The sequence below is a fragment of the Zhongshania aquimaris genome, from assembly GCF_019312595.1.
Lineage (GTDB): Bacteria > Pseudomonadota > Gammaproteobacteria > Pseudomonadales > Spongiibacteraceae > Spongiibacter > Spongiibacter aquimaris.
Window position 1 is genome coordinate 1 of sequence record NZ_JAHWDQ010000006.1, and the last position, 57,671, is coordinate 57,671.

51 protein-coding genes (1 of these 51 running past the window's edge) are annotated in these 57,671 nt (G+C 50.8%); 20 read left to right on the plus strand and 31 right to left on the minus strand.

Going from position 1 to position 57,671, the window contains the following annotated elements; translation table 11 throughout:
- Window positions 1-201: 201 nt before the first annotated feature.
- From KXJ70_RS16840 to KXJ70_RS16855, 4 genes are all read right to left on the minus strand, one after another.
- Window positions 202-534 carry a ribonuclease E inhibitor RraB gene (locus KXJ70_RS16840; RefSeq protein WP_219044715.1) on the minus strand — a complete coding sequence of 111 codons (333 nt, stop codon included), beginning with the start codon at window positions 532-534 and terminating at the stop codon, window positions 202-204.
- Between the two features lie 424 nt (window positions 535-958).
- Window positions 959-1,429, minus strand: coding sequence for a nuclear transport factor 2 family protein (locus KXJ70_RS16845; protein ID WP_219044716.1), 471 nt, complete (start codon window positions 1,427-1,429; stop codon window positions 959-961).
- Window positions 1,430-1,522: 93 nt separating this feature from the next.
- Window positions 1,523-1,840: a hypothetical protein gene (locus KXJ70_RS16850; protein ID WP_219044717.1), complete on the minus strand. Its 318-nt coding sequence runs from the start codon at window positions 1,838-1,840 to the stop codon at window positions 1,523-1,525.
- A 113-nt stretch (window positions 1,841-1,953) separates the two neighbouring features.
- Window positions 1,954-2,244, minus strand: coding sequence for a hypothetical protein (locus KXJ70_RS16855; protein WP_219044718.1), 291 nt, complete (start codon window positions 2,242-2,244; stop codon window positions 1,954-1,956).
- Window positions 2,245-2,440: 196 nt separating this feature from the next.
- Between KXJ70_RS16855 and KXJ70_RS16860 the strand changes: the two genes are divergently transcribed.
- Window positions 2,441-3,811: an MFS transporter gene (locus tag KXJ70_RS16860; RefSeq protein WP_219044719.1), complete on the plus strand. Its 1,371-nt coding sequence runs from the start codon at window positions 2,441-2,443 to the stop codon at window positions 3,809-3,811.
- Window positions 3,812-4,199: 388 nt separating this feature from the next.
- Here KXJ70_RS16860 and KXJ70_RS16865 read toward each other — a convergent pair whose 3' ends face one another.
- The 7 genes from KXJ70_RS16865 to KXJ70_RS16895 form a co-directional block, all read right to left on the minus strand.
- A complete protein-coding gene (locus KXJ70_RS16865) occupies window positions 4,200-5,528 on the minus strand; it encodes an amidohydrolase family protein (protein ID WP_219044720.1) in 1,329 nt (442 codons plus the stop codon).
- Window positions 5,529-5,585: 57 nt separating this feature from the next.
- A complete protein-coding gene (locus tag KXJ70_RS16870; RefSeq protein WP_219044721.1) occupies window positions 5,586-6,308 on the minus strand; it encodes a DUF2889 domain-containing protein in 723 nt (240 codons plus the stop codon).
- 4 nt (window positions 6,309-6,312) lie between these two features.
- The gene (locus KXJ70_RS16875) at window positions 6,313-7,479 is read right to left on the minus strand and encodes a thiolase family protein (protein ID WP_219044722.1); all 1,167 of its coding nucleotides are present in this window, start codon (window positions 7,477-7,479) and stop codon (window positions 6,313-6,315) included.
- A gap of 2 nt (window positions 7,480-7,481) precedes the next feature.
- Window positions 7,482-7,877 (minus strand): Zn-ribbon domain-containing OB-fold protein, encoded by a 396-nt coding sequence (locus KXJ70_RS16880; protein ID WP_219044723.1) that lies wholly within the window; start codon window positions 7,875-7,877, stop codon window positions 7,482-7,484.
- Between the two features lie 5 nt (window positions 7,878-7,882).
- Complete coding sequence (locus KXJ70_RS16885; protein ID WP_219044724.1) at window positions 7,883-9,127, minus strand: cytochrome P450; 1,245 nt, start codon at window positions 9,125-9,127, stop codon at window positions 7,883-7,885.
- Between the two features lie 53 nt (window positions 9,128-9,180).
- Window positions 9,181-10,005: a coniferyl-alcohol dehydrogenase gene (locus tag KXJ70_RS16890; RefSeq protein WP_219044725.1), complete on the minus strand. Its 825-nt coding sequence runs from the start codon at window positions 10,003-10,005 to the stop codon at window positions 9,181-9,183.
- A 63-nt stretch (window positions 10,006-10,068) separates the two neighbouring features.
- The gene (locus KXJ70_RS16895) at window positions 10,069-10,263 is read right to left on the minus strand and encodes a ferredoxin (protein WP_219044726.1); all 195 of its coding nucleotides are present in this window, start codon (window positions 10,261-10,263) and stop codon (window positions 10,069-10,071) included.
- Between the two features lie 186 nt (window positions 10,264-10,449).
- Here KXJ70_RS16895 and KXJ70_RS16900 point away from each other — a divergent pair, with 186 nt between their 5' ends.
- Genes KXJ70_RS16900 through KXJ70_RS16915 form a run of 4 tightly spaced genes read left to right on the plus strand, consistent with a single transcriptional unit; the run spans window position 10,450 to window position 15,174 of the window.
- On the plus strand, window positions 10,450-11,208 hold the full coding sequence (locus KXJ70_RS16900) for a hypothetical protein (protein ID WP_219044727.1): 759 nt from the start codon (window positions 10,450-10,452) through the stop codon (window positions 11,206-11,208).
- Window positions 11,209-11,234: 26 nt separating this feature from the next.
- On the plus strand, window positions 11,235-11,972 hold the full coding sequence (locus KXJ70_RS16905) for an SDR family oxidoreductase (protein ID WP_219044728.1): 738 nt from the start codon (window positions 11,235-11,237) through the stop codon (window positions 11,970-11,972).
- A 19-nt stretch (window positions 11,973-11,991) separates the two neighbouring features.
- Window positions 11,992-13,653: an FAD-dependent oxidoreductase gene (locus tag KXJ70_RS16910; protein ID WP_219044729.1), complete on the plus strand. Its 1,662-nt coding sequence runs from the start codon at window positions 11,992-11,994 to the stop codon at window positions 13,651-13,653.
- A gap of 54 nt (window positions 13,654-13,707) precedes the next feature.
- Window positions 13,708-15,174: an aldehyde dehydrogenase family protein gene (locus tag KXJ70_RS16915; RefSeq protein WP_255558555.1), complete on the plus strand. Its 1,467-nt coding sequence runs from the start codon at window positions 13,708-13,710 to the stop codon at window positions 15,172-15,174.
- Between the two features lie 43 nt (window positions 15,175-15,217).
- Here KXJ70_RS16915 and KXJ70_RS16920 read toward each other — a convergent pair whose 3' ends face one another.
- The 5 genes from KXJ70_RS16920 to KXJ70_RS16940 form a co-directional block, all read right to left on the minus strand.
- On the minus strand, window positions 15,218-15,493 hold the full coding sequence (locus KXJ70_RS16920; RefSeq protein WP_219044730.1) for a cytochrome C oxidase subunit IV family protein: 276 nt from the start codon (window positions 15,491-15,493) through the stop codon (window positions 15,218-15,220).
- Window positions 15,494-15,497: 4 nt separating this feature from the next.
- Entirely contained in the window at window positions 15,498-16,100 is a 603-nt protein-coding gene (locus tag KXJ70_RS16925) for a cytochrome c oxidase subunit 3 (RefSeq protein WP_219044731.1), read from the minus strand.
- Between the two features lie 24 nt (window positions 16,101-16,124).
- Window positions 16,125-16,913 (minus strand): hypothetical protein, encoded by a 789-nt coding sequence (locus KXJ70_RS16930; protein ID WP_219044732.1) that lies wholly within the window; start codon window positions 16,911-16,913, stop codon window positions 16,125-16,127.
- On the minus strand, window positions 16,910-17,614 hold the full coding sequence (locus KXJ70_RS16935) for a hypothetical protein (protein ID WP_219044733.1): 705 nt from the start codon (window positions 17,612-17,614) through the stop codon (window positions 16,910-16,912). The genes KXJ70_RS16930 and KXJ70_RS16935 overlap by 4 nt, the downstream gene beginning before the upstream one ends.
- Window positions 17,615-17,695: 81 nt before the next feature.
- Window positions 17,696-20,164, minus strand: coding sequence for a TonB-dependent receptor (locus tag KXJ70_RS16940; protein WP_219044734.1), 2,469 nt, complete (start codon window positions 20,162-20,164; stop codon window positions 17,696-17,698).
- A 451-nt stretch (window positions 20,165-20,615) separates the two neighbouring features.
- Between KXJ70_RS16940 and KXJ70_RS16945 the strand changes: the two genes are divergently transcribed.
- Window positions 20,616-21,200: a TetR/AcrR family transcriptional regulator gene (locus tag KXJ70_RS16945; protein ID WP_219044735.1), complete on the plus strand. Its 585-nt coding sequence runs from the start codon at window positions 20,616-20,618 to the stop codon at window positions 21,198-21,200.
- On the opposite strand, the gene KXJ70_RS16950 is transcribed toward KXJ70_RS16945, so the two are convergent.
- From KXJ70_RS16950 to KXJ70_RS16970, 5 genes are all read right to left on the minus strand, one after another.
- Complete coding sequence (locus KXJ70_RS16950; RefSeq protein ID WP_219044736.1) at window positions 21,181-22,857, minus strand: FAD-dependent oxidoreductase; 1,677 nt, start codon at window positions 22,855-22,857, stop codon at window positions 21,181-21,183. The two genes, KXJ70_RS16945 and KXJ70_RS16950, sit on opposite strands and share 20 nt — an antisense overlap.
- A 22-nt stretch (window positions 22,858-22,879) precedes the next feature.
- The gene (locus KXJ70_RS16955) at window positions 22,880-23,284 is read right to left on the minus strand and encodes a nuclear transport factor 2 family protein (RefSeq protein ID WP_219044737.1); all 405 of its coding nucleotides are present in this window, start codon (window positions 23,282-23,284) and stop codon (window positions 22,880-22,882) included.
- A 31-nt stretch (window positions 23,285-23,315) separates the two neighbouring features.
- Window positions 23,316-24,332, minus strand: coding sequence for an NAD-dependent epimerase/dehydratase family protein (locus KXJ70_RS16960; protein WP_219044738.1), 1,017 nt, complete (start codon window positions 24,330-24,332; stop codon window positions 23,316-23,318).
- Window positions 24,333-24,404: 72 nt separating this feature from the next.
- Window positions 24,405-26,093 (minus strand): class I adenylate-forming enzyme family protein, encoded by a 1,689-nt coding sequence (locus tag KXJ70_RS16965; protein ID WP_219044739.1) that lies wholly within the window; start codon window positions 26,091-26,093, stop codon window positions 24,405-24,407.
- A 78-nt stretch (window positions 26,094-26,171) separates the two neighbouring features.
- On the minus strand, window positions 26,172-26,921 hold the full coding sequence (locus tag KXJ70_RS16970; protein WP_219044740.1) for an SDR family NAD(P)-dependent oxidoreductase: 750 nt from the start codon (window positions 26,919-26,921) through the stop codon (window positions 26,172-26,174).
- A gap of 241 nt (window positions 26,922-27,162) precedes the next feature.
- On the opposite strand from KXJ70_RS16970, the gene KXJ70_RS16975 reads away from it, so the two are divergent.
- Complete coding sequence (locus KXJ70_RS16975) at window positions 27,163-28,365, plus strand: cytochrome P450 (protein ID WP_219044741.1); 1,203 nt, start codon at window positions 27,163-27,165, stop codon at window positions 28,363-28,365.
- Window positions 28,366-28,493: 128 nt separating this feature from the next.
- The gene (locus KXJ70_RS16980; protein WP_219044742.1) at window positions 28,494-28,814 is read left to right on the plus strand and encodes a 2Fe-2S iron-sulfur cluster-binding protein; all 321 of its coding nucleotides are present in this window, start codon (window positions 28,494-28,496) and stop codon (window positions 28,812-28,814) included.
- A gap of 22 nt (window positions 28,815-28,836) precedes the next feature.
- Here the strand turns inward: KXJ70_RS16980 and KXJ70_RS16985 are convergent, their stop codons facing one another.
- Window positions 28,837-30,171, minus strand: coding sequence for a spinster family MFS transporter (locus KXJ70_RS16985; RefSeq protein WP_219044743.1), 1,335 nt, complete (start codon window positions 30,169-30,171; stop codon window positions 28,837-28,839).
- Window positions 30,172-30,364: 193 nt separating this feature from the next.
- Here KXJ70_RS16985 and KXJ70_RS16990 point away from each other — a divergent pair, with 193 nt between their 5' ends.
- Window positions 30,365-30,958 (plus strand): TetR/AcrR family transcriptional regulator, encoded by a 594-nt coding sequence (locus tag KXJ70_RS16990; protein WP_219044744.1) that lies wholly within the window; start codon window positions 30,365-30,367, stop codon window positions 30,956-30,958.
- Here the strand turns inward: KXJ70_RS16990 and KXJ70_RS16995 are convergent.
- Window positions 30,955-31,605, minus strand: coding sequence for a TetR/AcrR family transcriptional regulator (locus KXJ70_RS16995; protein WP_219044745.1), 651 nt, complete (start codon window positions 31,603-31,605; stop codon window positions 30,955-30,957). The genes KXJ70_RS16990 and KXJ70_RS16995 overlap by 4 nt on opposite strands.
- A gap of 190 nt (window positions 31,606-31,795) precedes the next feature.
- Here KXJ70_RS16995 and KXJ70_RS17000 point away from each other — a divergent pair, with 190 nt between their 5' ends.
- A complete protein-coding gene (locus KXJ70_RS17000) occupies window positions 31,796-32,419 on the plus strand; it encodes a carboxymuconolactone decarboxylase family protein (RefSeq protein WP_219044746.1) in 624 nt (207 codons plus the stop codon).
- Between the two features lie 24 nt (window positions 32,420-32,443).
- On the opposite strand, the gene KXJ70_RS17005 is transcribed toward KXJ70_RS17000, so the two are convergent.
- A complete protein-coding gene (locus tag KXJ70_RS17005; protein ID WP_219044747.1) occupies window positions 32,444-33,712 on the minus strand; it encodes a hypothetical protein in 1,269 nt (422 codons plus the stop codon).
- A 56-nt stretch (window positions 33,713-33,768) separates the two neighbouring features.
- On the minus strand, window positions 33,769-34,554 hold the full coding sequence (locus tag KXJ70_RS17010) for an SDR family NAD(P)-dependent oxidoreductase (RefSeq protein ID WP_219044748.1): 786 nt from the start codon (window positions 34,552-34,554) through the stop codon (window positions 33,769-33,771).
- A 334-nt stretch (window positions 34,555-34,888) separates the two neighbouring features.
- Here KXJ70_RS17010 and KXJ70_RS17015 point away from each other — a divergent pair, with 334 nt between their 5' ends.
- Window positions 34,889-36,709, plus strand: coding sequence for a hydantoinase B/oxoprolinase family protein (locus KXJ70_RS17015; RefSeq protein ID WP_219044749.1), 1,821 nt, complete (start codon window positions 34,889-34,891; stop codon window positions 36,707-36,709).
- 1 nt (window position 36,710) lies between these two features.
- Window positions 36,711-38,783 carry a hydantoinase/oxoprolinase family protein gene (locus KXJ70_RS17020; protein ID WP_219044750.1) on the plus strand — a complete coding sequence of 691 codons (2,073 nt, stop codon included), beginning with the start codon at window positions 36,711-36,713 and terminating at the stop codon, window positions 38,781-38,783.
- A gap of 571 nt (window positions 38,784-39,354) precedes the next feature.
- On the opposite strand, the gene KXJ70_RS17025 is transcribed toward KXJ70_RS17020, so the two are convergent.
- Window positions 39,355-40,410 carry an AraC family transcriptional regulator gene (locus tag KXJ70_RS17025; RefSeq protein ID WP_219044751.1) on the minus strand — a complete coding sequence of 352 codons (1,056 nt, stop codon included), beginning with the start codon at window positions 40,408-40,410 and terminating at the stop codon, window positions 39,355-39,357.
- A gap of 205 nt (window positions 40,411-40,615) precedes the next feature.
- Here KXJ70_RS17025 and KXJ70_RS17030 point away from each other — a divergent pair, with 205 nt between their 5' ends.
- The 5 genes from KXJ70_RS17030 to KXJ70_RS17050 all read left to right on the plus strand — a co-directional run bounded on the left by KXJ70_RS17030 (window position 40,616) and on the right by KXJ70_RS17050 (window position 47,608).
- Window positions 40,616-41,587 carry an enoyl-CoA hydratase/isomerase family protein gene (locus KXJ70_RS17030; protein ID WP_219044752.1) on the plus strand — a complete coding sequence of 324 codons (972 nt, stop codon included), beginning with the start codon at window positions 40,616-40,618 and terminating at the stop codon, window positions 41,585-41,587.
- 63 nt (window positions 41,588-41,650) lie between these two features.
- Complete coding sequence (locus KXJ70_RS17035) at window positions 41,651-42,832, plus strand: CaiB/BaiF CoA transferase family protein (RefSeq protein WP_219044753.1); 1,182 nt, start codon at window positions 41,651-41,653, stop codon at window positions 42,830-42,832.
- Window positions 42,829-44,043, plus strand: coding sequence for a CaiB/BaiF CoA transferase family protein (locus KXJ70_RS17040; protein ID WP_219044754.1), 1,215 nt, complete (start codon window positions 42,829-42,831; stop codon window positions 44,041-44,043). Before KXJ70_RS17035 ends, KXJ70_RS17040 begins: the two co-directional genes overlap by 4 nt.
- Before the next feature lie 86 nt (window positions 44,044-44,129).
- The gene (locus KXJ70_RS17045) at window positions 44,130-46,217 is read left to right on the plus strand and encodes a pyrroloquinoline quinone-dependent dehydrogenase (RefSeq protein ID WP_219044755.1); all 2,088 of its coding nucleotides are present in this window, start codon (window positions 44,130-44,132) and stop codon (window positions 46,215-46,217) included.
- A gap of 188 nt (window positions 46,218-46,405) precedes the next feature.
- Window positions 46,406-47,608 (plus strand): cytochrome P450, encoded by a 1,203-nt coding sequence (locus KXJ70_RS17050; protein WP_219044756.1) that lies wholly within the window; start codon window positions 46,406-46,408, stop codon window positions 47,606-47,608.
- Between the two features lie 554 nt (window positions 47,609-48,162).
- On the opposite strand, the gene KXJ70_RS17055 is transcribed toward KXJ70_RS17050, so the two are convergent.
- The 5 genes from KXJ70_RS17055 to KXJ70_RS17075 all read right to left on the minus strand — a co-directional run bounded on the left by KXJ70_RS17055 (window position 48,163) and on the right by KXJ70_RS17075 (window position 53,390).
- Window positions 48,163-49,620, minus strand: a complete 1,458-nt coding sequence (locus KXJ70_RS17055) for an NAD-dependent succinate-semialdehyde dehydrogenase (RefSeq protein ID WP_219044757.1) — start codon at window positions 49,618-49,620, stop codon at window positions 48,163-48,165.
- Between the two features lie 163 nt (window positions 49,621-49,783).
- Window positions 49,784-51,178 carry an aromatic ring-hydroxylating oxygenase subunit alpha gene (locus KXJ70_RS17060; protein WP_219044758.1) on the minus strand — a complete coding sequence of 465 codons (1,395 nt, stop codon included), beginning with the start codon at window positions 51,176-51,178 and terminating at the stop codon, window positions 49,784-49,786.
- Window position 51,179: 1 nt separating this feature from the next.
- Complete coding sequence (locus KXJ70_RS17065; RefSeq protein WP_219044759.1) at window positions 51,180-51,410, minus strand: biotin/lipoyl-containing protein; 231 nt, start codon at window positions 51,408-51,410, stop codon at window positions 51,180-51,182.
- Window positions 51,407-52,405, minus strand: coding sequence for an alpha-ketoacid dehydrogenase subunit beta (locus tag KXJ70_RS17070; RefSeq protein WP_219044760.1), 999 nt, complete (start codon window positions 52,403-52,405; stop codon window positions 51,407-51,409). The genes KXJ70_RS17065 and KXJ70_RS17070 overlap by 4 nt, the downstream gene beginning before the upstream one ends.
- A 1-nt stretch (window position 52,406) precedes the next feature.
- The gene (locus KXJ70_RS17075; RefSeq protein WP_219044761.1) at window positions 52,407-53,390 is read right to left on the minus strand and encodes a thiamine pyrophosphate-dependent dehydrogenase E1 component subunit alpha; all 984 of its coding nucleotides are present in this window, start codon (window positions 53,388-53,390) and stop codon (window positions 52,407-52,409) included.
- Between the two features lie 175 nt (window positions 53,391-53,565).
- Here KXJ70_RS17075 and KXJ70_RS17080 point away from each other — a divergent pair, with 175 nt between their 5' ends.
- The 3 genes from KXJ70_RS17080 to KXJ70_RS17090 all read left to right on the plus strand — a co-directional run.
- Window positions 53,566-55,038: a class I adenylate-forming enzyme family protein gene (locus KXJ70_RS17080; protein ID WP_219044762.1), complete on the plus strand. Its 1,473-nt coding sequence runs from the start codon at window positions 53,566-53,568 to the stop codon at window positions 55,036-55,038.
- 107 nt (window positions 55,039-55,145) lie between these two features.
- Window positions 55,146-56,393 carry a cytochrome P450 gene (locus KXJ70_RS17085; RefSeq protein ID WP_219044763.1) on the plus strand — a complete coding sequence of 416 codons (1,248 nt, stop codon included), beginning with the start codon at window positions 55,146-55,148 and terminating at the stop codon, window positions 56,391-56,393.
- A gap of 190 nt (window positions 56,394-56,583) precedes the next feature.
- Window positions 56,584-57,671, plus strand: partial view of a WS/DGAT/MGAT family O-acyltransferase gene (locus tag KXJ70_RS17090; RefSeq protein ID WP_219044764.1) — the 5' portion only. It continues 304 nt past the right edge of the window; the window shows 1,088 of its 1,392 coding nt (coding positions 1-1,088); its start codon is at window positions 56,584-56,586; the stop codon falls past the right edge of the window.

The following is a 57,671-nucleotide window of genomic DNA, read 5'->3' on the forward strand; positions in this document are numbered from 1 at the left end:
CAATCATTGCGCTTTGATTGTAGTCGTAGGGTTTGAACTTAGGCATTCGCATCACTCCTTAATGCTTTGGCCAATTTTATCAAAACTTTTATCGAAATGGGGGTTTTTATACAGCCTCAACGCCCAAAGCAGCGGCGAGCGTTAGCGAGTCCAGCCCACGTGTTTTTCGCGTGGGCGATGCTGCCTTTGCTTGTTATGAATTTAGCCATTTAAGACGCCCCAGCCATCCAAATAACCATTTACTTTAGCAGTGCGTTCGGCAAGAGTTTTCTCAAAGGCCACTATGTTTTCATATGTAACTTTCATGATAGGAACTAGCTCGAGTTCCATACCACCTTTTTCGCTCGGTCTCGTTTCTATATTTTTGAATTGCTGCCCGCGCTTCCAGTCGGTTGCATACTGCTTTGCAACTAGATCTGCTTCCTCTTCGGTTGCGTAGATAGCGTAAAAATCTACGGGATGTTCAATAGAGAAATCGAAATTGTCTTCTTCCAGCCTTCTAAAGACATCACCGTTTACATCGTTCGGATACATTCTACTCTCTCAAAATTGAGTGATTCGTAACAGTTTTATCATAACGACTCAGGCCATATATCATTTTGGCCCCCTTATCACGGAATCGGCTTTTACGTTGATTGGAAATATTTAGGGAATTCAATGATGTAGCGGCCTCGCCATTAACGAGCGCCGGTCAAACGAAGACTAACTCCCTATATTTCTGCCAAGCATTCCTTTCCCCTGATCATATCTCATATTTTATGAATTTCAATGAGTTAAGTACGTGATAGACATGTTAATGGGAACAGCTCTCCTGTTCACAACACTTGAACAGGAGAAAGTAGATCATGCAGCGATGATGAGAATTCAACGACCCAAAGTTGTTTTACATTATCAAGACGACCCGAAACTATACAGCCTCTACTTAAGGCATTTCGGCAATGTAGATTCAATTGCTAGTCTAGCTTTTGGATGCCTTAGCAGCTCCCCACCCTGGGATAGAGAAGGAAAACAAAGGGGTGTGCAGGTCACCGCGCAAGCGAGTTAAGGTCGAGGTTTTGATTCGCCACTCGCCATCTGCCTTTTCATAGGTCTCGTGGTAGTGGCCATAACCCCGCAGGCTCAGCCCCGGAAAGAAACGCACAAAGTCCTCTAGCGCCCAGATACCGCTGGCAGTGTTTTCCGATTGGATCTGTAATTCCGGAGCGTGTACTTGATGGACAGTTTTTCGATACTGCGGCCCCAAGGTTTTTCTCACATAGGCGACAAAGGCATCGGCGTCCTCAATAAGTGGGCCGCCGGAACCGCGGGTATCACTCACAAAATCATCAGTGAATAGTGTTCGCCATGCAGCCCAATCCTTAAGATCAAGGAATCGGCAATAACGCGCTTTTAACTGTCTGAGCTTTTCCATATCGTCGACAGAACTCACGATAACCCCCGTCCCTATTCCAGAAACAAAAAACCCCGCTGAACATACTAGTACTCCTGCAGGGTCTAATTTATTTGAAATCAAATGGCGCGATTACAGCTTTTCACCGGTGAACGGGTATTTACCGACAAAACCCGCTTTCACTTTACCGGACATCGAGGTTCCGCTAATTGTTGCGGTGAATTCGGTTTTGATTTTCATTGGCTTGGTGACATTGTTTTTCCAAAAGAAAGTATTGCCGTCAAGGCTTGGCTCAAGAATATCGCTGGTAGAGCCTTTACCCGTTTGAGTGCCGCTGAACTGACCATCTGCGTAGCTAATATCTAATTCAGATGATTCTGCGCCAGTAGGGCCTTTAACAATAACCTTCCATTTACCAACCATAGACTCTGGTGAAATTGCGTCTGACATAGTAACTCCCTTGCTTGTTATGTAATGTTGCTAGATTTATCCAAAATTGTTAAAAAAAACTGCGATCTCATCGCCACATAGGCGTTACGTTGGCTTGGCTGCGCTGACATGTATTACTCGCGCGCCAAACTCTTAAATTCCAGATCCATTTGATCCAAATTCTCATTCGTCATTTCACCCTTTTCATCATATGCCGCGATGAAGCGCAGGGAAAAAGACGAGGCTAGGGAAAAGCGATCATCTTTTATGTTTTGTGGAAGGTATTTCTCAAGAATAGCCTTCGCTTGTGGATCTGCCAGCAAGTCCCTGATTTTCGTTTTTTCGGTGGTGTAGATCTCTCCAGCCAATACTGGTCTTAGCAGCGCCGCGACTGTAATTAACAGAATGAATATAAAATTGCGCATAGTCGAAACCTAATTTTTCAATAATCTAGCCACCGCCGACTTACCGCCAAAAGCTCACTAAATTTAACAATTGTTATTGATGTTCGCCGTATACTCAGGTCAAATCCTAACCTTATAATATACAACACTGTCGATTATGTGAAGCACTGTGGTTCACAATTAACAAACGGTCATAACGATATAACAGGACCTTTTAATGCCAAATCAAATTCATGCGCCATCAGCTCCACCGAGCACAGTGCCATTTCCCGCACCCTCAGTAGGTTGGTACGCCACCATTGTGCTGGCCTTTCTCTATTGGCTTTCGATTCTAGACCGATTCATTATTTCACTATTGGTCGAGCCCATTAAACGAGATATGGGGATAAGCGACCTTCAGTTTGGCTTGCTGCACGGTATGGCTTTTGCCATTACTTACTCTCTGTTCGGTCTTGTTGCTGGCGCGATGGCCGACCGCTTTAGCCGCCGTTGGATTATTTTTGCCAGCGTATCGATTTGGTCCTTTGCCACCGCCGCCTGCGGCGCGGCAGTGCAATATTGGCAATTACTCATTGCTCGGGTGGGGGTCGGCGCGGGTGAAGCCGGTCTTAATCCAAGTGCAACGTCTATGCTCACCGATCTCTTCCCCCGCGATAAGCTCACCTCAGCACTGGCGGTTTATACCATTGGCGCTACCGTAGGCTCTGGCACCGCGTATTTTTTTGGTGGCATGATCGTAGAAGCCGTAGCGACAACTCCCAGCTATATCATTCCCCTATTGGGTGAAATTCGCTCTTGGCAGGCTGTGTTTCTATTTATCGGCATTCCAGGCATTGCGATTTCTTTCATTGTATTCACCTTCCCGGAACCATTCCGTCGCGACCGCCGCACTAACGAAGTGAAGCAAAACTTCTGGGCGGGTATTTTCGCTTCCTATGCAAATTTGCTGCGCTTTATTTGCTCGCAAAAACGCTTTTTTGCCCACCACTACGCCGGCTTTGCGCTAGGCTCAATGGTCATGAGCGGCTGCGCGATTTGGTATCCCGCCCACATGGGCAGAACCTTTGGCTGGGGCGCCGGTGAAATCGGACTGTGGCTGGGTTCTGTAGTTGTGATATCGAGCATAAGCGGCAAATTACTGTGCGGTTATTTCGTAGACAAAATGTACAAACGCGGTTACCGAGACGCGCAGTTCCGCTGGTACGCCAGCTGCCTCATTCTCTCTGCCCCTATCGGGGTGTTTATGATGACCACCGACAGCCCAATATTGTTTTTAGCCGGTGCAAGTTTATTTCTATCGCTGATGGCACCTTTACCTGCCTGCTACACCGCTTCACTCAACCTCGCGACCCCCAATGAATTGCGCGGCACTGGCATGGCGTTTTTTGCTGGTACGGCGGGCTTAATTGGTATGGCGGCCGGCCCAGTACTTATTGCAACGGCTTCTGAACAGCTTTATGGGGAAGGATCTATAGGGCTCGGCATGGCAACCGTAATAGGCATATTTTGCCCACTATCGGCATTAATACTAGCGACAGGCTGCAAAGCCATGCGCAAAGCGGTGAATGATTTGGAGCAAGCTAGTTAATGCTGGCTTGCTAACAATATAAAGCTGCGCGGGCAAGGATTAGGCGTAGCAACCGCTTCCCCACATTGCGAACTACCGAAACCCCTTGGTAGTTCCTCCCCCTCTTGTACTTGCTCGCGAAAGTTATTTTTCAAGTGAGGACCACTATTGTCGGTCAACATGGCAACAGGTCTTGCACTTGGCCATGAGTTGCACAAGGGTTTTACCCTCCAGGCGCAACACCATCTGTTATAGATTTGTGTCAAGAAGTCACATCATCTTTGAGAAGATACTTAAGGCATCAGAGCAACTACTGCAACGTAAAAAGGCAGCGCAACTCATGGAGTTACGCTGCCTTTAATTTAGCATCAGCTATTGAACTCGAATCACGAATTCAACATGCTCAGGCTTAGCCCGCTTTGTTGGCACCGTTCTGTGCATGATGGGCGAACATCTTCATCAAGTCGCCAGAAACAACGCGGCGTTTCGCTTCGCCATCGGCAAGTGGTTTATCACCGCTGTATGACTTAGGCGTAGTATCAACACCGTCTGCCGCGGCTTTAGCTCGCAGAGCGCCAACCGTCACATCTTCGCGTTTGAAGTGTTTGAACAGATCAAAATTGAAGAAACGCATGGCATTGCCATTGGTGACTTTTTCAATCTGCGCTTCTGTTAGATGCTGAATGCTCTTCCAGAGGTATTCAGGCACTTCTGGCCACAGTGTGTCTGAGTGTGGGTAGTCACACTCATAGGCCACCATGTCTTCATTGAGTGAATCGAGGTTCTTCAAACCGAAGGCATCATCAATAAAGCAGCTCATGAAGTGGCGTTTGAATATATCGCTTGGCTTCAAGCCGCCAAAGCCGGAATTAGTCCACGCTTTGTGACGAGCATGGCTAAAATCAGCACGCTCCATGAAGTAAGGAATCCAGCCTATACCTGACTCTGAAAGCGCTATTTTCATATTTGGGTATTTCAATAGGGCTTCAAGGTTCAGCCAGTCTGCTGCGCCAGTCGATACTGACATTGGCATGGTGGTGATCCACGCTTCAATCGGGCTGTCCATAGAGGCGTGTGGCGCAGGGTGACCAGCACCAATGTGCAAACAAGTTACCATGTCGTTCTCTACCAGCGCTTTCCACATTGGCTCCCAGTATTCGTTGTGAATGCTCGGTAAGCCTTGGCTAGTTGGCGCCTCGTTCATAGAAATGGCCGTGCAGCCCTTTTTGGCTAGACGGTTAATTTCTTCAACCGTCGCTTTCATATCCCAGGTCGGCAAAATACCGCAGGGAATAAAACGCCCAGGGTGAGCGCCACACCATTCGTCAACGTGCCAGTCGTTATAGGCGCGCAAATGAATTAACGACAGTGATTTGTCTTCTGCCTTGTGGAAGCGACCGCCGTCAAAACCTACACAGGTTCCGAAGTTTAGCGATGCTGCAATACCGTTGGCATTCATGTCATTTACACGATCATCGACCTTATAAACGCCATCGCGCATTTCTTCCAGCGATGACGGCTCCATGCCGTATTCCTCTGGAAGACGACCGACAACCGCATTCAAACCCACCGACGGCATAAACATACCTTGGTAAGTCCAATAGTTTTTGCCATTTTCATCAACGCAAAACTTAGGTGCGGTTTTTAAGTCAGCGGCAGAAAGATGCTTGTCAAACATATCCGGCGGCTCAGTCACGTGATCATCTACACTAATAATCACCAAATCGTTCTTGTCCATATCGTCCTCCTAGCGGCGACTTATTTTCTACTCAATACTGTTACTACAGATTTACACTTAAAAAGCCGACTCAAAATGTGCAAGTGGCCACCCATTCTCTTTGCTGAAATCTAATATCTTTCCCACCCGCTTTGCCCGCTCGGCGCGCTCGGGCTGAAAGGTGTAACACCCTGCTGGCATTTTGGTGGCGTCTGACTGCTGCGCCAGCGGAATCACCCGGCCATTGGCCAACATATTTCCCCATTGCAGAAGCTTTGCTGCCTCTCGCAAATCGGCATCAATGCCGTCAATCCAATCGCGCAATTTGTCGAGTCGTATTCCCCGAATCTCAGCAGGCGACTGCATGACAAACCCTTTCTCCAGCCACTTCAGCAAACACACGCCGTTGCGGCGAATCTCTGCATTCCGCAAACCGTCAACGGGATCTGACACCACAATGTCGTAGCTCACGTTTTCACCGACACCACTATGTCTAGCGGCCAGCACAGTCAAATCATGCAAGTGCGTACAGTTTTGCCGTTTCTCAACACGTTCAGAAATATCGCTTAGCGCCATTCCTAAAAACGTTTGCCGTAACTTTTCTTCCGCGCCGGGACAGGTAGTCCACGGCACCCGATGCATCTGGGCATTTATCTCAAGCACACATGTGTCATCGTGGTGAAGAAGGACTTCCATACAATGGAAATCGTCTTCAAGGGCGGCACTTACACGTCCCCGCCCCGCTACTATTTCTATGCGTCGACGAAATCCAGCCTGCTGATCTAGTGCGACATCAGCCATCACATTAGGCGTCCCGCGCCAGCAATAAGGCAGTCGCTAAAGGGCCGCCGCCTGAGGTCGCAATGGCCACTTTGGGATCGCCGTTAATTTGTCGCTCGCCACCCAATCCGCGCAATTGCACGACGGCCTCGTGGGCGAAGCCGAAGCCGTGTAGACGCCCCGCTGCAATTTGCCCACCAAAGGTATTCAGGGGAAGCTCACCATCTAGGGCGATGCGCGAGCCACCTTCAATAAATTTGCCACCTTCGCCGACCTCACAAAACCCAAGCCCTTCCAACCAGGTAAGCGCTAGGAAACTGAAACCGTCGTAGAGTTGAACGGTGTCGACATCTGCGGGTGTGTAATCGGTGCGCTGCCATAGATCGCGACCGGTAGCATAAGATGCCATCCACTCAGCTTGATCCCAGCTATGTCGATCTACACTGCCCGCCATGGCCGCAATACGCACTGGGGTACAGCGCACTTCGTCGATAGCATCGCCAGCGGAAACGATAAGCACCGTGGACGCGTCGCTATGGCGGTCACAGTCGTATAAGCACAGCGGATCTGACACCATGCGCGCTGACAAATATTCATCCATGCTTAGCGGTTCACGAACTAAAGCGCGCGGATTCAGCAAGGCATTTGCGCGGTCAGTCAGCGCAATTTGCGCCAGTTGTTCACGTGTTAGACCATATTTTTTAACATGACGCATAGCGTACTGGGCAACCCAGGTGGCCGCCGACAATGCGTTAAAAGGCGCTGTCCACTGGGAATTACCATCGACGCGATCGCGACGCATCATGGGATATTCAGCTGGATTCGCCATCGCACCAGCTTCATACACCGTGCGGTAACAAATCACATGACGCGCCTGCCCAGTTCGAACAGCACTAGCAGCGGCGACAATAGCGCCTAACTGGGAGCTAATTTCGCCACCACCGGCATACCATTTAGCCTTTATTCCAAGCGCATCAATCAGCTCGTCGCTGCCAACTGGCGAAAAGCCCAGCATCTGTGGCACCCGACCGGGATAGGTGGACACCCCATCAATTTGTTCAATACTTAAGCCTGCTTCTGCCAAGGCTTCTTTCACTGCATCGACTGTTAGCAGCAGTGGATGGCGCGCTAATTTGCGGCCAATTTCCGACTGCCCGATGCCGGTGATAAACGCTTCATTTCGCATCGTCATCTTTACTTCACCTTCTCAAACAGGGGAATAAAGACATCATCCTGCTGTTCAAATACCACCGACACCTCGTCGCCGATATCTACATCGTCAACAGAGCAGCCAATAATATTGCTGGTAATGATCACCCCCGGCGCATCGCTCAACGCAACCCGCGCAATAACAAACGGTACTTCCATTTTGGGATGCCAGGCTTGGTGGTTGATAGTGTAGGTATCAATAACGCCACGGCCAGAAACCGCTTTTGCAGACACGTTCTCAGACAGACAATGACGGCATACAGGGCGCGGCGGATGTATATAGCCATCGCAATCATTGCAGTGCATGATGCGCAACTCACCGTGCTCACCACCGGTCCAAAAGTCGCGATTGAGGCTATCTAGCCTTGGTAAAGCGCGCATACTTATCAGACCTCCCACACTAAATGCAGCGTATCTACGCCCAGTACGTGACCACCGTGAAATGTTGGCGGACGCTTGGGGTCGAGTTTAAATTTAGGCATGCGCGCCAAGAATTCTTCATACACAATCTGCAGCTCAACCCGCGCCAAATGTGATCCCAGGCAACGGTGTGGCCCCGCATTGAAGGCAATATGGGCTCTTTCCCGCGACATATTAAAACTGTCAGGTTCAGCAAATTCGCGAGCATCTAAATCTGCGGCTGGAAGATAGAGCAGCGCTCGCTCATCTTTTTTCATGCTGACACCCTGAAATTCCATATCGCGACTCACGCGACGCGGCGGAACGGTAAAGGTATATCTGCGCAGCATTTCTTCTGAGGCCTGTTTAATTTTCTCAGGCTCAGCTCTTAATTCATCCTGTAAATCCGGGTTCAGCGCCAAATGCCTGAAGCCATGCCCCATGCCCTGCATAACGGTATCGAGCCCTGCGATAAACAACAGAATCGCGTAGTTCTCCATATCCTCAAGGCTGACTGGGGCGCCATCTATCTCAACCTTCCACAACATACTCAGGATGTCGTCTTGCGGATTGTCGCGGCGCTCAATAATGGTGTCGCGCATTGCCGCCACCACTTTTTGCATAGTCAAAATCGCATTGGAAGAATCTACCGAACTCAGGTGCTCACTGACCAATTCGCGGTACTCCGCCAATCGCTCAAGTGGCAAGCCCAGCATTTTCAAAAATACCTGCACTGGCAAAGGCTCTGCCATCGCCGTCATAAACTCACACTGTCCCTTATCGACAATCTCATCGATAAGTTCTACCGCGAGTGCACGAATACTGCCGCTAAGTGCATTTATCGTTTTTGGCGAAAATACCTTTTGCAGCGGTTGGCGGTATTTGGTGTGCATCGGCGGGTCGAGATTAATCGGCACCGCAAGGGGGATGCGCCCCATTGTCTCTTCTAACTGCGCGAGTAACTCCGCCATTTGGTCGCGCGGAAATATTTCGCTTGAGAAAGCCTCAACATCCCGCGCGGCCTCAAAATTGGCAGAGTGTCCCGCCAAGACCCAGTGACCATTATTGCGCGGGGTCCAGAAAATGGGTGGCGCACTTTTAAGCAAATCCATTACCCGCATATGGGGGTCGGCACATAGGGCGGGGTCATGATAATAGTCAAAATCATAAACCAAGGACGCCGGCACATGATCTGGCGTCGCTACTGCTGCTGATAATTTTGATTCTGTCAAAACATTTACCGCCTAATGTTGTAGAGCCAATGGATCTAAGTGCTGAGTAAACCTCAGCTCTTTGGCGCCATCGCGGCCAGCGCCGACAGATCGACCTGGCCGGTCATCATGCCCGCCATAAAGCCACCATCTACCGGCAATGCTAATCCGCTCATATAGCTTGCCGGTGCGCTGTTTAAAAAGATCAGCGCGGCGGCTTGCTCTTCTGGCGTGGAGCGACGACCGATTGGCTGAATAAAGGTTTTCAGGACTTTATCGTCGGTCGCGGCTTCGAAGTGGTTCATCATTGGTGTTTGGGTTGGACCGGGTAAGGTGCAGTTAATGCGAATACCCTGCTTAATAAGCTTGGGCGCCATCATCAATGTCCACACGCAAACCGCCTCTTTCGAGAAAGAGTAGCCCTCTTTAATGTGTTCATCTTTATGGTCTTCGCACCACTTGAGCGCCGCCTCGTAGCCTTGATTGGCTAGGAACTGGCCGTGCAATTCCATCTTGCGCGGGTAGCTCATGCCGCCATTTGATGAAATGGTGACAATGGCACTGCCTTCACTCATTAACGGCAGTACTTGCTCGGTCATATGACGCATACCGATGAAGTTCACCTTCATTACGTCCATCGCGGGCGCGGTTTGTGGCAGACCTGCGCAGTTAAACAAGGCGTCGACTTTGCCGCCAATTTTGGCAATGGCTGCGTCAATGCTGGCGGGGTCGCGCAAATCGACTAAATTAAATGAGGCAAGGTTTAGGTCAGATTCTTTAAAGTCCAAACCGTGTACTTCTGCACCCAATTCCAACAATGCTTTGGCGGTAGCCGCCCCCATACCAGAGTAGCAACCACTCACAATGACACGTTTGTTCTCATATCCGAGAAAGCTCATCTTCAACCCTCATTATTTATTGTAAATATATGTCTTACTGAAACCACAGCGCAGCTAAGGAAGCTATTCTTCAATAATATGTATTACGCGCTCAGGGCACGCTCTTGCTCCGCGCTTAGCGAGTTGTTCCATTCCTGGCGGTACATCGACCTCTGTCACTTTGATATAACCATCGTCATCCAAAGGGAACAGTTCCTCAGATATATTCGCGCACCTGGCATTGCCTACACAGGCGCTTTTATCGATGCGAATCTTCATTATTAGCTCCTAGAATTGAATCGCTGGCCTTACTTTCATTTTTTGCGTTATTATACATCAGTGCTGTTCAATAGCAATAAAATAGAACACCCCGAAAGCGGGTCTAAACCAAGTGTAGAATAGTCAGCTAAAGGCACGGTTTATAGGGGTTTTAAAGAAAAAGCAACACAGCAACAGGAAAATAAAATGGCGCTTTACACCACCGTACATCTTCACAACATTGCCCAAGGTCGCGAGCAAGAATACGCCAAATGGTTCGACGGCGAGCACCTAAAAGCACTGAGTAGCCTGCGCGGATTTCTGCGCGCCGAACGCTTTGAAGTAACACCAGAGCAAATCATGCCAGACATTCCTCAGCCCTGGCAGTTTATGAGCGTTTATGACTTTGATTTCAGCGCCCCAGAAATTGACCTGCCCGCTCTCGGCCCACTGATCGCATCAGTTCGCGACAGCGGCCTCATCGCCAACGACACCGCCGAGCGACTTTACAGCTACAAACTATTTGGTGACTGGAAAGCCAGCCCAAATTATCAAGCCGACCAACCCTATTCTGGTATGAGCCTTATCTTAGGTAACTACGTGGCTGGTCGTTACGAGGAATACCAAGAATGGTATGAAAACGTACACAGCGTTGAGGTAGCTAATGTACCGGGACACGTCGCCATGAAACGCGGCGAACTGTGCGATATTCAAATAGCGCCGCGCCATTACTGTCCCGGCGATCAGTTAGTGCTCTGCGCGCAGCAAACCGATGACCTAATGTTTACGCTGCGGGATTTTAGCGCCCGCGCTCGCGGCGTGAGCCCCAGCGGTATTGCCATGGAACCCCGCTCGTCCGCGGGCTCCATTGCGCGCACCGTACACTACTTTCGCAAAGTAAGCGGCGACCGCTTTTGGCCCGGCGGCATCGCCTACGGTGGCGATCTCTCGGTGTACCAACAATAAAGACAAATCGCATTAGGAAAACAAGCATGTCGAAAGTGATTGTAATTACCGGCGCGGGTGTTGGACTAGGTCGCGCACTCGCGAAGCGCTTTGCCAGCGAGGGTGAGGCTGTGGTTTTACTGGGCCGCACATATGCAAAGGTAGAGGCCGCCGCGAATGAGATTGGCGACGCAGCCACTGCCATACAATGCGACGTGAGCAATCCCGATTCTGTGCGGGAAGCCTTTGCAGCCATCGCCAAAATTCATCCCAAAATAGATGTACTAATCAATAACGCCGCGGTGTTTGAACCCTTTAAAGTGGTCGACGCCAGCGACGCACAAATCCTCAACGCAGTGACCACCAATCTTGCAGGACCGATGTTCTGCGCGCGCGCAGCCATTCCACTGATAAATCGCGGCGGCCTGATTATCAGCGTGACCAGCGAGTCGGTGGACATGAACTTCCCCCATCTATCTATTTATCAATCCAGTAAAGCGGGCTTAGAACGTTTCTCAAAAAGCCTATCACATGAGCTGGAGCCGGAAGGTATTCGGGTTTGCAATGTACGCGCGGGACAAATGTTTGAAGAGGGCAAAACCTGGGACGTCGACCCTGACGCACGCCTTGCCTTTGCCAAAGCCGCCATTGCCGCCGGCATCAATCTGATGGAGCGCCCAATCAGCCAGTTTGCCTCGGTTACTACTATTTTCCGCAGCCTTATTGATCTGCCCGCCGACCTCAACATCGGCAGCATTAGCCTTCAAGCGCGAAAATCAGACTGACATTTCGGAGTAAACATCAGTGACAGAGAAAAAGACTTGGGACTTTATCGTTGTTGGCAGTGGCGCAGGCTCTATGTGCGCGGCGCTGAAAATGCGCGCGGCGGGCAAGAGCGTACTCATTATTGAAAAAACCGAGCTGCTAGGCGGCACCACCGCCACGTCCGGTGGAGTTATGTGGATTCCTAATAACCGCTTTATGAAGGAAGCCGGTGTTAGCGACTGCCGCGAAGATGCCATTCGCTATCTCGACACGGTTGTCGGCGATAGCGACAGCACGCCCGGCACCAGCTCTAAGCGCCGCGCTGCCTACGTAGACGTATCGAACGAGATGCTGGAGTTTCTAATCGATCAAGGCCTGCAATTCCGTCGCGTGCCGTCGTGGCCGGATTACTATGAGGCTCTGGGAGAGTCCATCCCAGGTCGCACCGTTGCGCCGGAGCTATTCGACTTAAATAAGTTAGGCAAAGAGTGGAAGGCCAAACTTCGCCCCGGCTTCATTCCCGCACCGGCTTATTTAGAAGAGGCCATGCAGCTGCCTAATTTCAAACGCTCAAAGCCCGCCAAAAAGATACTCGCCCGTGTCATCGGCCGAACATTGTGGTCACGGCTGCGCGGCAAACATTTAGTTACCGCCGGCCACGCCCTGCAGGGCCAAATGCTCCACGCCGCGTTGCAGGCGGGGATTGATATCAAGATTAATTGCGCGGCCAAAACACTGCTACAAAACGGCGACCGAATCAGCGGTGTGCTGGCAGTCATCGATGGCGTGGAAACTGAGCTACTCAGCACTCACGGCGTACTTATCAATGCCGGTGGCTTCGCCCAAAACCAACGTATGCTAGACCAGTATTTACCCCTGGCCTCCAGCGAGTGGACTAATGCCAGTCCCGGCGACACCGGCGAAATGATTGAAGAATGCCAGCGTCTCGGCGCCGCCCTGGCCCAGATGGACGAGCGGGTCGGTTCACCTACTGTTATGTTGCCGGGAAATCCAGTATTTAAGCCCGCCATGCAGGGTGACCTCGCCAAGCCGCACAGCATTGTGGTGGACCAAACTGCACAGCGCTATATGCGCGAGTCCGCATCGTATATGACGCTCTCTAAAGCCATTTTAGAACGCAATGCCGTGGCCCCTGCCCTGCCTAGCTGGATGATCCTGGATCAGAACTACATTGAGACCTATATGCTAGCGGGAACAATGCCCGGCAAGAAGAAACCCAAAGAGTGGAGCGAATCTAAATTCCTGCGCCAGGGTGATTCCATTGACGAACTTGCCAGTGCTTGCCATCTCGAGCCAGACGCATTGAAGCAGACCGTAGCGCGCTTCAATAAGATGGTCGAACAAGGCAAGGATGATGACTTTAAACGCGGCGACCACGCTTACGATCTCTGGCTTGGCGACGACCTTAATGAGGGAAATGCAACCCTGGGCAAGATCGAGCGCGCGCCCTTCTATGCGATAAAAATATATCCCGGCGACCTCAGCACCTATGGCGGCGTTGTCACCGATGAACACGCCCGCGTGTTGCGAGCCGACGGCTCAGCAATTAGCGGCTTGTACGCCACTGCAACCAGTACCGCATCCGTAATGGGACGTCACACCCCCGGTGCGGGTGGTAGCATTGGCCCAGGTTTTACATGGGCTTATGCCGCAGCAAAACACGCTTTAAACAATAATTGATCGACATAATTAACCCGTCCGCAAAACTATTGCGGCAGTAATGAGGAAAATAAAATGGAAATGCTAGCTGACGCCAACCTGTATATAAACGGCGTCGTTCGCCCCGCGAGCAACGGTAAAACCTATGACAATATCAACCCGTGGACCGCTGGTGTCATCGGCCAAGCCGCCGACGCGACACCCGATGACGTCAACGAGGCCATCGCCGCAGCCCGCCGCGCGTTTGACGACACCGACTGGTCACGCAATCGCGAACTGCGCTATTCACTCGTTAGCAAATTCGTGGAATTACTGGTCGCCAACCGCGCCAAACTTGTCGAAATTGCGCGCCTGGAAGCGGGTTCAGCTATCGGCGCAGCAGCGCGCGCGCAAGTCGATGGTGCACTCAATGGCGGTAAAGATTTGCTGGAGTGCTATAAGCAAATTGAATGGGAGCAAGACCGCGGCGTCAAAGCCGAAATGGGCTCCGAATCCAAACGTACCGTCTTCTTAGAGCCGCTGGGTGTTATCGGCGCCATTACGCCGTGGAATGTGCCACTTTACGTCAATGTCGGTAAAGTTGTTGCCGCACTTTTGGCAGGCTGCACCGTGGTTTTAAAACCCGCACCAGATACGCCGATGATGGGCTCCATTATGGGTGAACTCGCGGTTGAGGCTGGTTTACCTGCCGGCGTATTCAACGTCATCACCTCTGGCGAGCCTGCCATGGCCGGCGAAATGTTAAGCGCCGATCCCCGCGTCGATGTCATCTCATTCACCGGATCTACAGGCGTCGGCAAACGTATTATGGAAGCGAGTTCAGCAACACTGAAGCGTGTGTTCTTAGAGCTCGGCGGGAAGTCTGCCACCATCGTGCTTGACGATGCGCCTAATTTTGCCATGGCGGTTATGACCACCATGGTGGTATTCCATGCCGGCCAAGGCTGTGCCTACCCAACCCGTCTACTGGTCCCAAAAAGTCGCTACGACGAAGCAATACAAGCATTGCAAATGTCTTACGGTGGCTTTGCAGAAAAATGGGGCGACTTCGAAGACCCAACGTGCATCATGGGGCCGGTTATCTCCAAGAGACAGCATGACCGCGTGATGAGTTACATCGAGCTCGGCGAAAAAGAAGGCGCACGCTTGATCGCAGGTGGTAAATCTCGTCCAGATAAGGGAACTGGCTTCTTCATTGAGCCAACCTGCTTTGCGGATGTTACAAATGATATGCGCATTGCTCAGGAAGAAATCTTTGGCCCCGTGCTGGTCGTCATTCCTTTTGAAGATGACGAGGACGCAATTCGCATCGCCAACGACAGCATCTACGGTTTGGGTGGCTCTGTTCAGGGAAGTGAAGAGCGCGCCATGAATATTGCAAAACGTATTCGCACCGGCACCGTGAGTATTAATGGCGGCATGAGCATCACCGGCGACCTACCGTTTGGCGGATTTAAAGGCAGCGGCATGGGGCGTGAATGGGGTGTTGAGGGAATTGAAGAATTCCTTGATACCAAGGCGGTTGCAATTAAAATCGGCTAATTACGTCAAAGCAATTATAGTAAGGTGGCGAATAGCCACCTTACTATAAACTAAAAAAATAGAAGCCCAGCAGTAGCGCGAGCAAGACAATCAACCACGCGTTCATGGTACGTTTCAACCATCGGGGCGCCACGTTAACTTCCATAAAATAGCGCACCACAAGATGGACTTTCAGTGCAGACACCAACAGCACGGTGACCGTCACTAGCACGTTAACATTGAACTCAAACCCACCCTGACTCACCCACCACGACGCAAGTGTCATTGCCGATAGAAACGCCCAGACTTGGCAGAGCGGGTTTCGTAAATACTCAGCCATACCCCTACCTCATTAAATAAAACAGCGCGAACAGCAGCAACCACAGCAAGTCGACCATATGCCAGTAGACCGCGCCGGTCTCAACAAAACCAATATTCGGATGCTTGGCTGTTTTTAATTCTCGAAAAACAAAGCCTAAAATAATTAATCCCAAAATAACATGAACAAGATGCAAACCTGTCATAAGGTAATAATACATAAAGAACAGACTTTCACCCGGCGTTAAACCAGCGTCAAGTTTTGGCAGCCACTCAATCATTTTCAGAACAGGAAACAACACACCAAGAGCGCAGGCAATTGTCAGCATACGCAGGGCAGTCTTGCGATTGCCATTGCGCGCGCCCTCAGCGGCCAGCGCTACAAACAAAGAACTGGTCAACAAGACGAGGGTATTCACCACGCCTATCCATTGATCTAAGTGCTGCTGACCCTCTAGAAACAACTGTTGGTCTTGGCCGCGATAGTACATATAGGAAACAAAATAGGCGCCAAAAATAAATAGGTCGCCAATAATGAAAAACCACATACTCGATTCGCCAGAGACCCGCCCCGATGTTGCTGACGCAGGCTTAGCCAAATTTACAGCCGGGGAATTTGTGCTAGTCAAAAGACACCTTCATCCTTATTATTTTTAGGAATACGCTAGTTTTTCATTCGGCGCCGCACTCTCTAGCTCACTAGAGTACAACTCAGTTTCACTCTGGTTTTTAATTGCCATAAATACGCAGACGTACACAATAATTTGCCAGGGCACATAAATAACGATGTTAAACCAAAATGCCATTAGCCCATCCCACGCAAAGGGGCCATCTTTCGCAATCCAAACGGTGGCAGCAAACAATTCAGTAGCGAATTGCCACGCGGTGTAATAACCCAACCACTTTGGCAAAATAGCATTTTTGTCTAAGACGATTGCTAAGCTGAGCACGCCCCAGTTAAGACAAAAACAACCCAATGAGCCTATAAATGACAGATAACCAAAATCATACAACATCGCTAAAATTTCGGGATCATAGCCTGGTCTAAAAGCGCCCAAACCGAAACAAAACATCGGAAATAAGCAGCCCACAATGGCTCCGACCATCGAGCCGGCAAGAAAGGCGTAAAGAAATACCGGGCTCACCGACATACGCCTTATTTGTACCGCGTAACATGCATTAGCAACCGCAGAAAGCCCCAAGACCAAAATCAATATAGCGCTGGCAATCAGCAGCGTCGGCGACTGCATAAAGCTCACTACCTCTGCAATTCCTGCAGCTGGTGAGCGGGGTGGCATCATATAGCTCAGAGGCACAAACACCAGGCCAAACAAAGTATAGAAAACGGGCACTGACCAAAAACAAATGTATTGATCCAGCTTTTTGTTTTTAAACCACGGCACTGCGCTTCGATTTGCCGTATCAACGGCTAACTCGGTCACTGTGACCCCCCGCTATTTTCATTTTGCTTTCTCACGACGCCGAGCAATACGACAAACATCACCGCAACATAGACGGTAAAGGTCGCTAGCCTCAGGGTAAACGACAGGCTTCCATCCCAGGCAAGCGGGCCCGTTTTATAAATCACAGCGAATGCACCAGGCACCATTAAAATCGCGGTGACAACGTTGAAGTGGGCAACCCAACGAGGAAAAATAGGTTCTTCATTTGCATCTAAATAAATACTCAAGGCTAAACAGATATTCTGCACCACGAGAAGACCCACTGGCGTGATAAAGAAAAACCACGCCATATCATTCAATAAGCTAATCAATTGCGGATCGCGATCCGGCCTAAATACCGCCACTCCCCAACAGTAGTCAGCAAGAATAAACGCCGACAAACTGACACCGACAGCAATAATATAAGAATAGGCGAATACGGGACTTGAGTTTGCAATACGCAGCATATGCACAGCGATAAGCGCAAAAAATGGCACAAGTGACGCGCCAATCAAATTGGCAAAAATAACCACACCACGAATACTTGTAAGATTGTTATTAAAAAACTCCGCCACTGCCTCGGGTGACATAAGCGGTGACATGGGCGTCGTCAACACTGGGAACATGAGGTAGGCAATCAAAAATAGCGCTCCGCCAACCGGAGTAGTCCACAGCATTATCTGCTGGCCTCGTGTGTTCATTATTGCCTCACATTCATTGTCTATTTTGTCAATCGCATTGCGTTGCTGGCGCTGAGCGCCGCGCAGCTAATAAATAATCTTCTACTGCCAGTCGTAGCTTAGCTGCATACCCAGAACCCGTGGCTCAGAATAAATGGAACTGCGAAAGTAAGTGAGATTCCATTGATTACTATTCGAGATTCGGTATTCCTTATTCGCTAAATTACTTCCGTAAAGCTGCAAGCTGAGCGCGGAACCAAAGAAGCGATTCCATGTAACACTGGCATTCACAAGACCAAAAGAAGGTAACCACGCACCTGGCTCACCTTCTGGTGGCGACAGTTGCGCGCTGTATTGCTCATCGACAAAGGTATAGGTAAGTGACGCCTCAATATCGCCATACTCATCACTACCCATCAAGAAGGAGCGCGCTGAAATGCTGTATTGATGTTCCGGCGTGGTCTGAAACGGAAGGCAACTTAAATCCAGTACATTGCCTCTTTCCTTCGCTTCCCCGGAGCAATCTAACTGAGCGGTGGCACCACCATAAAGCAAGTCATACTCCTCATACTCAGCCTTGGTATAGCCATATGTTGCTACCAGCATTAACGATGGCAGAATTTGTGCAGTCAAATCCATTTCAAAGCCAGCCACCCAGGCCTTGCCAACATTAAAAACAGCCTGCCCAAGCTGCGGCACTGGGCTGGGGTTGGCGGGATCAACAAAAGAATCCGGTGCGGCTTTTTGAAGGTCTGCATAATCAGTGTAATAAAGCGCCGTATTTAAACGCAGTGGTATTTCGCCAAGTGTGAAATCAGACTTCTGGCCAATTTCATAATTAGTCACATACTCAGGCTCATAGGTGTAGTTGGCCGGATTCACCGCAATTGTCGCCACACCACCGGTCTTGTAACCACGACTTATTTTTCCGTAAATAAGATTCTCATTTATTTTATAGTCAAGCCCAGCGGTATAAGTAATTGCTGTATTTCTTATTCTTGTAGTGAAAGATTTATCAACTAAGGGAATAAGCCCAGCGGCTAGCTGTTGTATAGATGCGCGCCCGAAAGTTTTATCAACCGTGTAGCGAACACCTAAGGTTAAATTTAATCCCGCTAGCGAATCAGTAAAATAGCCAAGATCAAGATTGCCCTGAAAGAATGGCGCATAAGATTCCTTCTCCTGCTCGTATTCTTGATTAACGTCTACAAATAAAAGCGACTTTGCAATTATGCGGCCTTTCGCATCAGTCTTTTCATAGTAGGCACCAACAACATAACTCAAGGCTTTATCTAATGCCTCACCCTGCAATTGCAGCTCTTCGGTGTAGGTGCTGACGTCTGCGTTATTAACATCTTCGGGATTGATAAATTCATTTAATTGCGCACGCGAACCGTCTAAATCCCAGCGATATGAATGCACCAATGTTGAGTAACTGGCAATATTTCGCAACGTTAGATTGTCATTTATGTCAAAACTAAACTTGTCTAACACTGTGCTACTTTTCAGTACATCTTGCGGGTCGCCACTTAGCTGAACACTGCGATTACCGCGCGCGCCCTGCTCATCAACGATATCCTGACCACAATTACTAGATGGTCCAAACGTATTTAAGATAAGGCAACCAAGATTCAAGGGCTGAGCCAGATCTAGACCAGGAATGAGATTAGAGACAAGCCCAAGACCCGCCGCCGCAGGAATGGCCTGATTCAAGCCTTCACGGTTGATTTCCTCTATAACGGTTGCCGTGCCATTATCATCACTTTTGGAATACACACCCATAAAGTAATTTTCAAATCGGTCGTTAGGATTCCATAGCAAACCGACACGCGCAGTCCAGTAATTCTTATCGTCATAATCCTTATTAGTAATCACATCGCGGGTAAACCCATCACGCTTATATACTTGGCCACCAATACGAGCAGCGAGCTTTTCGTCAATTATCGGCAGGTTCAAAACAGCTTCGTAACTCTCGCCTGACGGCTTTGCAGAGCCAACATCTTCTAAATAACTAACGCCAGCAGCAAGCCTAAACGACAGATTATTTTCTGGCTTATGGGGCTCCAGCAGCAATGCACCACCTGTGGTATTTCGACCAAACAGGGTTCCCTGAGAGCCTTTTAGAACCTGTATATTGCTAAGGTCAAAAAATTTACCCGCCCCGCCCTGATAGTTCGCAACCGGATCGGAAGGTAAAGCTACCTCGGCCATATACATCACAACGCCTGGACTGGAACCAAACTGAGCACCTTGCCCGCGAATGGTTGGGGTTTCGGTATTGCGCATTTGACTGCCAGTACCAACCACCAGGGAGGGAACCCTGCCCTGCAAGTCCTGGGGACTATTGATCTGCTCGCGCCTAAGATCGTCACTATTAATTGTTGAAATCGCGACGGGCACGTCTTGCAAGTTCTCCTCTGTGCGTCGAGCCGTAACAACCACCTCCTCTAAAACACTGCGGCGCTCTTTTACGCTGGTTTGCTGCTTTGAATCCGCTGTTTGGGCCGCGCTTAACGGAGATATCGAGGTGAATAATGCTGATAGTAAAACCGGTTTAATATACGAATTCACTTAAAACCTCCTAGCTGGCCGCCGTGGAGATCCGCCTTATCGATGAAGATGGTGCTGTACACACTTGTGCTGTCTAGCCAAATATAAGTGTGAATGCTTAAGTAGTGTAGCCATCGTCTTTTGACAGATCATTATTATTTATGAAACAAATTGTTTCACAACCGATTTAGCTTTACAAGAACAGATAGACCAAGAAATGAACATATTTCCGCGGAATTCTACATAGTGAATTTAGACGCTAAAAACCGACCTTTTCCGACTAAATTTACGCATGGAGATACGCCGTTCCCGGCTAACATTTATCGCTAAACATCTTCCCGCTTGTAAATATGCTTCCGTCATCCACCCAGGAAAACATCGACGCAATGGCGTCGACTTATTCCATCCGCTACTATGCATTTTCATTCCAGACCGTATTGAATTAAACCTACAGATTGAGCAACCTTTTTAAATGGCAGAGAAAACTTTTCAACCTCACTATGCGACAGCCAAGGATGCGCGAGTTTTACAAACTCGAGAATCATTGCGAATGGCGTTTCTGACACTGCTCAAGAGCAAAGATCTGAATCAAATAGGCATTCGCGATATTGCAAACGAAGCAGGCGTTGGCTATACAACGGTCTATCGACACTTCACTAACAAAGAAGAGTTGCTCGACTATATTGCGACGGAAGAAGTTAAAACATTAATTGATCTTGCCCTCCCCTTAGTCAACTCTGCCGACATGAGGTCAGCGGCGCTGTCACTGTGCCGCGAAGTCGCCAAACGCAAAACTATTTGGTCGTCACTGCTGACCGGCGGCGCGGCAAACACATTACGACAGGAATTTATCAATCAGGCGCTGCAGATTGCGGCAAACTGGGAGGCTCCCCACGACTGGATTCCGACAGAGATCGGCGTCACTCTTGCGGCCAGCAGTACCATCGAGCTACTGGGGTGCTGGCTAAAACAGGCCAAGCCCATCTCCGCCGATAAAATCGCGGTGATTTTTGAACACGTCATTATCACGCCGATCATTACTCAGCCGAAGAGCTGAGCACATGCTTTGCCGCCACATAGCCCCATGTAAAGGACGGCCCGACACTGGCACCCGCGCCGGGGTATGCTCCACCCATGACCGAAGCAGTCGATACGCCAGTAGCATATAGACCTTTAATAACCGCTCCGCTCTCTGTTAACACCCGCGCATATTCGTCAGTCACGACACCGCCGTAGGTGCCAACGTCGCCGGGATAAACAGCAACAGCATAAAATGGCGCTCGATTGATTTCGCCTAAGGACGGCGATTCCGCAGACAGTGCATCCCCAAGCCACTTATCATAGGCCCGTTCACCGCGTTGAAAGTCCTCATCTTTACCTGTTTGTGCAAAGCCATTGAATCGCTTAACTGTCGACGTTAACGCTGCCGGCTCAACATTAATCAGGCCCGCCAATTCCGCCAATGAATCCGCTTGCTTTAAAAAACCTGACTCAAACCAATCTGCGGGCTTTTTCTTGCCGGGCATGGTGCCCGCCAGCATATACTTCGCCATAAACTGACTATCAAAAATAGCCCAGCTCGGCACTGCGGGTGTCGTTTGATTGTGCGCCAACATCGCCTTGCAGTACGCCATATAGGAACCGCCCTCGTTCATATAACGCTGGCCGGTCTGGTCGACTAAAATAGCATGAGGTTTCGCGGTAATAGCTTGCGCACCAAATTGAATTTCGCCCTCACTACTCCCTGGTGGCAGCACACATTGGTTGCCCACCATTTCATTCATCTGCGCTAGCGCCGCGCCGTGACGAGCCATTTCTTGAATCATTTCACCGCTGTCTTCGGGCAGGGCACTAGACCACCGCGGCGAGGTTCCCGGCTGATATTGTTCGCGCATTTGCTTGTTATGGGCAAAGCCACCAGCGCCGACTAAGACGCCCAAAGTGGCGTTAATTCGTCTTTCTTTTCCGCCATTTTCAGTGACAACGCCTTTAACCTGCCCATCCTCAACAACTAGTTTACTCACTGGCGATTCCAGGCGGATATCTGCTCCCGCTGCCAGCGCTGCCTGCAACATCCGCCCCTGCAAGGCTTTACCTGCTGAGGCATAACGTTTACCACTGAGCAGCGCTAATGCCACTCGCCAGACAACTTTTAACATTAATTTTCGCGATGCCGGAGAGCGCTTAAAATACGGTAGTATCAGGGCTTCTTCTAAAGAAACCGGCATTTCTAAAAATCCCGGTCGCATCCGCTTTTTCCATTCGCCAAGGGAATTGATATTAAATGGTGCGGCAACCACGCTGCGACCACAGCTGAGCCCACCGGGACGCTCATCATAGTAATCCGGCCAATGTTTCGCGCGATCTAAGGCGATACCCTGTGCTAATAGATACTCGATCATTTCAGGTGCTTGCCGAATATACGTGTGTCGACGAATTTGACTTGCCCCAGGAACGGGCTCAAATTCATCGCATAGATTATCTAAGTACTGAGCTGCTTTTTCAAAGCTATCAGGGATGCCATCACGCTTTAAAAAGCAGTTATTGGGAATCCACATAACGCCGCCAGAGCGCGCCGTTGTACCGCCGACATAGGCAGACTTTTCGAGCACCACAACTTTTTTGTTGTGACTGGCAAGATACAGCGCCGCGCACAGCGCGCCTCCACCGCTGCCGACTATAATGAAATCTGCGCTTTCGTCTACAGTCTGCATTCTCAGCCCCACCTCATAATAATTATTTTTTGCCTGTGCCTAGCGCCATCATCAGCGGCATAATTTTTTCTTCAACAACACGCTGATTCATAAACTCGACTACCGCAGAGATTTTTCCATCGCTCACGGTAAAAATAAAGACATGCTTGTTCTGCAGGCCCTCGCCATTAATTAGCGTTCCGCTGGAACTCACTTCCGCTGCAGCGCGCTGGCCATCAACAATTAAGGTGTCGACTGTATAGCACAGCGACTTGCCAGCAATTGTTGCCAGCACCCGAATGCCTTGCAGAAATCTTTCACGCTCAGAGACACCGGAATTGACACTCCAGAACGTCATCTCCGGGGTCAGCATATCTGCATCGATTTCACCGAGGCTTAAACCCGAAAAAAAGGCATCTACCAATGTTCTTATATCGTGAGACGTCATTCCCATCGCCTTTTTCTATTATCTGAGCAGCTTATTTTTCTGGCTGTGGCCGCGTTGCATACCATGCGGCAGCGTCCTTGATAGTTTGTTTTATAGGACGCGGTTGCCAGTCTAAATCTCGACCAGCTTTGCTGTGATCCATCTCTTGAAAGACGTTAGACAAATACACGGCGCTAGTCCGAACGATATAATCTTTGCGACGCAGTAAAATCATAATTGCCTGGATTAGACCGACCATGCAGTAAGCAAACCACATAGGTATAACCTTAGGCGGCTTGTGACCACCTTCTGCTGCTGCTAATGCAGCAAAGTCGCGATTGCTAATGAATTCATTGGCGATGATATAGCGCTCACCTAATTTCCCCTTGGTTTCCGCCGCCACCGCCGCTATCGCGACGTCGCGAATATCGACGGTCGGCGCGCCAGCGCCCATGGTAAAACCCACTCGACCCTCGGCGATATCCCAGAGCATTTTACCGTGGGGCGTCGGTTGATAATCATGTGGCCCGTAGGTATTAGCGACACACAGCGCCACACCCGGTAGTGACTTCTCTCGGCAATAGCGCAAAAACTCCTGCTCTGCCTTTAAGCGGGCCTTTATATAGGGTGGTGCTTTGTCCAGCCAATTAAATTCGATGTCTTCTGTAACAGGCCCGTCGGGATTAATGCCGAGGGTGCCCATAGTACTAGTAAAAATAAATCGGCTGACCCCAAGTGTTAGAGCCACTTCCATTGCATTCACCAAGCCATCGACATTATTTCGATATATGGGAGCCGGGTCGCTAAGCCAAAAGCGGGGATCAACTACGCTGTAGAAAACACTTTGGCAGCCTTGCATTGCCGCTTTTAAGGACGGCACGTCGAGCACGTCACCGTAAACAATCTCTACCGGCAAATCGGCAATGGCGCTCGTGTCACTGCTTTTGCGCAACATAACCCGCACTCGCCTGCCCTGCTCACAGAGTAAGCGCGCCGTATGACTACCCACAAAACCACTCGCACCCGCCACTAGAACGGGTGCCTGGGTATCTACACTAAACTCACTCATGACGATTCCTTATTCTTCTGCCAGCCTGACACGGCATTAAACCGCGTCAACTCTTGTACAATTTGCAGTGCGCTAAGCCTCTGTCATTCTCTCGACCACGAGTTTCTTCAGTTCTGGACGACGAATTTTATTACTGCCCGTCATCGGCAACTCTTCTTCACTGAAAAATAGTACCCGACGCGGCACCTTGTAACTGGCTAGCGTTTGTTTGGCGAAGACGCGCAGCTCTTCTTCCGTTAATGTTTTTGCGTCGCGCAGGATCACGCAGGAAACAACAATCTCACCAAGGGTGTCATGCGGTACACCGACGGTGAAGGTACTTTGAATAGCAGCATGAGTGCTCAAGACCGCATCAATTTCAGACGGCGATACGTTGGCACCCCCGGTTTTGATGGTGTCACTTAAGCGCCCCTCCCAAACCAGCTGACCTGATTCGGTGAAGTGACCCGCGTCGCCGCTGTGCATAAAGCCATCACTATCGAAGGTATTTTCCGTCGGCACCTTCAAATAGCCTGCCATCAGTGTGGGGCCTTTAACGATAATTTCACCAGACTGACCAATCGGCAAAATTTCGCCGGTATCTGGGTCAATAATCCTAACGGTATTCCCCGGCAGTACCGGCCCATGAGTACCCGCCTCAACACGGCTGCCTTTGTCACCTGCTATAAACGTAAAGGTCTCCGTCATCCCGTAACCATTGGGCTGACGCCACTTACCTTCAATATCAGGGTGGCTCGCCAAGGTTAAATTAGCGTCGACATACTGAAGGGCGCTTAGATCGGTATCTGCCCAAGCGGGGCATTCGGTTAGGCGAGCTTCTTGATGTGGCCACGCAATAGCCAATGACACTTTTTGCTCTTGAAATAATGCGAGACTTTCATCGGGATCGAAAAAACGCTGCAGTACTAAGCAACCACCAATCGTCAAGGTGCTACCGAAGGCCATAGCAAAGTTGCCCGACCAAAAGAAGCCATTAGCACTCCAGCTGCGCACATCGGGATCGACGCCATACCACTGCCCAAATCGCCAGCACTGCAACATCGCCGCGCGCTGGGTTTGCTGAATAGCTTTGGGCAATGCCGTCGAACCAGATGAAAAGAATATTAAACCCATGTCTAATGGGTCCGACGCAGAAATTCTGGCATCGATAATATCTGTGGGAACATCAGCGCCAGCGTCCAAAAAATGCTGCCAAGCGATTATTCCTGGGAATGCCGAAACATCTTCCGTACAGATAATTTTTCGTAAGAAAGGATAGGCGGCATCCAAACTATTGCCACTGCCATTCACTATGGCGGGGCACAAGTTTTGAATATCTTGCAAGAAATTTTTGGAGGCGACTTTTGCTTCCATGAACAGAAATTCAACATCAGCGTGCTTAAGCTGATACTCAAGTTCCGCCGGTGTGGAAAAGGTGTTTAAGGCAACGCACACTGCACCCGCCATCGCCGAACCAAATGCTGCGAAAATCCATTCAGGGCGGTTACTAATGAGTACGCCAACACGGCTACCCTTGCCCGCGCCAGCGGCAATCAAGGCGGCGGCAACTCGTCGACACTCGTCAACCATTTGCGCATAAGACCACTCTTGCAGCTCACCCTGGAGATCACGCCAGCAGAGCGCATCGCGCTCACCGAAACGCTCACCTAGCTCAGTTATAAAGCCGGCCATTGTTAAACTGCCCAGCCCTACCTCCGCCGCTAAAGAACTGCCCACAATGGAGGAGAGCCCTGCCTTAAGATCATTCTCCGCAATCGTCATAAACTGCCACTGCCTTTACTTGTTCAATAATTATTGATTATTTTCGTCTACCTCACTACGCCACCGCGGCATAGTCGGTTACGACATGTACCGGCCACCATTAACGCTAAGGGTATGGCCGGTGATGTAACCTGCGTCTTCCGATGCCAAAAAGGCAACTGCCGCCGCCATATCATTGGGCTGGCCAATACGCTTAACGGGATTCCGCGCAGCAATGGCATCAACGCCACCAGGCAGACCGCCCTTGGCTTCAAGTGCACGCAACATCGGGGTGTCTACAGATCCCGGTGGCACGTTATTAACGGTTATGCCGTTGCCACCCAACTCAACTGCCAGCGCCTTGGTGAAGCCAATCACGCCGCCTTTCGACGCTACATAGTGGGCCATGCCTGGCGAGCCAGTTTGGGTGCTAGAAGACGAAATATTGATGATGCGACCCCAATTTGCCGCAATCATGTCCGCCGCCACCACCTGAGTACAGATAAAGGTACCTTTGAGATTGATCGTCATCACGCGATCCCATGCTTCATCGGTCATTTCCATAAATGGCCCAGTGGCGTGAATGCCGGCACTGTTCACTAAAATACTTACCGGACCAAGCTCTTTGCGAACCTCATTGGCGGCAGCAGTTACCACCGCGCGATCTGACACATCCACTCGGCAGCACAAGGCCTTGCGCCCCAAAGCACGCACCTCTTCCGCCACGCTGGCCATGGCCTCTTCATTGAGGTCCCATATCGCAATATCTGCCCCATCGCGAGCTAGGTAACGACAAATTGCCGCCCCAATTCCTGACGCTCCTCCGGTAACTACGGCTATTTTATTCATATCTATTCTATATCCCAGAATTTGGGTGTTACCATCTCAGCGCGGGCAACACATTATCAACAGTGTTGACCACTATAGAATAAGTTGCCGCAGAATCCCAGTGCAAAATGTTCAATTACATTCTGTTTGAATCTTAATATGCGAGCATAATTTTCGCTTGACAGCTCACAATTCAAGCCACTAATATGAACCACAGTGTTTCACATATAAAAATACCATTAACACAATCAAGGTGAGCGAAATGAGTGAATCAAACGCTACGGGAGAGGTTTATTGGGACCCCTATCGTCCCGATATCAATCTGGACCCCTACCCCTACTTTAAGCGCCTTCGTGAGCAAGCGCCGCTGTACTACAACAAAGAATACGACTTCTATGCCTTAAGTCGTTTCGACGATATCAATAAGTACTTCTCTGACACCACGACCTTCAGCTCAGCGCGAAGCGATATCATGGAGTTCATCAAGGAAGACGATCTGGAAATTCCAGATGGCATGTTCATTTGGCATGATCCCCCGCGCCACACTTCTTACCGCAACATCGTGACAAGGGTATTCACACCGCGCCGCATGAACGAGCTTGAATCAAAGATTCGGGCCTACTGTGCGCGCTGTCTCGACCCGATGATTGGTGAGACCAACTTTAATTTTATTGACGACTTTGGCGCGCAACTACCCGGCGGCGTTATTGGCATGCTGCTCGGTATTCCAGACGAAGACCGCGACATCATTCGTGATCGTATTGATAATTCTTTGCGCACAGAATCCGGCAAACCAATGGAAAGCTCGCAAAGTAGCTATCAAGGTGAAGGCTTTGAGGACTATGTTGAATGGCGCAAAAACAATCCATCTAATGACCTGATGACGGATCTATTAAACGCTGAATTCACTGATCCCGACGGTGTGAAGCGCAAGCTGACCACCGAAGAAGTATTAATATTCATCAACGTCATTGCCGGCGCAGGGAATGAAACCACGTCTCGACTGATTGGCTGGACAGGTAAACTGCTAGGCGATCATCCAGATCAACGTCGTCAAATTGCCAAGGACTTAAGCTTAGTCCCCGCCGCAATTGAAGAAATTTTGCGCTGCGAACCACCGGGACCATCAGTTGCTCGCTACGTGACTAAAGACGTTGAGATTCACGGGCAAATTGTTCCGGCTGGCGCTGTCATGCAGTTCATCCTTTCTTCGGCCAATAGAGATGAAAGTCGCTTTGCTGATGGTGAAAAATTTAATATTCACCGCGAAGGATCTCCGCATATAACCTTTGGTCGCGGCGTACACGCTTGCCTCGGCGCAGCACTTGCTCGCGTAGAGGGACGAGTTGGACTTGAAGAAATGCTAAAACGGTTCCCAGATTGGGAACTCGATATGGCCAATGCGGAAATGTCTGCCTCATCCACAACACGCGGCTGGGATAGCTTGCCTGCATTCCTTCGCTAAATATTAAATAAGGGTTATCTTTGTGGGTACCCCTTATTTAATGAGGTAAACTGCACGCTGATTAAACAACTGCAAAAACCTTGCGAATTTTCAGCGCAGCGTGAGCAAAGATTGAGAGCGGAATACAAATGGCAAAGATAAAATTTATTGAGTTCAGCGGCAAAGAACATGACGTCGAAATTGCTAACGGCACATCTATTATGCAGGCGGCACTAGACGAAAATGTAAGAGGTATTGTTGGCGATTGCGGCGGCTCATGCTCTTGCGCCACCTGCCATATCTATGTCGATGAGTCTTGGCTGGATAAGATTGAAGTGAAAAGCGAAATGGAAGAAATTCTATTAGAAGAAGTCTGTGATCCACAGGACAACAGTCGCCTTTCCTGCCAGATTATCGTTAGCGATGCACTGGATGGCATGGTGTTGCGCGTTCCAGAAAAACAGTTTTAATTCTAGAAACACGCACGCTTTACTATCTCGCAGCCCGACCCTGGATTTTCTTTGGTCGGGTTTTTAATACCCCGTCCTCGTAGTAGCGGCTCGACACCAGCAAAAGTACACACCCGATAACACCCAAACCAAGGCTCACCAGCAGGGCATAGCGAATGGCCTCTAGGCCAAATTGTGGGCTAAAGTAATCGCTCAATATACCGACCACCAAAGGCCCCAAGCCGGCCCCAACAATATTTACCACAAACAGCATAATTGCCGACGCAGTCGCCCTCATTCGCAACTTTGCCAAGGCCTGGTTCGCCGCATACATCGCGGGAATATAAATATTTAACAATACATAAAATGGGGCAAAAAATAGTAGCGAAACCGTCGGCGATGTCGTTAACAAAAACACCGCGCCTAAGGGAAGACCTAACAAGGTAATCCAAACCGGTACTTTAATACCTAAATGCAGCGATTTTACGCTGACTTTATCGACCAGTAGGCCACCGAATATAGTGCCAACACTACCGCCAACGCCGACTATTAGCCCCATCCACTGACCAATTCGAATTGGCGACATACCGTGCACACGGCCAAAAAATTCGTAACCCCACATAAGCACCGCGTAACCCGTCAAGGACACCAGCGAGAAGCCCAACATAAGCAGGACCCAGCAGCGACTGGCCATCAAAAAGTGCAGGGTTTCTTTGAGCGTTGACGTCGAATCGTCCTTCGCGCCAACTTCTGAATATCCTCGCGGCGGCTCCTTAACCGTGAATCGCAACACCAGAGCAAGTAAAATACCGGGAGCACCCACCACAATAAACGCGGTACGCCAGTCAAAATACTCTCGCAAATAGCCGCCGCCCAGGTAAGCGATACCAGATCCGACAAACGCACCAGACGCATAAACTGCCAGTGCGGTTGCCCGTCGATTCAAAGGGAAATAATCTGCAATCAATGAATGCGCTGGCGGCGACCCAGCCGCCTCACCAACCCCCACCCCAACGCGCGCAATCGCTAGCGTGGCAAAGCTTCTTGCCAAACCAGACAACACCGTCATCGCGCTCCAGACTGCCAAGCCCAAGGCGATAATATTGCGCCGATTACCGCTGTCCGCCCAGCGGGCAATAGGGATTCCCACCACGGTATACAGCAATGCAAAGGCAAACCCAACCAGCAAGCCCATTGCGGTGTCGGAGACGCCAAACTCTTCTTTAATCGGGCCAATAAATACCGACATAATCTGCCGATCTACGAAATTAAAAACGTAAACGACAAACAAAATTCCCAGTACATAATTAGAGTAAGCCGAGGAACTACGAAACTCGGTGTCACCGCTAACTTCTTCCAGCTTGCCATCCTGCGTCATATTATTCTTCTTATTTCTCGCAAATCATTTATTTATCGCCCTGATCAGACAAGGCGTGATCTCGGCGACATCGTCTTAATTTCTTTAGCAAACAAGTGGGCAACCTAGCAGCAGGATTGCCCAAGCCCCACAAGCTAGGTAAAGTGTCGTGTGCTTTACCATGTGTAATTCAATTTTCCAGATAGCGACACCAATGCAACAAAAAAAAATATTCCGTCCCCATTATTCCACAACCACTGATGCCAGGGTTATTCAAACCCGCGACGCCTTGCGCAATGCATTTCTTGAACTCTTAAACGAAAAGACTTATGAGCAAATAACCATCCGGGAAATTACGGCGAAAGCGAGCATTGGTTACACCACGTTTTTCAGGCACTACCCCAGCAAAGAAGAATTACTCGACACCGTCGCCTTCGATGAAATTGCCACCCTGATAGATTTGGCCATAAACGCCTTGGGCTCCAGTGACACCCACGCCGCCGCAACGACCTTATGCGGCTACGTGGGCGAGCACCGCATTTTGTGGCGAACCCTGCTTACCGGTGGCGCCTCTAGCCGACTGCGGGAAGAGTTTGTTCGCATCGCCCGCGAAATCGCCGCGGCCTGGCACAACGAGAATCACTGGTTACCCGCCGACCTCGGCGTCATTGTGGTCTCTAGCGGCACGATTGAACTACTCGCCTGGTGGTTAGGACAGGAAGAACCCATGCCTGCCAACCAGCTTGCTGAAATTTATGAGCGTATCGTGATAAATCCCGTCATCAAGGCGAACAACACCACGCTCTAAATCAGATTTTTATCCAACATGTCCTGAAGCTGCGGAAACTCTTCATTTTCCAATACACCATGTAAAAATAGTCGTACCACTTCGTGCCGCATTCTACGCGCCATCTCCTGGCGATCACGCTTACTATCAGCATGCGCCTCAACCCACAGCGGCCAGACAAAATAGCCCGACAGCATGAGCACCGACAGCACTTCAACGTCAATACCTGGCTTGCTGGATTTGGTTTTTGCCAACTCTTTAGTCGATGCCTTGAATTGTCTAAAAAAAGGATCCTGACTCGGGTTGGCAGAAGACAAAACCTCGAATAACCAAATTCGGCACAGCGCTGGGTTATCGACCGCAAAATTCACCAAGCGGCTCACAACCTCAACAACCGGACGCTCCGAGTTACCTATCCACTGACCTTCGTCATCAACCTCAATACCGCTGAATACAATGCTCGATAAATATTCGCCAACAGAGGCGATTGAGGCTTTAACCAGCTCGTCGCGGGTGCCGAAATGCTGATAAGCGGTGCCGCGATTAATACCAGCAAGGTTGGCGACCCTGGATAGACTCAGCGCCTCAGGCCCTCCAGATGCCAACACCGTGCGTGCGGCTTCCAGAATAGCCTCTCTCGTTGCCGCCTTATTGCGCTCCCTTGCCACACACACCCCTTAACTAATCACCATCGTTGATTTATACTACCAAATAGTGCAGCGTGTTCAAGATAATGTCAATCACATCAATAAGGTAAGCACGCGACATAAATGAGTAGTTTTTAATACAAAGCAGAATTTGCCCATTAGAGGCATGCCTGCGATACATCGTCATGGCAAAGTTGTAATAGGAATCACTATGAAAGTCACACCCACAGCAAGACTCTCACCACTGATGCCAGATGAGTGGAATAGCGAAGTCCTCGACGCCTTAGGCGCTTTTCCGAGCAGCCGCGACTTTGTATTAAAACAGTGGAAAGAAAAAACCGGTGATGGTCGCGGCAGCCACACGCTGGGATTGTTCGCGCACTACCCTGCGCTCGCAAAAGCGTTTCTGACCTTGAACAAACATGTTGCCGTAGACAGCACACTCAATGTTCGCGATCGAGAGTTGATTATTCTGCGAACAAGTTGGCTAAAGAAGTCTGAATACGAGTATGTTCAGCATCTCATTCTCGGCGCAAGAGCGGGTTTGCAGGAGGAAGATTTTCTGCGTATTCAAATTGGTGCAGACGCCGAGGGCTGGGACGCCAAAGACGCAACGCTAATTCAAGTTGTCGATGACTTACATCACCACTCAAAAATTAGCGCAGCAACGTGGGCGCGGCTAGAGCCGCACTACAGTCACCAACAAGTGTTAGACATGATATGTTTAGCGGGCTATTACGAAACCTTAGCGAAAGCGATTAATAGCTTTGACGTACCGCTTGAAGAGGGCTGCAAGTCCATTGATGACGAAACCCGCGCCCGAATGATGAAGTAACTGGAAATAGCAGATATGATTTTATCAACTGACTTCACCAATAAATATCTGCCACAAGTTTAAAAAATTTATCAGCATTTGCAGCTGAGTACGCGCACTTTCGCAGCGACTGAATCGCGGATCACAGCGATCTTTCACCGTCGCGAGATTAGGTATCTCCCGTAGAATAAGTGCAGGGGCATCCATAAGCCAAGACAAACCCATCACCAGCGCGCTACCGACAAGATCTTGCTTAAGCCGCGTATGCGTTAGCAGCGGACCGCCAGCACGGCGATACTCGTCGATAAACATCGCAAGTAAATTATCCAGATCTTGCTCCCAGAGCTCAGATTCAGCAGCACTCAATGCTCCCCAAAGCGCCAAGCCGATATTCATTTGACTCACGCCACCCCAGTCCATCAAACCGCAGCGAAGCTGACCCGCGCTGTCAGACCAAAACCACGCGTTATCGATATTGGCATTCCAATGCATCAGTGCGATGTAATCCCCAGGCTGACTAAGCTGGGTCTTTATTGTTTTCTCCTGACTAAGAATATGGGGCAAAGAATTTCGCAGTAATTCTATACACGCTGGCTGAGTAAATTTAGCGGGTAGAAACTGAGGATAAGCTTTGGCAAAATCCGCTAGTTTTTCTAGCCGGCGCTGCAGTTGCGCCTCGGTATACCGAATCGGTGCCGCGAATGATTGTGATTCTGGACGATAGGGAAACAAGGCTTCCGCCGCCGCTAATTTCTCAGACTTTTGCGCGCCAGCCAACTGAGCCAAAGCTTTAATAATAGCTTGATAATGCGCTAATACTTGGGGAATAGTGTAGTCCAAGCACTTCTCATAAAGCGGCTCAATACCATCCCGCCCAAAACCAACACACTGATTAATAATGATTCCCGTACCTGAGGCGAGATGATAATCAGCGAAATAGCAACGGGGGACCGCAATGGGAAAATCCGGACTATTGGACAGCAGACCGAGTTTAACCTCAGCCTCTAATTGCGTTTTAGCCGCGTCGCGAATCGGATCAGAAAAGTCTCGCGAAAATTTCACAAAAATTCGCCGATCCATTGTTTTGGGTGGCCGCGCAAACTCCAATTCAAGTATCACTTTCTGGCCGGTGCTACCACCCAGACACGGCTCACAGCCAGCAATACCCGCTATGGCATTGCCGTCTTCCAAAGTGCCAGCAGCCGACATTGCACGATTAAGAAAGTCCACACCACCGAGCATTAGCGCATCGATATCTGCGGGAATATCGACTCCTAAAAAATCGCCCCTTAGCCACTGGCCTTTCGCTACCACACACAAAACCTCGGCACGTAAATTTCAAACAACAAATGCACTACTGTCACTGCCGTCTATTTCCTTTCGGCAAGCAATGCTTCCCTACTGAGGTACTTGGTCGTAGACCAGCCGCCGTCCAGGGCAATCGTCTGTCCATTAATATAAGCACCAGATTCACTGGCAAGAAAATAAATAGCATTCGCAACATCGGCAGTGGTGCCTTCGCGATGAAATGGCGTCATTTCATGATTCAAACGTCTAAAGGGCTCAGCCATCCACGCAGCATCTGTCATTTCGGTGCGAATAACGCCGGGGGCGACTAAATTTGTTCGAATACCATCTGCACCGTATTGCGCCGCCATCGTTTGGGTCAATCCCACCAAGCCCGCCTTAACTGCGCAGTACGCACCGCCGTCTAAACCACCCAAGCTGCCAAATACCGACCCTACGTTAATAATCGACGCACCTGACTTCATCACGGCCAAGGCTTCGCGGCAAAACCGAAACGGGGCTTTCAAACTAATATCAATGACTTCGTTAAGAATGGCATCGGTGGTTTCATGCACCGGCGCCCAGGTTCCCGCACCGGCATTATTGACTAAACAATCCAGCCGACCAAAGGTTGCCATAGCCAACTCAACGGCCTGCTTTGGGGTATTTTCTGCTGTCACATCTGCTGCCAAAATAGCGACCTTAGCCACACCGGATAATTCACCTGCCAAAGCCTCTAATCGCTCTTTGCGCCGCGCTACCACCACCAGATCAAAACCACCCTCGGCAAATTTCCTGGCGACCGTGTCACCTATTCCCGAGCTCGCGCCAGTAATCAGCGCAACCGGCCTCTGTGTAGACTGCCCCATAACCTACCCCTTAAAGTTATTTACTATTTTATAGTTTTGGAAATCTGCGCCCAGCTCAAAAACGCCTTCACCCGCCAGATTCCCAACCTCATTATTTTAAAGCATGACGGTAATAAAACATTTGCGGCGGATAATGTCCGTATGCTTTTACCGACAATGCAGCTACAGGCATATCCCTTCTCCTACCTGGACTACTCAGCGAAGCTAGAGCTGCGTTAACTGTATAAAGGCTCACACGACAAGTCGGGAAGGGTTTCACCGGAAGTCCTTATTATTAGCCTCATCGTAAAGCGCTCCGCATAGGCTGACCGCAGATACAAATAGAGAAGCCCCCATGTCATACGAACTCAATAATAAACTCGCCGCCAAACGGCCGGCACTAACTACCAGTGCCAATATCGATGCGGTCACTGCCAGTATTATTCGCGGCGCTATGGAGACGGTTTGTTTCGAAGCCGCAACCCATCTTGGGCGGGCGGCGTCTTCACCTATCATCAATCAGTCCAATGAGCGCAACGCCAGTATTATTGACGCCAACGGCCGACTTGCGTCTGGCTCCATTGGTACGCCACACCTCACCTTTGTTTCACAACTTACGGTGCGCTATGGCATAGAGCATTTTAAAAATTACGACTGGGGCCCAGGCGATGTTTTCCTCGGCAACGACCCCGACTACGGCGGCGGCCACCTCCCCGACTACAATGTCTATGCGCCGGTCTTCGACGAGAATGGCGAGCTCATTATGATCCAGGCTCTGCAGGCTCACCAGGGTGACACCGGCGGCAAGGACCCGGGCGGATTCACCTTGGAAGCCACCGATATTTTCACCGAAGGCTTGGCAATCCCCTGTATAAAATTGGTACATCGCGGCGAAAAACGCCGTGACATTATTCATCTGTTAGAGCGCAATAATCGCTTCGCCTCCTTCGCTGGCGACCTCGCCGCCATGATTAGCGGCGTGCAACTTGCGACTCGTCTGTTACAAGACATTATTAACAAATGGGGGGCTGATACGGTTAAAGCCGCCATCAACTACAATATTGACCACACCGAACAACGCTTTCGCGAAGAGGTTAGCAAGTGGCCTGACGGCGTATATGAGGCGGATGTTTTTATTGACCACGACACCGTGGGCACCAAAGACATAAAGGTTCATGTTGCCTGCAAAGTCGCCGGCGACCAGCTTACCGTAGACCTCACCGGCACCGATGACCGACCAGAATTAGTGGGTGTGTGGAATACCTTCGCCAATAGCCGCAGCTATGTCATGGTGCAACTCGCCGCCGCCGTTGACCCCAGTATTGTCAAAAACGAAGGCATGTTTCACGCCGTCGACATTATTGCTCCCGAAGGTACCATTGCCCATCCGCCACCAAATAAGCCTGCCGCGCTAGGTTCATTCCATCCCGCCTGCGAAATTACCGAGGCGGTTTGTATTGCTCTCTCTGCCGTTGTACCCGAGCGCAGCGCACCCCAGGTGTACAAAATCGGTATGCCAAACGCGGTTATCGGTTTTGATGAAATGGGTCAAATGTGGATGGACCAAGGGGTCGACTCTCGCTCTATGGATGTCTCTGCGGTGCAGGGCATCGACGGTTGGGGCTCCTGCCCTAACGCCCTTGGCAGCTTGCTGCTATCTCAGGCCGAAGACGCCGAAGCGCGCTTTCCCGTCATCAATATTAGTCGAGAAATGACCACCGACGCCGGCGGCGCCGGGCAATGGCGCGGCCAGCCCGGTAGCCTGAATGTAAAGAAAGTATTAAAGCCCACCATGGCCATGGCCTGGATGGTGTCAGCCGCTCACCCAATGCAGGGCATCTGCGGTGGCGATCCCGCCAGCCCCTATGAAAACCATTTTGAAGTGGGTACAGAGCGAGAATATAAAATCGAGCGCACAGTGCAGGCCCAACTTCCGGAGGGCGCAGTCATCGCCTATCAGCACGGCGGTGGCGCGGGCTTCGGCTCGGCACTGCTGCGCGACCCAAATATGGTGAAAGAAGATGTACTAGACGAATACGTCAGCGTCGACGCGGCAAAATCACGCTACGGCGTGGTGCTTACCGGCTCGCTTGAAAATTACGATTTGCAGGTTGATACCACTGCAACAGAGACCTTACGAAAGCAAATGCAAGCACAGCGCGAAGGAGCGAAATAATATGAACTATCGCGTTGGGATTGATATTGGCGGCACCTTCACCGACTTTGCGCTGCTTAAAGGCGACGAAGTCATTCTCCACAAAAACCTCAGCACCCCTGAAGACCGTTCGCTGGGTGTTATGCAGGGCTTAGGCATTCTCGCCGAAAAGGAAGGCTTATCACTGGCCGAGTTTTTAAAACAGTGCGACGCCATTGTTCACGGCACCACCATCGCCGACAACACCTTAATTGAAATGAACGGCGCCATTACCGGCCTGATAACCACCGAAGGTTTTCGAGATGAAGTGGAGTACCGCCGCGGCTTTAAGGAAGATATTTGGGATCTGCGCTTAGCACCACCGGCCCAAATTGTGCAGCGCCGCCGTCGCATGACCGTGCCTGAGCGCACTCTGTTCGACGGCTCGGTATATAAAGAACTCGATGAAGATGCAGTGCGCGCCTGCTGTCTGCGCCTGAAAAAACAAAACGTTGAGTCAGTGGCGATCTCGCTCATTTTCTCCTTTATCAATCCCGCCCACGAAAAGCGTGTCGCGGAGATTGTCGCGGAAGAAATGCCCGGCGTGCATATTTCGGTATCACATGAAGTCCTGCCGCGCTCGCCGGAATACGACCGCACCAGCACCACCGTGGTCAACGCCTATGTGGCGCCCCGCGTTACCTCGTATTTAAATAGCTTGGTAAGCCGCTTAGAAAAGGCCGGCTATGACCGCCAGCTGATGGTGATGCAGGCCAGCGGCGGCGTCATGACCAAAGAGTATATTAAAGGCTCACCGATTCGGGTCTTGGCATCTGGCCCGGCGGGCGGCGTCATTGGCTCCGCCCATGTCGGCTCGGCAAAAGGCTATCCCAATCTACTGTGCGTCGATATGGGCGGCACGTCCTACGACATGTCCATGGTACTGAATGGCGACGCCCCCGCCGTCGCCGGCTGGAATATGCACCATCGCAACCTGGTCGGCGTGCCCATGGTTCAGGTTGAAACCCTGGGCGCTGGCGGCGGCTCAATCTGTCACGTCGCCAATGGCGAACTTCGCGTTGGCCCCGCCTCTGCCGGCTCTGACCCCGGCCCTATTTGCTATGGTCGCGGCGGCTCGCAGCCAACAGTGACTGACGCATTGCTTATGCTTGGCATTTTATCGACTGATGCAGGCTTTGCTGGCGGCAGCTTTAGTCTAAGTGACGACGGTGTAGAAACGGCCTTCGCCGCAATTGGCGAAGCCATGCAGTACAGCGCGGAAGACGCCGCCTTTGATTGCTGGCGAATGGTCAACGCCAATATGATTCAAGCGGTTCGCCGTACAACAGCTGGCAAGGGCATAGATCCCAAAGACATGGTCATGCTCGCCTACGGCGGCAACGGACCGGCATTTGCGGCGGTGCACGCCGAGGCACTGGGCATTCGCAAAGTGCTAGTACCTAAAGCCTCGCCGACTTTCTCGGCGCTGGGCACCTTGGTCGCCAAACCCAGCATAGACGAAGAGCGCTCGTTTATATGTCCAGCCGAAAGCCCGAATTTAGAACGCTTGAGCGCGCTGTGGCAGGAGCTTGAAGTACGTGCGGCGCACTACTTCAAGGAAGCCGGCTTCCCCGATCAGGTCATCGAGCGCAGCTACCAAATTAATATGCGCTATCGCGGCCAAAACTGGGCGCTTAATTTTAATATGCACACCAGCGTCGGCGGCAATGATCTGTCTTTTGTCGACGACAACTTCGGCACCCGCGCCATTGCCGCGTTCAACGCGCGGCACATGGAGGAGTACGGTCACATTCGCGAAGCGGAACTACCAGAAATTATTGGCGTACGCTTAACGAGTTCGGTAGATACACCGTCACCGGTCATCAAGTCTGGCTACCTTGCACGCAGCGAAGCAGCGACGCCAAGATCACATCGACGCGCGAATTTAGGTGAGGGATTTAAGGAAACACCTGTCTATGCAGGCGTGGACTTGCAGGCGGGGAATTCACTCGACGGACCGGCCATTATTCAAGAGACCTTTACCACTATCGTGGTGTATCCGGGGTGGCGAGCAGTGGTGGATGATGCGGGAGATTATGAGTTGCTGCGGAGCTAAATTAGATACTGCGAGTGCTGGGGGAGACGCTTGCTGGGAGTCGGTAGATGCAAAAGCCGGAACCCAGCATCCAGCGTAATAGTGGCCTGCTCCCTCGAACAGAACGGAGGAAATATATTGAAAGCCTTGCAGGAAAAAACCGTCTTCCCAGAGGCGAAAACCAGCACTATATCCATATACAATTTTTTCGGAAATGAATTAAGGTCTAACTTTTCACTAATGCTTGCGTTTTAAGCTAACCTAGAGAAATTGTGTCAGACCCGAATATCACTTAGTTAAAATCTTTGTCAGAATCGAAGTTCCGCCCCCCTTTGAGCTCACCAAGCATCGCAGAAATCCAATGGGAAAGCTCTTAGCGTCGGCTGTTTGAGGCGCAGCCGAGTTCCGACGCGTTTTCCCATTGGATTTTGAGAAGCACAGGGTAGCCGAAGGCCGAGTGACTGGGGGCGAACTTTCTTGCCTACTTCTTTCTTTCGTCAGAAAGAAGTAGGTCGCCCAGCAAGGCGAAATAGGGGCCTACAACAAAACCCCAAACCCGACGAAGTCGCAAATAAGAGCCTGACCAAACTCTTTAATTAAGATACTGCCGCCGATACTGTTTCGGCGTCACCCCCGTCCAGCGCTTAAACGCTCTGCCAAAACTGGACTGCTCTGAGTAGCCGAGATTAGCTGCCACGTCATCCAGAGAAAATTGATCTTGTTTTAAATAGGACTGTGCCAGCGACATGCGCTGCTCTTCCAGTAATTCAGAAAAACTCAAACCCGCTTCACTCAAACGCGATTGCAAGGTGCGCACCGACGTACCCAGCTTCTCTGCACAGCGCTCAATTGAGCAGCCACCCGATGCCAGCGAGCTGCGAATATAATCCTGCACACGATCGAGATCACTGTGTCGCGACGCCGCTTTGACTCGATCTAAATAGCCACCCAATAAGCGAAATAACAGCCGACTCGACGTCGCAATGGGTTGGTCCAGATAGGCAGCTGGAAAAGCGATAGCGTTTTCCGTTGCGGTATTGTGGAAACGACATCCCAGCTGACGTTCCAGCTCCTGAATATCGCGGTTACGCGCATCAACCCCTAAATTGACGTAGTTGGGCTGAAAGCCCTTGCCACCGATTTGCCGCAGCAATTTTATATTCAGCATCGCGGCCTGGTAGTTGGCCTGACTGTTTTTGCCTAAATCAGTACGCACACACCAGCGCAGTTCAGCGGTCTGACTGCCCTCCACCAGCTCGATAACCGTCGCGGGAGAGTGGGTAACGGGAATGTAATTGATAAAGCTCTGCAAGGCTTCGCGCATGGTCGACGCCGCCCGACATAGCGCCGTGACACAGCCGTAAATATCCGGCTCTTGTTGGCGAGCTAACTGCAAACCAAACAGCGGATCGTTCAGGCTGGTACTGCAGTATTCCAGCATGTCGACCATCGACTTGCAGTCGATATAGTGGTCGGGATCGCGAACAAAACGCGGGTCTATTTCGTGCCGTTCAAGAATGGCGCGGGGATCGGCACCCAAGCTGCGCACCAAGGGTGCGAACCCAGTCAAGTTTGCCACCCGCATTTGGCGTTCGCTGGGCATAGACTCTAGCGGGCCGTCTAAACTGTAAAAATTATTATCACCCATATCGGGTACTCCTATTGTGGAGGTCGCCTTTGCATCAACTGTACAGCCTACCACATCTACTGTCGCGAATTAAGCAACACTGGTGTGGAATATATACTACACTGCCAACTCGATTTTGCGCTGCGTAAGACCAGCTAATCGTCAAGTCCGCACAGAACCTTAAGCAATTGATTTTAAAAATAATACTGAGCATTCCGGAGTTACTATGATCGATATTGAAGAGTTGAAAGCCGAGGCAAGAAAGTTAATTCGCTATGAAAAAGATGAAGAGAATAAAATTGCCTACCTGACTTTTAACCGCCCGGAAGCACTAAATGCGACCACCGTGGGCATGCGTCAGGTGTACGCAGAACTGGTCTTTAAAGCCAATGTTGACGATGACGTTAAAGTACTGGTTATCCGCGGTGAAGGCGAACATTTGGGCAGCGGCGGCGATCTTGGCGAACAAGCTGGCATGTTCTCTGACGATGGCGAAGACATGTCACTTCTGCATGAATTCGGCATCAATGACCCCAGCGTAAAATACCCGCCAAAAGGGTCTTACCGCTTTTTGCACAGCATGACCGATCACTACGCCAAAACCGCGGCCGGCAACCGGCCACTGCAGGATTTTAAGAAAGTCAGCATCGTTGAAGCCAAAGGCTATTGCTACGGCTGGCACTTCTATCAAGCCGCCGACGCCGACCTGGTTGTTTCTTCAGACGAAGCCCTGTTTGGTCATCCGGCCTTTCGCTATGCGGGCTGGGGGCCAAGAATGTGGACCTGGGTCGAAACCATTGGCCTGCGCAAGTTTTCAGAAATGCTATTCACCGGTCGCCCCTTCACCGCCGATGAAATGGACAAATGCCAATTTATAAACAGCGTTGTTCCCCTTGAAAAGCTCGAAGCCGAAACCCTGAAATACGCGATGGCCTGCTCGCGCAGCAGACCGACCGATGTGGTTCAGGTACAAAAGACCTTTTTAGAAATGTACAAACAGTATCGCGGCGAATACATGGGCAGCCTGATGACCGGATTTGTCGAGGGCATGCTGCCAATGATGACCAACGACCGCAACCCTCAAGCGGGCGTCGGCGACGACACCTTCAACAAGGGCTTAAATAATGTCGTGAAAGATATTGATATGTCCTACCCACCAGAATGGCGGATGGGACGCTCGAATCGCAAGAAACCCTAAGCTGGCAGTGTGCCAGCTTTACTACATTTGCACTCCCGTCTACGCATACTGGATTGACGATTTATGTCGGCGTTAAACGAAGTAACTATTCTTGAATTATCTGAACGTGTTTCAGGTGAATACTGCGGAAAACTCCTGGCCGAGTTTGGCGCAACTGTGATCAAAGTCGAAAAGACCGGTACCGGCAGCCCCACCCGCCGCATGGGACCGTTTGGCAAAGACACATCAGGGCCGGAAAACAGCGGCCTGTTTGCTTACTTAAATGCAGGCAAGCAATCTGTTGAGCTGAATTTAGACAGCGCGTCGGACCACGCCACACTGCTCGAGCTACTCAAAACCGTTGACGTCCTTATCGACGATCACGGCGCAAAGTGGCTGCGCCAATACGACCTTGCACCAGACAGCATTGCCGAGCGCTTCCCAGGCTTAGTGTTTTGCGCCATCACCGCCTATGGATTAGACGCCGATGACGATCGCCAATACGCAGAGGATTTAAACGTCTTTCACAGCAGCGGCCTCGGCTATCACACGCCCAGCGGCGCCGCTGACGATCTACCGCCACTCAAAGGCGCCGGACGCTTTTTGCCCAGCTATGAAGCCGGTTTAGATGCCGCCCTTTGCATCAGCGCTACTCTCTATGAGCGTCGCAGCTCCGGCCTGGGGCAGCTCATCGAAATCTCTGCCCAGGAGGTACTGGCATCGCGGGTTGACTACGTACTGGGCCAAATGATCGCCGGCGACATGGACGTAAGTCCCAGTCGTCACACCTTCGACCTTGGCGGGCCAGCAGGTATTTTCCCCTGCGCCGACGGCTTCGCTTATCTGTGGATGTCTGCCCCGCCGCACTGGGACGCCCTGCGCCAACTGCTCGACAATCCCGCGTGGATGAATAGCTTTCCCGAACGCTGGATGGAGCTGGACTGCACGGCAGAACGGGTCGCCGAATGCCGCAAACATATCACCCAGTGGCTTAGCACAAAGCAAAAACACCAAGTTGCCGAACAAGCCCAGCAACTCGGCTTAACCCTGGTTGCGGTCAACAATGCCGGCGACCTACTCGCCTCGCCGCAATATCAATTCCGCGACTATTTTTCTGAGATAGAGCACCCGGTACTGGGTAAATTCCATATCCCAACGTCGCCCTATCGCCTGTCGGCAACGCCGATAAAAACCAATGTTGCGCCCCTGCTAGGACAGCACCAGTATTCCATGCCGAACGCAGCGCAATTCGGAGAGCCACAATGACAGATCAGCAAAAACGCGGCGGCCCGCTTGCCGGGGTGCGAGTTGTCGAACTCACCAAGGTCTGGGCTGGCCCCTATGCTGGAAAACTCCTTGCCTTTTTAGGGGCTGAGGTTATCCGTATAGAGAGTGAAGGCTCACTCGATGTCACCCGCACTTACGGCGTGAAAGACATCAACAAAGCGCCGGGGTTTCAGGCGGTAAACCCGCAAAAGCTCAGCGTGCAAATTAATATGAAATCTGATGAGGGCATCGCCCTATTACTCGAGCTAGTCAAAGAGTCGGATATCTTGATAGAAAACCTGCGACCCGGTGCGGTAGACAGGCTCGGACTAGGCTATGAACAGGTCAAAAAGCACTGCCCTAATATCATTTACACATCGATGGGTATGTACGGCGCAGAGGGGCCACTTAGCTACCAAACGGGATACGCTCCCTGCTTTGCCGCACTTGGCGGTTTAAGCGCACTGTCAGGCTATGAAGGTGCGGCGCCCGCCGGTGTCAATATCCGCTACGCAGACTCTACCTTCGGCGCCGCGGCCGCACTGGCTAGCGTGGCGGCATTAAATCATCGCAGCAAAACCGGCGAAGGTCAGTTTATCGACGTCTCGGCAGTTGAAAGCATGACCAGCATGATCGGCGACGCGGTAATGGATTTCAGCCTGAATGGCGCGGTTAGGCAGTGTGATGGAAATCGCCACGAAGATATGGCACCCCACGGCGTATACCCCTGTCGCGACGGTGAATGGATTTGTATCGCCGTTAGCGACGATCAAGCTTGGCAGCGTTTTGCCCCGGCCTTGAATCTAGCAGGCGGCGCGGGCGCGCTAGCCGGTCGCTTTGACACTTTTGCCAGCAGAAAAGCTGAGGAGTCCGAACTCGACGACATCATCGCCAACTGGACTGCCTCACACGATGCCTCCGAACTTGCCGCGACACTGCAAGGACTCGGTATCGCCGCGAGCAAAAGCTTCAGTTCGGTCGATTTAATCTCCGACCACCACCTTTGGGCCCGCGGATTTTACGCCGACGTGGAAGACAGCGAGGGCCAAAGCCGCCCGATAGTCGGCCCGAGCTGGAAAATGTCCCGAGGCGCGACCATCAACAAGGCGGCCCCCAAACTTGGCGAGCACAATAAATATGTTTTTGGTGAATTGCTGAGGCTGTCTGATGAAGAGCAAGAACGGCTTCATACGGCGGGTGTAACGCGCTAAAACGACGCCTGGAAGAGAAAATCCACAGGATAATCGCGATATTAAATTACTGTCATGCGATTGACCCCAATTGACGTCACACAACAGTGTTGACTACAATCAAAGGCTCTAATTTAAATAATATTTCTCAGCGCCGCATTTTAATTCTTTTAAACGCCATTACCGGTGGCCAGGATAAGCAAGATGATTTGGCGCGACTGTCTTCAACAAAAAAAAAAGAAGCTATGACTATGCGATTCCCTCTCGGTAGACCCCAGATCCAAAAACTGATACTTGCCACTTCCTTGCTACTGATGGCCAGTTCAGGATTTACATCCTCGGAAGAGGACCAGCACCAATTTGGCAGCAAATATTCGCCGCTCAAGCAAATCAACACCGGCAACATTGCTAATTTAGAACAGGCTTGGGAATACCGCACCGGTGAAGTCATCCCCGAAGACCTCACTGACCTCCTCATCGCCTTTGAAGATCAACCCAGCATGATCGAAGGCAATTTAGTGGTGTGTACCACCACTCGAAAAATTATTGCCCTGGACCCCAAAACCGGCAAACAGCGCTGGAAGTATGACCCCAAGGACCCCAAAGTTGGCATGCAAAAATGCCGTGGTATCGCGGCCTATGTTGACGACAGCAGTGACGCGAATGCCCAGTGTCATTCCCGTATTATTTTAGGTACCGCCGATTATCGCCTAGTCGCCATCGACGCCAAAACCGGCGTACCCTGCGCCGATTTTGGTGACAACGGCGAAGTCAAAATGCCCACCAGCACACCGCAAATATTTGATGGCGAGGTTGTCGCCAACTCGCGCCCCGCCATCGTCAACGATGTCATTATTGTTGGGTCGTCGGTCGCCGATAACCAGCGCGTTGATGCGCCCAGCGGCAGAGTCATGGCCTACGACGCCCGCAGCGGCGAATTCCGCTGGTCCTTCGACCCCATTCCGCATAACCCAGATGACCCAGCTTCATCAAGCTGGGAAAACGGCACCGGCAACGGCTGGGGCGGCGGCAATGTGTGGGCCACAACCTCTGCGGACCAATCACTAGATTTAGTGTACTTGCCAACCACCAGCGCCTCTGGGGATTTTTACGGTGGCGGACGCGCCGGCGACAATCACTACACTACCTCGGTGGTGGCAGTGAAAGGCGCGACCGGCGAAGTGGTTTGGCACCAACAACTGGTTCACCACAATGTTTTTGACTACGACATTCCGTCGCAACCGCTGCTGATCGACTACCCCAACAAAGACGGAAAACTGATTCCCGCTCTAGTGCAAAACACCAAGATGGGCCTGATCTTTGTATTTGATCGCGCCACCGGTGAGCCGCTAGTGCCGATTGAAGAGCGCCCGGTTCCGCAGGACGGTGCTGTTAAAGGACAGATCCTTTCTAAAACCCAGCCCTTCCCCGTTGGTATGCCTACCTTGGCACCGCAAGGCTTCTCCCCAGACGATGCATGGGGATTCACCTTCATCGACAAATGGCTGTGTAAAAGAAAGGTCGAGAAGTACCGCTACGGCGCTATCTATACCCCACCAAGTGAGCAGGGAACGATATTCTCGCCCTCTGTTGGCGGTGGCCCAAACTGGGGCGGCGGCGCCTTCGACCCAGAAAGCAATATTATGATCGTGCCGTCTAATCGCGTACCGACCATCGTCACCCTGACACCGAGAGAAAAGGCAAAAATCGTCGAGTCTCAAGCCATAGAATCGCTTGGCGCAATGACCTTCGATGTAACGGGCGCACCATATATTCCCACCATAGAGCCCCTGCTTTCACCACTGGGGGCACCCTGCTCAGAGCCACCGTGGGCGGTGTTGTCGGCGGTGGATATTGTCAGCAAGAAAATACTGTGGGAATCACCACTGGGTGACGTCGGCGCCATGATGGGCGCTCCGTTCTCAATGATGCTGGGCACACCTGGCGCGGGCGGCCCGCTGGCAACCGCCGGCGGACTGGTTTTTATTGGCTACTCACTGGACAAGCAATTCAGAGCCTTTGACATTAAAAGCGGTGAAACCGTGTGGAGCGCAGACCTGCCATTTGGCGGCCACGCCATACCCATTAGTTATGAAATCGACGGCGAACAGTACATCGTGATTACCGCGGGTGGTCATAGCATGTACGGTTCACAACCCGGCGACGCAGTGATTGCCTACAAACTCAAAAAATAAATAGAAATCCCTCAAAAGGCTAAGGCACTTCTCACCGAGACGTGCCTTAGTACACAGAAACACCCTCAGCCTAACTATCAATTAATTAATGTGAATAGACACATAGTCCTAGCATTAACCATATTGGTGACAGTACAATGACACCAATATCAAGCACTCCACTCAATGGCAAACTCAGGGTGAACACCATGACTGACACAAACACACCGACATGCCCTATGCACGACAATATTGATCGCAGGAAATCTGCACCTATCGCCTATGCCAACAACCGCCCTGACGAAGGTGTGCACTGGGTTAAAATCCCCGCCATCGCAAGAAAAGTACTTCGCAGTAAATCCGCTGTCCAAGCAGGTGCCGGCGCGGACTTGCTAAATTACAAAAGCCCGGAACAAGCACCTGTCTTCTTTCTTGACGGCGAAGAGCACGCCAAGAAGCGCCGTAAAACCTTAAAATTTTTATCGCCCAAAGCCGTATCGGAAAAGCACTTTACGGTTATGCGCCGCTTCACCGATGCCCTGCTTGAAGAGTTTAAACAGGAAGGAAAAGGCAAGATCGAAGACATTGGCTTTCGCTTAGCTGTCGAAGTTGTCGGCGAGATATTAGGGCTTACCGAGAGCAATCAAGAGGGGAAAATTCGCCGCATTGGCTGGGTACTGAACGCCAGTATTTCCAAAGCGCGGAACACCCTGCTGTCACGCTTTTGGCTAAACTTCCGCCGGGTATTTTTCACTGGTATTTTCTTTTTCTTTGACGTTAGACCAGCAATTAAAGCACGCAAAGCCAACCCCAAAGACGACGCCATCTCCAGCTTTATTGAAGACGGCTACTCCAATGTCGCCATCATTATTGAGTGTCTCACCTACGGCTCGGCAGGTATGCTAACTACCCGCGAATTTATCACCATGACCTCATGGTATTTATTTGAAAATCAGCCACTGCGTGAGCGTTTCTTAGCGGGGAATGAGAAAGAGCAACTCGCTATCTTAATGGAAATTTTGCGGCTCGAACCGATTGCCGCAAAACTTATGCGCCGCGTAGATGAAGAAGTTGAAGGCCTGTCCGAGCAACCACTTCCGGCCGGCGAAAAATACGATATCGATATTCGCAACTTAAATATCCACGAGGATTTAGTTGGCGAATGCCCATTTGCAATAGACCCAGACAGAGCGCAGCGTCAAAATGATTCCGGAAAGTATTTCAGCTTTGGCGATGGTCCCCACGGCTGCCCAGGATCACAAGTTGCCCTACATGAAACACGTATATTTTTAGAGCAACTTTTCAAAATTCCGGGAATAAAATTAGACAGCGCGCCGATCATAACGTGGAATGACATGGTGCACGGCTATGAGTTGCGAGAAGCACTGATTTCTTGTGACAAGCTAAGCTGATTTTATTTCTGATAAAGGCATCGAGGCTGCTGCTATAATGACTTCGATGTCTGAAGAACCATCGGTCTTAACCCTTTGTATCTCGCCTAACTGGACATTGCGTGCTTCAAGCGTCGGACGTTAAAGCATTCGCTGTCGCTCATCTGGATCCCCGATCGGGGTCGGGGATGACGTAGAACTGACACGTCGAGGATGACGTAGAACTGACAGGTCGAGGATGATGTAGTACTGACAGATCGAGGATGACGTAGTACTGACACGTAGTACTGACAGATCGGGGATGACGTAGAACTAACAGGTCGGGGATGACGTAGTATTGAAAGATCGGAGATGACGTAGTTTTTAAAGCTCGATGAAGACGGAGTGTGTTTGTGTCATCCTCAACGACCCACTACCCTCATCCTCAACTCGATTGAGGACCCCGTCGCTTTGGCGTTCGTAACACCCCGAACTGGGCGGCGCGTACTTCAAGCGTCGGACGTTAAAGACTTCCCTCACGCTCACCGTCATACTCGGTCGCTGCCGAGTATGACGATGCTTGGGTTTTAGCCAGCTTAATCCAAACCACCCATACACATGTATTTCACCACTTGGTATTCATCAATGCCGTAGTGTGAGCCTTCGCGGCCAAAACCCGACTGTTTTACGCCGCCAAACGGCGCAACTTCATTTGAGATCAGACCGGTATTGATCCCGACCATGCCGTACTCCAAGGCCTCGGCGACTTTCCAAACACGACCAATATCGCGGCTGTAGAAGTAGCTGGCCAAACCGAACTCAGTATCGTTGGCTAGCTTGATGACTTCCTCATCGCTGTGAAAACGCAATACCGGTGCCACTGGCCCGAAGGTCTCCTCGTGGGCGATGCACATTTCCTGGTTTACATCAGCCAACACGGTCGGTTGGAAGAAATTGCCGCCCAGAGCATGACGCTGCCCGCCGCTTAATATTCTCGCGCCCAAGCCCACCGCATTCTCTATATGCTGCTCAACTTTTAACACAGCACCTTCGTCAATTAATGGCCCCTGTGAAACACCCTCATCAACCCCGTTTCCGACTTTTAATGCATCTACTGCCTTCGCCAGTTTTTCAGTAAACGCGTCATAGACTTTATCGTGAACATATAGGCGATTCGTGCACACACAGGTCTGACCCGTGTTACGGAATTTAGAGATCATGGCGCCCTCTACTGCGGCATCCAGATCGGCATCCTCAAACACGATGAATGGCGCATTGCCACCCAACTCCAATGACAGTTTCTTTAACGTAGGGGCACACTGCTCCATGAGTTTCCGCCCGACTTCGGTCGAGCCGGTAAACGACAATTTCCTCACCTTCATACTGTTGGTAAATTCCGCACCGATAACCCGCGACTTACCGGTCAGGATATTGAGTACGCCGGCGGGAATACCCGCCTCTTCGGCCAATACAGCCAAAGCCAGGGCGGTAAACGGTGTCGCATCAGCGGGCCTAACCAGCATTGTGCAGCCCGCCGCCAGTGCCGGCGCCGCCTTTCTGGTGATCATTGCCGCTGGGAAGTTCCACGGGGTAATCGCAGCGCACACACCGACGGGTTCTTTCACCACGATTAAGCGTTTGTCATTTGCAGGACTGGGAATCACATCACCGTAGGTGCGCTTGGCTTCTTCGGAAAACCATTCGATAAACGAGGCCGCGTATTGAACCTCACCCCGCGCTTCGGCTAGGGGTTTACCCTGCTCGGCGGTCATAATTTGGGCAATATCTTCAGCGTTGTCTTGAATCAAATTAAACCAGCGACGCAAATAGGCAGAGCGCTCTTTAGCTGGCAATTTGCGCCACGGCCCCCAAGCGGCATTTGCGGCATCTATCGCATCCCGCGTTTCCAGGTCGCTAAGGCGCGGAATGGTGCCAATTAATTCACCATTAGCGGGATTAAAAACATCGGTGGTTTCGCCAGAGGTGGCATCTAGCCACTGTCCATTTACATAGGCTTGCTGCCGAAATAATTCAGGTCTATTAAGGGATAACATAATTTCAATCCGAGTATAAAATTCATGTCGGTGTCTGCACACCACCAGTCAGAACAACAATCTTGCTTTCAATACGAACAAGGAGCCTATATCAGGCCCCTTGCGCTTGTAAACTGCGGTTTATTGTATCTGCACTATTGCAGACCAGACATCGCCCCAAAAGCTATTCTGCCGGCGGCGCGCCCAAGTAACGGTCTAACTCTAGATGCATATTAATAATCATCTTCTCGTGATGACCAGCAAACCAAACCTGCTTGCAAGCACTTGCATTCAAGCCCTTCTGGATACGGGGAATATTACTCATATCCTGCCGCGGTATTAATAAGAACTGATCGGGATCATTGATATCCGTCATGTGTTCACATTCCGCGCGCGGAACCGGCTTATCGGCAGGGTAAGTCGTGGTTGAGTAAATCTCGAAAATACAGCTATTAGGGTCATCGCCATTGGGACGCGAACGATAGAACATTGCATTGCCCATATTCGGCAGAATTAATAAATTCGGGAAAATAAAAACCTCGCCGCCCCACATACCTGCCACTTCTGGCGTTGGCGCTGGCATCGGTCGCTGAGTCATCGCCGCATCGGTATACACCGCTTTAACGAACTCGGCGCCGTAGCTTGAACCTTCAGGCACAGGCTTACCTTTTAGGGTCTTGGCGATATCGACGTCCTGCTGCAGAACCATGGCATCCATTTCGTCAACCAAGTGGGCCATGTGCTCAATCATATGATCCAACACGTCTTCAGTCGCATTGGCGTCATTGTTGGTCATGGGCTTTTTACCTGCATAAAAGCGGCCGTGACCATATGGATAAGCGTCATACTCTACATGGGAATGCTGGAATACATCATGATGAATACCTTCGTACATGAACTCCCGCCCAGCATCATCTAATTGCGGGTGCGTCGTCGGCACGTGATAGGTTTCAAAAAAGGCCTCTTGGGCAACTTTCCAGTTGGCACCAACCTCAACGGACTTCCACCAGTAGTGGTGCATGTCGCCAATCGCCAAGCCGTCGACGATTGCCCGTACCGGCTCAATAAATTCATCAAATGACTGGGGATTAGCATCAAAATTAATAAACACAAAGCCCGCGTAAATTTCACAGTGCAAGGTCTTTAAATGCACATCTTCGTTTTTTAACGTGCCGCCACGGAATTCTTTCTGCTCGAATATTAGCGTGCTTTCACCCGCCAAATTCCACTGCCAGCCGTGAAAGGGGCACATGATTTTCTCATGTTCAAAATGACCGCAACCACCGCCGGACAAAGCGGTACCGCGATGCGGGCAAAAGTTGTGATAGGCCTTGACCGTATCGGCGTCGACCCGCACCACGATCACCGACTGATTCCCGATTTCGTAGGTAGTGAAATCGCCGGCGGAGGGAATTTCGTCCAAGCGTGCGGCGCACTGCCACACGGTGGACCACAACTTTTCGTACTCCAGCTTCTGAAACTCTGGATCGACATAACGCCCTTTACGCGCACCATGCCCTTTGGACAGCAACCGCCAGCTTTCTGGCCACGCATTGTTATTATTCAGTGCGGCGCTCATATCACACGATCTCCGCAATTAGCGATCCTATCTCACACACCTCACCGGCTTCGACTTTAATACGCAGGGTCCCAGACGCCGGAGACTCAATCTCTTGAGTAGACTTGTCCAACTCCAAGGCATACAGCGGCGCGCCTTTTTCGACGGTGGCACCATCCGCCACCATCCACTCAGCCAATGTTGCTTCTTGCGTTGAAAACCCAATGGACGGAATACGGACTTCAGTGCTCATCGGCTGGTGCTCCCTTCTAAGGTTTGACGAATTGCGGCTTCGATATCAGTCGCTTTGTATAAAAACTCTTGCTCAAGCTTACGGGCAAATGGCACCGCGACATCTTTTGATGCCACGCGAAGCACCGGTGCTTTCAACGCCGCGAAGCAGTGTTCCTGAATACGGGCAGCAACTTCCGCACCCACACCAAAGCTGCGTACGGCTTCGTGGGCGATAACTGCGCGGCCGGTTTTATTAACCGACTTAACGATGGTGTCAGTATCCAGAGGAGATACCGTACGAAGGTCGACAATCTCAACGGAGATGCCTTCTTCGGCCAAACGATCCACCATCTTTCTCATGTCTTGCAGCGGACGACCGTAGCTAATAAAGCTTACGTCCGTTCCTTCGCGCTCAACATTCGCTTTACCCAAAGGCAAAATATGGTTGGCTTCTGGCGCGGGGCCAGACACGGTGCGCGTCAGCGCATCTTCAATAAATAAACAGGGATCCGGGTCTTCGATACAGGCGCGCAACAAGCCCACCGCATCAGCAGGTGTAGACGGAATAACCACCTTCATGCCCGCGGTGTGGCAGAACCACGCTTCCAACATATCAGAATGCTGGCCCGCCGCACTCATACCCGCACCGGTACGAGTCCGGATCGTGATAGGCACACTGGTTTGACCACCGGACATAAAACGCAGCTTAGCCGCATGGTTAACAATCATATCCATGGCGACGGTGATGAAGTTCATCAACATTATTTCGGCAACAGGCTTCATGCCCGCCAGCGATGCGCCAATCGCCGCGCCCACAATCGCCTGTTCGGAAATTGGTGTAGTGCGAACGCGATCAGTACCGTATTTTGTAGACAGGCCACCGGTTACTTTAAATACACCGCCACCTTCTTTGTCACCAATGTCTTCGCCCAACATAATAACGGTGGGGTCGGCAGCCATTGCTTCATCGAGAGCACGGTTATACGCCTGGGTAAAATTTATTTTATCGCTCATCTTAGGCGGCTCCGTAAATATCTTTGTAAACTTCGTCTAGTTCAGGTTCTGGGCTGTCTTTGGCAAATTGCACCGCGGCCTCAAACTCAGCTTCGAGCTCAGCTTTTAACGCCACTAAATCATCTTCTGTGGCAACGCCTGAATCCAGCACCTGCTGACGAATACGAATCATGGGGTCTTTGGCCATCTCGGCGGCCAATTCTTCTTTAGGAATGTAAGGAGCCTGATCACCAAAGTAATGCCCCATATAGCGGAAAGTATTTGCCTCAATCAGGGTTGGTCCCGCGCCGCTACGTGCACGCGCAACTGCGTCGCGCATCGCGTTCCACATTTCCTCCGCATCATTGCCATCTACACTGACGCCAACCATATTGGGGCCGTAAGCAGCCGCGCGATCAGAGATCTTTTCACAGGAAGTCGAATCAGCGTACTGAGTACATTCCTGATAACGGTTGTTTTGGCATAAGAAAATGGTCGGCAATTTCCACACCGCAGCCATATTCAGGGCTTCATGGAAGGCACCAATATTTGAGGCACCATCGCCAAAGGTGGCAACTGACACGCGGTCATCACCCTTAATTTGCGAGGCCCAGGCCATGCCATTTGCGATTGGCATGCTACTGCCTACCACCCCTGTGGTTACCATCACGCCAGAAGCGGGATGGGTAATGTGCATCGCACCACCCTTGCCCTTGCAGGCACCAGTCACCTTCATAAAGTACTCAGCCAACAGCACATCCAAGGGCATACCCTTGGCGACCTGGTCGTGAACACCGCGGTAAATGGTGCAGAGATAGTCTGTAGGCTCAAGATGAACGCCCATCGCTGCGGCGACAATTTCTTGACCGCGCGGTGAGTAATACACCGGGTGCATGGCGCCAGAACGGATCAAGCCGCGGATATTCTCGTCGACAATGAGAATTTTCAGAGCCTTTTTATAGACCTCATAGAGATCCTTTGAAGTAAAAGATGCGGATGTAGTCATAAGATTATTCGCTGATTATGTTCGTGGATTACACTTGAGTTTATTTTTTAATTGTACAACAATGGTGTTCAATCTATCGCGGAAGAGAGCAAATGTAAAGTATCGTGATTGATCATAATCTCACCATCAATCTCGAACAGCTGATCGACAGTATGAAGACAATAGAGAATCAGCAATGACGCTGGAGCAACTCTGCGCCTCAGCCTTAAGCCGCCCGCATGACCAAGCAGCCATAGAATTTAACGGTGCCTGGCGAAGCTGGGGGGATTTGCGACACATAGCGGAAAGCTGCTGCGATCAGTTACAGAATTGCCATATTCCACCGCACTCGGATATTGCACTGATAGCGCGCAACCAGCCCGCTGCCATTGCCGCGTTTCTTGGTCTCATCAGCCGAGGCTACAATATCCGCATGGTTTATCCCTTCCAATCAGGCCAGTGCATTGCCGCGGATCTAGCGCAAGATCCACCGGCAGCAGTGTTGGCGATCGACACTGATTTTTGTGATTCGGTATTACAGACGTTAGCGACTCACGATATCGCCGGCATCGCCTTTACTGACACTGGCGCAAACATCGCCTACGCCGCCAGAGGCGCTCGCAACACCAGCTTCAGCGGCATACCAACTATTTCAATTTTGAGCAGCGGCACAACAGGCAAACCAAAACCCGTCGCGCTTAGCTATGCGCTAATAGCCAGAGATATAGTCGGTCTGAGCCCAACACCCTCACAGCAAGCCAACGAAAACCTGACCCCGGCACTGTTATATTTTCCGCTCGGCAACATCTCCGGCTTGTACACCACACTGCCTCCCCTGGTCCACGGTCTGCCAGTCGTGTTACTAGACCGGTTTTCACTTGACGCCTGGCGCCAACACATTGTGCGCTATCGCCCTGCCGTCAGCGGCCTGCCGCCGGCGGCGATCAAAATGCTGCTCGATGCCGACACGCCAAAGGCGGATCTGGCCAGCTTGCGCTACCTGGGCGTGGGCGCCGCACCACTAGATGCCAATGTGCAAAGTACTTTCGAGCAACGCTACGATGTGACCATTCTAATGTCGTATGGCGCCACTGAATTTGGCGGCCCGGTCACGCGCATGACGCCGCAATTATTGGAGCAGTACGGCACGCAGAAAGCAGCGAGTGTTGGCAAAGCGATGGACGGCGTTGAACTGCGCGTCATCGACCCGGAATCAAACGACCCTAAACCCACCGGCGCCACCGGCTTGCTAGAAGTAAAAGCCCTGCGCATGGGTGAGCACTGGATACGCACTACAGATTTAGCAAAACTCGACGAAGACGGTTTTCTTTACCACCAGGGACGTGCCGACGGCGCCATTATTCGCGGCGGCTTCAAAATTCTGCCAGAGACCATCGAAAGTGCACTGCTCAAGCACCCCGCAATTTCTGCATCGGCGGTAGTTGGGATTTCAGACCCTCGACTTGGTCAGGTGCCGGTTGCCGCGATTGTATTAAAGGATAAAGCCGGCGCTTTGTCCGATCAGGAATTAGAGGCGTTTCTACGCCGCAATGTATTAACCACACATATACCGGTCGCCTGGCGACAAATAGCAGCCTTACCCAGAACGCCACTTTCTTACAAAGTCGATCAGGCGGCTGTGCGCCAACTATTTATTCAAGACCCGTAGAACGTATTATTGCTATTAAACTTAATCATTACGCAAAACCATGAAACTAAGTCGCCAAGAACATAATTATATGTAAAGGCACTTTAAAAATAATTCAGGAGCACACTATGTCAAATACAGCCCAGCTAAGCCCCGCAGCGGAAAAACCAGACCATGTCCCAGAGTCACTGGTATACGATTTCGATTTTTACGCTGACCCCGGATTAATCGAACGCGGCCACGATCGCGCCATCGAAGTAGCCAAGGAAGCTCCTGAGATTTTCTGGACACCACGCCAGGGTGGCCACTGGATGATCAAAGGTCACAAGGCGGTATTTGACGCGTCACGAGATACCGAAAGCTTTAGCAATAGCCCGTTTTCTTATGACGAAATGCAAGAAATTATTAAATCGCTGCCTGCTGACTATCCCAAGCCCTTAATCCCAACACCGATCACGTTGGATGCCCCGCATCACGGCACCTTCCGTATGCCACTGCAAAGAGCTTTTTCGCCAAAAGCGATGAAGGCAATCAGCGACGACATTCGTGCGCTGGCCATTAGCTTGGTAGAAGAGTTCAAACCTCTCGGCGGCTGCGAATTTATGTCGGCCATTGCTGAGCCACTACCGGTCACCGTATTCCTGAAGATGTTTGGCCTACCAGTTGAGCGCCAAGTTGAATACCGCGTACTGGTGAAACAGCATTTGGCAGCAACGGACTCGAACCCATCTGCGGTCCAAGAACGTTTGCGCAAGGTGGCTGCGGCGATGCACGACACCATCATGGAGCGCAAAGAGAATCCGCAAGACGATATTATTTCTATGCTATGGGCGGCAGAATTTAACGGCGAGCCCGCAACAATCAATGATATGGAAAACTACTGTGTCATGATTTTCGTCGCCGGATTAGATACCGTTATGAATGGTATGGGCCTCGGTGCGCTTCATCTAGCGAACAACCCAAAACTGCAAGCTGAACTCAAAGCAGACCCGAGCAAAGTACCCGCCGCGACAGAAGAAATTTTACGTCGCTACACCTTTACCCTGCCTCCCCGCTTTGTAGCAAAAGATATGACATTCCAAGGCATCACCATGAAGAAAGGTGAGAAAGCCGTTCTACTATTACCAACAGCCGATCTCGATGAAAGTGAATACGAGTCACCAGAAGAGTTTAAAATGGCGCGTGAGAACGTCCATATCGCGTTTGGAGCAGGGCCACATCGCTGCCTCGGTTCCCATTTAGCCAGAGTAGAGCTAAATATTCTTTATGAAGAAATGGTAAAGCGCTTACCGGAATTCAAACTTGATCCGAACAAGGCCGTGCAATATCACGGTGGTCCAGTTTGGGGGCCAGAATCAGTACATCTAGTTTGGTAAATTCCGCCGCAACAGCTATCCCAGTGAAAACCCAGTGTCAGACCGGGATAGCTTGTTGTGTTCTAATAATCAACAATGCCTATCAATTCCTGTATCCTTTTCTCGACAAGCATGTCAGATTATTACGCAACAACTCACAATTAGCCTGAAAAAAGGCTGCTTTATCTATTCAATAAAGGATGTGCCTATCATGGACAGAATCTCGCTAATCGACGACACATTTCTGCGTTTAGAAACACGCAGACAGCCGTTTCACATCGGCATGTTAATGCTGTTCGATCCCGGCGAAAAAGCACCACAAGATTTTGTCATGAAGCTTTCGGAGAAGTTGCGAAAATCTACCGAAATGCAGGAACCTTTTAACCGACATTTAGTTCAGAAAAATGGCTTGCACTACTGGGAAGAAGATACCGATTTTGACTTAGAACACCACTTCGCCCACATCGCCCTCCCCAAACCAGGTCGGATCAGAGAATTGCTCGCAACGGTATCGCGTATTCACGGTGGTCATTTAGACCGAGCCTATCCTTTGTGGCGCATATATTTAATCGAAGGCATTGAAGACGGCCGATTTGCGGTTTATATGAAAATTCATCACTCTCTAGTCGATGGCATCGCGGGAATTAAAATGCTGATTAGCAGCATGTCTAGCAATAAGCGTGAGTCGACAAAGTTACCGCCTTTTTGGGAAAACGGCATCAGTAATTCCAAAGCCCAGCATTTACCCGTTCCCACACCTACGGCAAAAGGGCTAAGCGCGATTAGCAAGTTATCTAAAAATGGCCTCCGGTCTATTCCGCCGGTATACCGCGAGATTCGCAGTAATATCGCCGATATTTGGAAGGGGAACCCTGACTTTGTCTTTGGGGGACAAGCGCCCCGTTGTAGCTTAAATCAATCTGTCAGCGCCACACGTCGCTTTGCGGCACAGTCTTACTCAACACCACGTATGCGCGCGGTTGGCAAAGCCTTCGACGCCAGCATAAATGATGTCGCCTTAGCCATGTGCGGAGCGGCATTGCGTCAATACCTTGCAGACTTAGATGACTTACCGCTGCAACCACTAGTCGCGGCGGTACCGGTATCCGTTAGACGAGAGGACAGCACCAGCGCCGGCAATGAAGTGGCCTTTACCCTGTGCCATTTAGCGACCCATTTAAAAGATCCCGCCGAACGCATTGTGGCCATAAAAGCCTGCATGGATTACAACAAAAAGCATATTCGCAATTTAAGCCCCACCCAAACCCTAACCACCGCCGCAGTAAAATTAATTCCTGG

Excerpts from the sequence above, each read along its gene's own strand:
- KXJ70_RS16875 (WP_219044722.1), bottom strand. The coding sequence starts at position 7,479 with ATGACGATGCGAAATGAAGCGTTTATCACCGGCATCGGGCAGTCGGAA.
- KXJ70_RS16840 (WP_219044715.1), bottom strand. The coding sequence starts at position 534 with ATGTATCCGAACGATGTAAACGGTGATGTCTTTAGAAGGCTGGAAGAA.
- KXJ70_RS16955 (WP_219044737.1), bottom strand. The coding sequence starts at position 23,284 with ATGACGTCTCACGATATAAGAACATTGGTAGATGCCTTTTTTTCGGGT.
- KXJ70_RS16895 (WP_219044726.1), bottom strand. The coding sequence starts at position 10,263 with ATGAAGATTCGCATCGATAAAAGCGCCTGTGTAGGCAATGCCAGGTGC.
- KXJ70_RS16900 (WP_219044727.1), top strand. The coding sequence starts at position 10,450 with ATGGCGCTTTACACCACCGTACATCTTCACAACATTGCCCAAGGTCGC.
- KXJ70_RS17080 (WP_219044762.1), top strand. The coding sequence starts at position 53,566 with ATGACGCTGGAGCAACTCTGCGCCTCAGCCTTAAGCCGCCCGCATGAC.
- KXJ70_RS16860 (WP_219044719.1), top strand. The coding sequence starts at position 2,441 with ATGCCAAATCAAATTCATGCGCCATCAGCTCCACCGAGCACAGTGCCA.
- KXJ70_RS16965 (WP_219044739.1), bottom strand. The coding sequence starts at position 26,093 with ATGACGATTGCGGAGAATGATCTTAAGGCAGGGCTCTCCTCCATTGTG.
- KXJ70_RS16850 (WP_219044717.1), bottom strand. The coding sequence starts at position 1,840 with ATGTCAGACGCAATTTCACCAGAGTCTATGGTTGGTAAATGGAAGGTT.
- KXJ70_RS17075 (WP_219044761.1), bottom strand. The coding sequence starts at position 53,390 with ATGACTACATCCGCATCTTTTACTTCAAAGGATCTCTATGAGGTCTAT.
- KXJ70_RS17085 (WP_219044763.1), top strand. The coding sequence starts at position 55,146 with ATGTCAAATACAGCCCAGCTAAGCCCCGCAGCGGAAAAACCAGACCAT.
- KXJ70_RS16915 (WP_255558555.1), top strand. The coding sequence starts at position 13,708 with ATGGAAATGCTAGCTGACGCCAACCTGTATATAAACGGCGTCGTTCGC.
- KXJ70_RS16990 (WP_219044744.1), top strand. The coding sequence starts at position 30,365 with ATGCAACAAAAAAAAATATTCCGTCCCCATTATTCCACAACCACTGAT.
- KXJ70_RS16950 (WP_219044736.1), bottom strand. The coding sequence starts at position 22,857 with ATGCAGACTGTAGACGAAAGCGCAGATTTCATTATAGTCGGCAGCGGT.
- KXJ70_RS17055 (WP_219044757.1), bottom strand. The coding sequence starts at position 49,620 with ATGTTATCCCTTAATAGACCTGAATTATTTCGGCAGCAAGCCTATGTA.
- KXJ70_RS16945 (WP_219044735.1), top strand. The coding sequence starts at position 20,616 with ATGGCAGAGAAAACTTTTCAACCTCACTATGCGACAGCCAAGGATGCG.
- KXJ70_RS17035 (WP_219044753.1), top strand. The coding sequence starts at position 41,651 with ATGTCGGCGTTAAACGAAGTAACTATTCTTGAATTATCTGAACGTGTT.
- KXJ70_RS16985 (WP_219044743.1), bottom strand. The coding sequence starts at position 30,171 with ATGACGCAGGATGGCAAGCTGGAAGAAGTTAGCGGTGACACCGAGTTT.
- KXJ70_RS16870 (WP_219044721.1), bottom strand. The coding sequence starts at position 6,308 with ATGGCTGATGTCGCACTAGATCAGCAGGCTGGATTTCGTCGACGCATA.
- KXJ70_RS16855 (WP_219044718.1), bottom strand. The coding sequence starts at position 2,244 with ATGCGCAATTTTATATTCATTCTGTTAATTACAGTCGCGGCGCTGCTA.
- KXJ70_RS17025 (WP_219044751.1), bottom strand. The coding sequence starts at position 40,410 with ATGGGTGATAATAATTTTTACAGTTTAGACGGCCCGCTAGAGTCTATG.
- KXJ70_RS16980 (WP_219044742.1), top strand. The coding sequence starts at position 28,494 with ATGGCAAAGATAAAATTTATTGAGTTCAGCGGCAAAGAACATGACGTC.
- KXJ70_RS17070 (WP_219044760.1), bottom strand. The coding sequence starts at position 52,405 with ATGAGCGATAAAATAAATTTTACCCAGGCGTATAACCGTGCTCTCGAT.
- KXJ70_RS16890 (WP_219044725.1), bottom strand. The coding sequence starts at position 10,005 with ATGAGCTTTCTCGGATATGAGAACAAACGTGTCATTGTGAGTGGTTGC.
- KXJ70_RS17040 (WP_219044754.1), top strand. The coding sequence starts at position 42,829 with ATGACAGATCAGCAAAAACGCGGCGGCCCGCTTGCCGGGGTGCGAGTT.
- KXJ70_RS17015 (WP_219044749.1), top strand. The coding sequence starts at position 34,889 with ATGTCATACGAACTCAATAATAAACTCGCCGCCAAACGGCCGGCACTA.
- KXJ70_RS17000 (WP_219044746.1), top strand. The coding sequence starts at position 31,796 with ATGAAAGTCACACCCACAGCAAGACTCTCACCACTGATGCCAGATGAG.
- KXJ70_RS16905 (WP_219044728.1), top strand. The coding sequence starts at position 11,235 with ATGTCGAAAGTGATTGTAATTACCGGCGCGGGTGTTGGACTAGGTCGC.
- KXJ70_RS17010 (WP_219044748.1), bottom strand. The coding sequence starts at position 34,554 with ATGGGGCAGTCTACACAGAGGCCGGTTGCGCTGATTACTGGCGCGAGC.
- KXJ70_RS16975 (WP_219044741.1), top strand. The coding sequence starts at position 27,163 with ATGAGTGAATCAAACGCTACGGGAGAGGTTTATTGGGACCCCTATCGT.
- KXJ70_RS16970 (WP_219044740.1), bottom strand. The coding sequence starts at position 26,921 with ATGAATAAAATAGCCGTAGTTACCGGAGGAGCGTCAGGAATTGGGGCG.
- KXJ70_RS17050 (WP_219044756.1), top strand. The coding sequence starts at position 46,406 with ATGACTGACACAAACACACCGACATGCCCTATGCACGACAATATTGAT.
- KXJ70_RS16865 (WP_219044720.1), bottom strand. The coding sequence starts at position 5,528 with ATGGACAAGAACGATTTGGTGATTATTAGTGTAGATGATCACGTGACT.
- KXJ70_RS17060 (WP_219044758.1), bottom strand. The coding sequence starts at position 51,178 with ATGAGCGCCGCACTGAATAATAACAATGCGTGGCCAGAAAGCTGGCGG.
- KXJ70_RS16935 (WP_219044733.1), bottom strand. The coding sequence starts at position 17,614 with ATGAACACACGAGGCCAGCAGATAATGCTGTGGACTACTCCGGTTGGC.
- KXJ70_RS17020 (WP_219044750.1), top strand. The coding sequence starts at position 36,711 with ATGAACTATCGCGTTGGGATTGATATTGGCGGCACCTTCACCGACTTT.
- KXJ70_RS17065 (WP_219044759.1), bottom strand. The coding sequence starts at position 51,410 with ATGAGCACTGAAGTCCGTATTCCGTCCATTGGGTTTTCAACGCAAGAA.
- KXJ70_RS16960 (WP_219044738.1), bottom strand. The coding sequence starts at position 24,332 with ATGAGTGAGTTTAGTGTAGATACCCAGGCACCCGTTCTAGTGGCGGGT.
- KXJ70_RS16880 (WP_219044723.1), bottom strand. The coding sequence starts at position 7,877 with ATGCGCGCTTTACCAAGGCTAGATAGCCTCAATCGCGACTTTTGGACC.
- KXJ70_RS16920 (WP_219044730.1), bottom strand. The coding sequence starts at position 15,493 with ATGGCTGAGTATTTACGAAACCCGCTCTGCCAAGTCTGGGCGTTTCTA.
- KXJ70_RS17030 (WP_219044752.1), top strand. The coding sequence starts at position 40,616 with ATGATCGATATTGAAGAGTTGAAAGCCGAGGCAAGAAAGTTAATTCGC.